At 71.1% G+C, this 55,855-nt stretch carries 59 protein-coding genes and 1 pseudogene (1 of these 60 cut by a window edge); 25 read left to right on the top strand and 35 right to left on the bottom strand.

Annotation, left to right across the window (positions count from 1 at the left end):
• From trxA to AB0M88_RS08025, 4 genes are all read left to right on the top strand, one after another.
• A protein-coding gene (trxA, locus tag AB0M88_RS08040; protein ID WP_364097196.1) for a thioredoxin crosses the window boundary here: on the top strand, positions 1–332 show its 3' portion. The gene continues 31 nt to the left of window position 1, outside the view; only the last 332 of its 363 coding nucleotides appear in the window; its start codon lies off the left edge, out of view; its stop codon occupies positions 330–332.
• 133 nt (positions 333–465) lie between these two features.
• Complete coding sequence (locus AB0M88_RS08035; protein ID WP_364097193.1) at positions 466–2,394, top strand: intein-containing Rv2578c family radical SAM protein; 1,929 nt, start codon at positions 466–468, stop codon at positions 2,392–2,394.
• Positions 2,395–2,441: 47 nt separating this feature from the next.
• Positions 2,442–2,849, top strand: coding sequence for a CoA-binding protein (locus AB0M88_RS08030; protein WP_364097190.1), 408 nt, complete (start codon positions 2,442–2,444; stop codon positions 2,847–2,849).
• 691 nt (positions 2,850–3,540) lie between these two features.
• Positions 3,541–3,921 (top strand): DUF4190 domain-containing protein, encoded by a 381-nt coding sequence (locus AB0M88_RS08025; RefSeq protein WP_364097188.1) that lies wholly within the window; start codon positions 3,541–3,543, stop codon positions 3,919–3,921.
• Between the two features lie 39 nt (positions 3,922–3,960).
• On the opposite strand, the gene AB0M88_RS08020 is transcribed toward AB0M88_RS08025, so the two are convergent.
• Positions 3,961–4,881: an SDR family NAD(P)-dependent oxidoreductase gene (locus AB0M88_RS08020; RefSeq protein WP_364097185.1), complete on the bottom strand. Its 921-nt coding sequence runs from the start codon at positions 4,879–4,881 to the stop codon at positions 3,961–3,963.
• Positions 4,882–5,402: 521 nt separating this feature from the next.
• Here AB0M88_RS08020 and AB0M88_RS08015 point away from each other — a divergent pair.
• Positions 5,403–5,789 (top strand): DUF4190 domain-containing protein, encoded by a 387-nt coding sequence (locus AB0M88_RS08015; protein ID WP_364097182.1) that lies wholly within the window; start codon positions 5,403–5,405, stop codon positions 5,787–5,789.
• On the opposite strand, the gene AB0M88_RS08010 is transcribed toward AB0M88_RS08015, so the two are convergent.
• Together AB0M88_RS08010 and AB0M88_RS08005 are read right to left on the bottom strand one after the other, a co-directional pair.
• Positions 5,786–6,382 carry a hypothetical protein gene (locus AB0M88_RS08010; RefSeq protein ID WP_364097179.1) on the bottom strand — a complete coding sequence of 199 codons (597 nt, stop codon included), beginning with the start codon at positions 6,380–6,382 and terminating at the stop codon, positions 5,786–5,788. The genes AB0M88_RS08015 and AB0M88_RS08010 overlap by 4 nt on opposite strands.
• A gap of 64 nt (positions 6,383–6,446) precedes the next feature.
• The gene (locus tag AB0M88_RS08005; protein ID WP_364097176.1) at positions 6,447–7,340 is read right to left on the bottom strand and encodes a DMT family transporter; all 894 of its coding nucleotides are present in this window, start codon (positions 7,338–7,340) and stop codon (positions 6,447–6,449) included.
• 134 nt (positions 7,341–7,474) lie between these two features.
• Here AB0M88_RS08005 and AB0M88_RS08000 point away from each other — a divergent pair, with 134 nt between their 5' ends.
• Together AB0M88_RS08000 and AB0M88_RS07995 are read left to right on the top strand one after the other, a co-directional pair.
• Positions 7,475–8,185 (top strand): HAD family hydrolase, encoded by a 711-nt coding sequence (locus AB0M88_RS08000; RefSeq protein ID WP_364097173.1) that lies wholly within the window; start codon positions 7,475–7,477, stop codon positions 8,183–8,185.
• 10 nt (positions 8,186–8,195) lie between these two features.
• Positions 8,196–8,690 carry a hypothetical protein gene (locus AB0M88_RS07995; RefSeq protein ID WP_364097170.1) on the top strand — a complete coding sequence of 165 codons (495 nt, stop codon included), beginning with the start codon at positions 8,196–8,198 and terminating at the stop codon, positions 8,688–8,690.
• Between the two features lie 28 nt (positions 8,691–8,718).
• Here the strand turns inward: AB0M88_RS07995 and AB0M88_RS07990 are convergent, their stop codons facing one another.
• The gene (locus AB0M88_RS07990; protein ID WP_364097167.1) at positions 8,719–9,594 is read right to left on the bottom strand and encodes a PhzF family phenazine biosynthesis protein; all 876 of its coding nucleotides are present in this window, start codon (positions 9,592–9,594) and stop codon (positions 8,719–8,721) included.
• A gap of 39 nt (positions 9,595–9,633) precedes the next feature.
• Here AB0M88_RS07990 and AB0M88_RS07985 point away from each other — a divergent pair, with 39 nt between their 5' ends.
• Genes AB0M88_RS07985 through AB0M88_RS07975 form a run of 3 tightly spaced genes read left to right on the top strand, consistent with a single transcriptional unit; the run spans position 9,634 to position 12,617 of the window.
• Positions 9,634–10,914, top strand: coding sequence for a CBS domain-containing protein (locus AB0M88_RS07985; RefSeq protein WP_364097164.1), 1,281 nt, complete (start codon positions 9,634–9,636; stop codon positions 10,912–10,914).
• The gene (locus AB0M88_RS07980; RefSeq protein WP_364097161.1) at positions 10,911–11,444 is read left to right on the top strand and encodes a DUF1003 domain-containing protein; all 534 of its coding nucleotides are present in this window, start codon (positions 10,911–10,913) and stop codon (positions 11,442–11,444) included. The genes AB0M88_RS07985 and AB0M88_RS07980 overlap by 4 nt, the downstream gene beginning before the upstream one ends.
• Positions 11,445–11,465: 21 nt before the next feature.
• The gene (locus AB0M88_RS07975; protein WP_364097158.1) at positions 11,466–12,617 is read left to right on the top strand and encodes a P-loop NTPase; all 1,152 of its coding nucleotides are present in this window, start codon (positions 11,466–11,468) and stop codon (positions 12,615–12,617) included.
• Between the two features lie 205 nt (positions 12,618–12,822).
• On the opposite strand, the gene AB0M88_RS07970 is transcribed toward AB0M88_RS07975, so the two are convergent.
• Complete coding sequence (locus tag AB0M88_RS07970; RefSeq protein WP_364097155.1) at positions 12,823–13,251, bottom strand: preprotein translocase subunit TatB; 429 nt, start codon at positions 13,249–13,251, stop codon at positions 12,823–12,825.
• Positions 13,252–13,321: 70 nt separating this feature from the next.
• Positions 13,322–14,584, bottom strand: a complete 1,263-nt coding sequence (locus AB0M88_RS07965; RefSeq protein WP_364097152.1) for a trypsin-like peptidase domain-containing protein — start codon at positions 14,582–14,584, stop codon at positions 13,322–13,324.
• Between the two features lie 299 nt (positions 14,585–14,883).
• Here AB0M88_RS07965 and AB0M88_RS07960 point away from each other — a divergent pair, with 299 nt between their 5' ends.
• Entirely contained in the window at positions 14,884–15,456 is a 573-nt protein-coding gene (locus tag AB0M88_RS07960; RefSeq protein WP_364097421.1) for an O-methyltransferase, read from the top strand.
• On the opposite strand, the gene AB0M88_RS07955 is transcribed toward AB0M88_RS07960, so the two are convergent.
• Both AB0M88_RS07955 and AB0M88_RS07950 read right to left on the bottom strand, forming a co-directional pair.
• A complete protein-coding gene (locus AB0M88_RS07955) occupies positions 15,436–16,887 on the bottom strand; it encodes a leucyl aminopeptidase family protein (protein ID WP_364097149.1) in 1,452 nt (483 codons plus the stop codon). The genes AB0M88_RS07960 and AB0M88_RS07955 overlap by 21 nt on opposite strands.
• Before the next feature lie 77 nt (positions 16,888–16,964).
• Positions 16,965–17,132: a DUF3117 domain-containing protein gene (locus AB0M88_RS07950; protein WP_014447667.1), complete on the bottom strand. Its 168-nt coding sequence runs from the start codon at positions 17,130–17,132 to the stop codon at positions 16,965–16,967.
• Positions 17,133–17,408: 276 nt separating this feature from the next.
• On the opposite strand from AB0M88_RS07950, the gene AB0M88_RS07945 reads away from it, so the two are divergent.
• The 3 genes from AB0M88_RS07945 to AB0M88_RS07935 all read left to right on the top strand — a co-directional run bounded on the left by AB0M88_RS07945 (position 17,409) and on the right by AB0M88_RS07935 (position 19,867).
• A complete protein-coding gene (locus AB0M88_RS07945) occupies positions 17,409–18,221 on the top strand; it encodes a PaaX family transcriptional regulator C-terminal domain-containing protein (protein WP_364097146.1) in 813 nt (270 codons plus the stop codon).
• Complete coding sequence (locus AB0M88_RS07940; protein ID WP_364097143.1) at positions 18,218–19,006, top strand: enoyl-CoA hydratase-related protein; 789 nt, start codon at positions 18,218–18,220, stop codon at positions 19,004–19,006. The genes AB0M88_RS07945 and AB0M88_RS07940 overlap by 4 nt, the downstream gene beginning before the upstream one ends.
• Before the next feature lie 81 nt (positions 19,007–19,087).
• Complete coding sequence (locus tag AB0M88_RS07935) at positions 19,088–19,867, top strand: serine protease (RefSeq protein ID WP_364097140.1); 780 nt, start codon at positions 19,088–19,090, stop codon at positions 19,865–19,867.
• Between the two features lie 28 nt (positions 19,868–19,895).
• Here AB0M88_RS07935 and AB0M88_RS07930 read toward each other — a convergent pair whose 3' ends face one another.
• From AB0M88_RS07930 to ndhC, 5 genes are all read right to left on the bottom strand, one after another.
• Positions 19,896–20,414, bottom strand: a complete 519-nt coding sequence (locus AB0M88_RS07930; RefSeq protein WP_364097419.1) for a hypothetical protein — start codon at positions 20,412–20,414, stop codon at positions 19,896–19,898.
• A 13-nt stretch (positions 20,415–20,427) separates the two neighbouring features.
• Entirely contained in the window at positions 20,428–21,027 is a 600-nt protein-coding gene (locus AB0M88_RS07925; protein ID WP_364097137.1) for a DNA-3-methyladenine glycosylase I, read from the bottom strand.
• Positions 21,028–21,066: 39 nt separating this feature from the next.
• On the bottom strand, positions 21,067–21,552 hold the full coding sequence (locus AB0M88_RS07920; RefSeq protein ID WP_364097134.1) for an SRPBCC family protein: 486 nt from the start codon (positions 21,550–21,552) through the stop codon (positions 21,067–21,069).
• Complete coding sequence (locus AB0M88_RS07915; RefSeq protein ID WP_364097131.1) at positions 21,549–22,073, bottom strand: DivIVA domain-containing protein; 525 nt, start codon at positions 22,071–22,073, stop codon at positions 21,549–21,551. The genes AB0M88_RS07920 and AB0M88_RS07915 overlap by 4 nt, the downstream gene beginning before the upstream one ends.
• Positions 22,074–22,153: 80 nt before the next feature.
• The gene (gene ndhC / locus AB0M88_RS07910; protein ID WP_364097128.1) at positions 22,154–22,531 is read right to left on the bottom strand and encodes an NADH-quinone oxidoreductase subunit A; all 378 of its coding nucleotides are present in this window, start codon (positions 22,529–22,531) and stop codon (positions 22,154–22,156) included.
• A 220-nt stretch (positions 22,532–22,751) separates the two neighbouring features.
• Here ndhC and AB0M88_RS07905 point away from each other — a divergent pair, with 220 nt between their 5' ends.
• The 3 genes from AB0M88_RS07905 (at position 22,752) to AB0M88_RS07895 (ending at position 25,970) form a co-directional block, all read left to right on the top strand.
• Positions 22,752–24,605 (top strand): 2-oxoacid:acceptor oxidoreductase subunit alpha, encoded by a 1,854-nt coding sequence (locus AB0M88_RS07905; RefSeq protein WP_364097125.1) that lies wholly within the window; start codon positions 22,752–22,754, stop codon positions 24,603–24,605.
• Positions 24,598–25,644, top strand: coding sequence for a 2-oxoacid:ferredoxin oxidoreductase subunit beta (locus tag AB0M88_RS07900; protein WP_364097122.1), 1,047 nt, complete (start codon positions 24,598–24,600; stop codon positions 25,642–25,644). Before AB0M88_RS07905 ends, AB0M88_RS07900 begins: the two co-directional genes overlap by 8 nt.
• A gap of 122 nt (positions 25,645–25,766) precedes the next feature.
• A complete protein-coding gene (locus AB0M88_RS07895; RefSeq protein ID WP_364097119.1) occupies positions 25,767–25,970 on the top strand; it encodes a DUF397 domain-containing protein in 204 nt (67 codons plus the stop codon).
• A 3-nt stretch (positions 25,971–25,973) separates the two neighbouring features.
• Here AB0M88_RS07895 and AB0M88_RS07890 read toward each other — a convergent pair whose 3' ends face one another.
• Positions 25,974–26,987: an NAD-binding protein gene (locus AB0M88_RS07890; protein WP_364097116.1), complete on the bottom strand. Its 1,014-nt coding sequence runs from the start codon at positions 26,985–26,987 to the stop codon at positions 25,974–25,976.
• 163 nt (positions 26,988–27,150) lie between these two features.
• Here AB0M88_RS07890 and AB0M88_RS07885 point away from each other — a divergent pair, with 163 nt between their 5' ends.
• Entirely contained in the window at positions 27,151–27,669 is a 519-nt protein-coding gene (locus tag AB0M88_RS07885) for a phospholipase (protein ID WP_364097113.1), read from the top strand.
• Here the strand turns inward: AB0M88_RS07885 and AB0M88_RS07880 are convergent.
• The 3 genes from AB0M88_RS07880 to AB0M88_RS07870 form a co-directional block, all read right to left on the bottom strand.
• Entirely contained in the window at positions 27,638–30,235 is a 2,598-nt protein-coding gene (locus tag AB0M88_RS07880; protein WP_364097110.1) for an adenylate/guanylate cyclase domain-containing protein, read from the bottom strand. The two genes, AB0M88_RS07885 and AB0M88_RS07880, sit on opposite strands and share 32 nt — an antisense overlap.
• A 360-nt stretch (positions 30,236–30,595) precedes the next feature.
• On the bottom strand, positions 30,596–30,805 hold the full coding sequence (locus AB0M88_RS07875; protein WP_364097107.1) for a zinc ribbon domain-containing protein: 210 nt from the start codon (positions 30,803–30,805) through the stop codon (positions 30,596–30,598).
• Positions 30,806–30,868: 63 nt separating this feature from the next.
• Positions 30,869–31,825 (bottom strand): hypothetical protein, encoded by a 957-nt coding sequence (locus AB0M88_RS07870; RefSeq protein ID WP_364097104.1) that lies wholly within the window; start codon positions 31,823–31,825, stop codon positions 30,869–30,871.
• A gap of 136 nt (positions 31,826–31,961) precedes the next feature.
• On the opposite strand from AB0M88_RS07870, the gene AB0M88_RS07865 reads away from it, so the two are divergent.
• Both AB0M88_RS07865 and AB0M88_RS07860 read left to right on the top strand, forming a co-directional pair.
• Positions 31,962–32,849 carry a murein transglycosylase gene (locus AB0M88_RS07865; protein ID WP_364097101.1) on the top strand — a complete coding sequence of 296 codons (888 nt, stop codon included), beginning with the start codon at positions 31,962–31,964 and terminating at the stop codon, positions 32,847–32,849.
• Between the two features lie 89 nt (positions 32,850–32,938).
• On the top strand, positions 32,939–33,955 hold the full coding sequence (locus AB0M88_RS07860; RefSeq protein ID WP_364097098.1) for a GNAT family N-acetyltransferase: 1,017 nt from the start codon (positions 32,939–32,941) through the stop codon (positions 33,953–33,955).
• Here AB0M88_RS07860 and hemB read toward each other — a convergent pair.
• From hemB to AB0M88_RS07820, 8 genes are all read right to left on the bottom strand, one after another.
• Entirely contained in the window at positions 33,948–34,934 is a 987-nt protein-coding gene (gene hemB, locus AB0M88_RS07855) for a porphobilinogen synthase (protein WP_364097095.1), read from the bottom strand. The two genes, AB0M88_RS07860 and hemB, sit on opposite strands and share 8 nt — an antisense overlap.
• A 16-nt stretch (positions 34,935–34,950) precedes the next feature.
• On the bottom strand, positions 34,951–36,537 hold the full coding sequence (locus AB0M88_RS07850; protein WP_364097092.1) for a uroporphyrinogen-III synthase: 1,587 nt from the start codon (positions 36,535–36,537) through the stop codon (positions 34,951–34,953).
• The gene (hemC, locus tag AB0M88_RS07845; protein WP_364097089.1) at positions 36,534–37,463 is read right to left on the bottom strand and encodes a hydroxymethylbilane synthase; all 930 of its coding nucleotides are present in this window, start codon (positions 37,461–37,463) and stop codon (positions 36,534–36,536) included. The genes AB0M88_RS07850 and hemC overlap by 4 nt, the downstream gene beginning before the upstream one ends.
• A complete protein-coding gene (locus tag AB0M88_RS07840; RefSeq protein ID WP_364097086.1) occupies positions 37,460–38,749 on the bottom strand; it encodes a glutamyl-tRNA reductase in 1,290 nt (429 codons plus the stop codon). Before AB0M88_RS07840 ends, hemC begins: the two co-directional genes overlap by 4 nt.
• Entirely contained in the window at positions 38,746–39,483 is a 738-nt protein-coding gene (locus AB0M88_RS07835; protein ID WP_364097083.1) for a redox-sensing transcriptional repressor Rex, read from the bottom strand. Before AB0M88_RS07835 ends, AB0M88_RS07840 begins: the two co-directional genes overlap by 4 nt.
• 201 nt (positions 39,484–39,684) lie before the next feature.
• Positions 39,685–40,326, bottom strand: a complete 642-nt coding sequence (locus AB0M88_RS07830) for an HAD hydrolase-like protein (protein ID WP_364097080.1) — start codon at positions 40,324–40,326, stop codon at positions 39,685–39,687.
• Between the two features lie 10 nt (positions 40,327–40,336).
• Positions 40,337–40,588 (bottom strand): glutaredoxin family protein, encoded by a 252-nt coding sequence (locus AB0M88_RS07825; RefSeq protein ID WP_364097077.1) that lies wholly within the window; start codon positions 40,586–40,588, stop codon positions 40,337–40,339.
• Positions 40,585–42,129: an AMP-binding protein gene (locus AB0M88_RS07820; protein ID WP_364097074.1), complete on the bottom strand. Its 1,545-nt coding sequence runs from the start codon at positions 42,127–42,129 to the stop codon at positions 40,585–40,587. Before AB0M88_RS07820 ends, AB0M88_RS07825 begins: the two co-directional genes overlap by 4 nt.
• A 380-nt stretch (positions 42,130–42,509) precedes the next feature.
• On the opposite strand from AB0M88_RS07820, the gene AB0M88_RS07815 reads away from it, so the two are divergent.
• Positions 42,510–43,439, top strand: a complete 930-nt coding sequence (locus tag AB0M88_RS07815; protein WP_364097071.1) for an ECF subfamily RNA polymerase sigma factor, BldN family — start codon at positions 42,510–42,512, stop codon at positions 43,437–43,439.
• A 181-nt stretch (positions 43,440–43,620) separates the two neighbouring features.
• Positions 43,621–44,856, top strand: a complete 1,236-nt coding sequence (locus AB0M88_RS07810; protein WP_364097068.1) for a DUF5667 domain-containing protein — start codon at positions 43,621–43,623, stop codon at positions 44,854–44,856.
• Positions 44,857–44,975: 119 nt separating this feature from the next.
• Here the strand turns inward: AB0M88_RS07810 and AB0M88_RS07805 are convergent, their stop codons facing one another.
• The 5 genes and pseudogenes from AB0M88_RS07805 to AB0M88_RS07785 all read right to left on the bottom strand — a co-directional run bounded on the left by AB0M88_RS07805 (position 44,976) and on the right by AB0M88_RS07785 (position 48,874).
• Positions 44,976–45,965 carry a lysophospholipid acyltransferase family protein gene (locus tag AB0M88_RS07805; protein WP_364097065.1) on the bottom strand — a complete coding sequence of 330 codons (990 nt, stop codon included), beginning with the start codon at positions 45,963–45,965 and terminating at the stop codon, positions 44,976–44,978.
• 101 nt (positions 45,966–46,066) lie between these two features.
• Positions 46,067–47,113 (bottom strand): annotated as a pseudogene (locus AB0M88_RS07800) (NAD-dependent epimerase/dehydratase family protein); the annotation flags it as partial.
• Between the two features lie 135 nt (positions 47,114–47,248).
• Positions 47,249–47,350: an AURKAIP1/COX24 domain-containing protein gene (locus AB0M88_RS07795; RefSeq protein ID WP_007465623.1), complete on the bottom strand. Its 102-nt coding sequence runs from the start codon at positions 47,348–47,350 to the stop codon at positions 47,249–47,251.
• 208 nt (positions 47,351–47,558) lie between these two features.
• On the bottom strand, positions 47,559–47,768 hold the full coding sequence (locus tag AB0M88_RS07790) for a helix-turn-helix domain-containing protein (RefSeq protein WP_364097062.1): 210 nt from the start codon (positions 47,766–47,768) through the stop codon (positions 47,559–47,561).
• 185 nt (positions 47,769–47,953) lie between these two features.
• Positions 47,954–48,874: a proline dehydrogenase family protein gene (locus tag AB0M88_RS07785; RefSeq protein ID WP_364097059.1), complete on the bottom strand. Its 921-nt coding sequence runs from the start codon at positions 48,872–48,874 to the stop codon at positions 47,954–47,956.
• Positions 48,875–48,988: 114 nt separating this feature from the next.
• On the opposite strand from AB0M88_RS07785, the gene AB0M88_RS07780 reads away from it, so the two are divergent.
• Positions 48,989–49,522 carry a CGNR zinc finger domain-containing protein gene (locus tag AB0M88_RS07780; protein ID WP_364097056.1) on the top strand — a complete coding sequence of 178 codons (534 nt, stop codon included), beginning with the start codon at positions 48,989–48,991 and terminating at the stop codon, positions 49,520–49,522.
• A gap of 8 nt (positions 49,523–49,530) precedes the next feature.
• Here AB0M88_RS07780 and AB0M88_RS07775 read toward each other — a convergent pair whose 3' ends face one another.
• Entirely contained in the window at positions 49,531–50,340 is an 810-nt protein-coding gene (locus tag AB0M88_RS07775; protein WP_364097053.1) for a sugar phosphate isomerase/epimerase, read from the bottom strand.
• A 111-nt stretch (positions 50,341–50,451) separates the two neighbouring features.
• Between AB0M88_RS07775 and AB0M88_RS07770 the strand changes: the two genes are divergently transcribed.
• Positions 50,452–51,330, top strand: coding sequence for a hypothetical protein (locus AB0M88_RS07770; protein WP_364097050.1), 879 nt, complete (start codon positions 50,452–50,454; stop codon positions 51,328–51,330).
• Between the two features lie 90 nt (positions 51,331–51,420).
• Here the strand turns inward: AB0M88_RS07770 and AB0M88_RS07765 are convergent, their stop codons facing one another.
• From AB0M88_RS07765 to AB0M88_RS07750, 4 genes are read right to left on the bottom strand one after another with little or no spacing between them, the layout of a single operon-like run.
• The gene (locus AB0M88_RS07765; RefSeq protein ID WP_364097047.1) at positions 51,421–52,662 is read right to left on the bottom strand and encodes a cellulose binding domain-containing protein; all 1,242 of its coding nucleotides are present in this window, start codon (positions 52,660–52,662) and stop codon (positions 51,421–51,423) included.
• On the bottom strand, positions 52,626–52,841 hold the full coding sequence (locus AB0M88_RS07760; protein ID WP_364097044.1) for a hypothetical protein: 216 nt from the start codon (positions 52,839–52,841) through the stop codon (positions 52,626–52,628). The genes AB0M88_RS07765 and AB0M88_RS07760 overlap by 37 nt, the downstream gene beginning before the upstream one ends.
• A gap of 38 nt (positions 52,842–52,879) precedes the next feature.
• Positions 52,880–53,563, bottom strand: a complete 684-nt coding sequence (locus AB0M88_RS07755; protein WP_364097041.1) for a response regulator transcription factor — start codon at positions 53,561–53,563, stop codon at positions 52,880–52,882.
• A gap of 31 nt (positions 53,564–53,594) precedes the next feature.
• A complete protein-coding gene (locus tag AB0M88_RS07750) occupies positions 53,595–54,947 on the bottom strand; it encodes an ATP-binding protein (protein ID WP_364097038.1) in 1,353 nt (450 codons plus the stop codon).
• Between the two features lie 198 nt (positions 54,948–55,145).
• Here AB0M88_RS07750 and phoU point away from each other — a divergent pair, with 198 nt between their 5' ends.
• Positions 55,146–55,799, top strand: a complete 654-nt coding sequence (phoU, locus tag AB0M88_RS07745; protein WP_364097035.1) for a phosphate signaling complex protein PhoU — start codon at positions 55,146–55,148, stop codon at positions 55,797–55,799.
• Positions 55,800–55,855 lie beyond the last annotated feature (56 nt).

Raw genomic sequence — 55,855 nt, 5'->3', positions numbered from 1 at the left:
TCGACGAGGTGACCGGCAAGGACGGAATCGTCCTCGTCGATTTCTGGGCCAGCTGGTGCGGGCCCTGCGTGCGCTTCGCCCCGACCTACCAGCGGTCCTCGGAGAAGCACGAGGAAATCACCTTCGGCAAGGTCGACACGGAAGACCAGCAGGCGCTGGCCGCGAAGTTCGACATCCGCTCGATCCCGACGATCATGGCCATCCGCGATGGCGTCATCGTCTTCTCCCAGCCCGGCGCGCTCCCCGAGTCGGCCCTGGAGAACCTGATCGAGCAGGTCGAGAAGCTCGACATGGACGACGTCCGGAAGCAGCTGGCCTCGCACTCGCACTGACCCTCAACGGCGCCAGGCCCGCGGTCTCTGACCGCGGGCCTTTTGCTTGCGCTTTTTCGGGTACGCGAGGACGCCGCGCCGACTCCCCGCAGTGACTGGACACGGGCGTAGAACATGTGTTCGAATCTCCGCCATGCGATGGTCCAACCTGTCGGCTCCCACCGACGGCGGCTCGCTCCTCGACAGGGCAGCGCCGGCGGCTCCACCCCTGCCGCTGGCGCTGCCCGGCGCTACCGTCCGCACCTTCGACACCCCCGGTTTCGCCGGCATGACGTTCTACGAGATCCGGGCCAAGAGCCTGATCAACCGGGTCCCGGGGCAGTCGCGGGTGCCGTTCAGCTGGACGATCAATCCCTATCGCGGCTGCTCCCACGCCTGTGCCTACTGCCTGGCCGGTGACACCCCGATCCTGATGGCCGACGGCACGACCCGGCCGCTCGCCGACCTGCGCACCGGCGACGCCATCATGGGCACGATGAATGCCGGGGCCTGCCGGCGTTATGTTCCGACCACCGTCCTCGACCACTGGTCGACGTCGAAACAGTCCTTCCGCGTGACCCTGGCCGACGGCACCCGGCTGGTCTCCAGCGGCGACCACCGGTTCCTCACCGACCGCGGCTGGCGCTATGTGAGCCCGGCCAAGCCGCACCAGCCGGCCCTGGCGATCGGCGACCTCATGCTCGGCGTCGGGCGCTTCGCCGAGCCGCCCAAGGAGTCCCACGACTATCAGGCCGGGTTCCTCTGTGGCCTCATCCGCGGCGACGCCACCCTGGGCGAAGGGCCGTCCCACGACGGCGACGCGTGGAACCGGGCCAACCGCTATGTCGAAGACATGCCGCTGCACGAGGCCCTGTGCTGGCCCGAGACGCCGACCACCGACTGGTTCCGGGGGTTCCTGGCCGGTGCGTTCGGCGCCACCGGGCGGTCCGATCGGCTGTCGATCACCTTCACCAGCGGCGGCCGCGGTTTCCTCAACCGCATCGTCGAGGCGCTCACCCAGCTCGGCCTGCCCAGCCGCCGCCCGGCGCGCAGCGGCGCCGTCGAGATCGGGCCCGACCTGTGGGCGGCGCTCCGCTTCCGGCACCTCACCGGGGCCACCGACGCGCCGCTCGACGCGTCCGGGGTCGGCGTGCGCGGCGGCCGCCAGCTGGCCGTCGTCGACATCGAAGACCTCGGGCTCACGCTGCCGCTGTTCGACATCTCGACCGGCACCGGCGACTTCATCGCCGACGGGGTGGTCAGCCACAACTGTTTCGCCCGGCACACCCACACCTATCTCGACCTCGACGCGGGCCACGACTTCGACTCCAAGATCGTGGTCAAGGTCAACGCGGGCGAGCTGATCCGCCGCGAGCTCGCCGCTCCCAAGTGGTCCGGCGCCCCGATCGCGATGGGCACCAACGTCGACGTCTACCAGCGGGCCGAGGGGCGATACCGCCTGATGCCCGAGATCCTGGCCGCGCTGCGCGACCACGGCAACCCGTTCTCGATCCTCACCAAGGGCACGCTGATCCTTCGCGACCTCGACCTGCTGGTCCAGGCGGCCGAGGTGACCCGGGTCGGGCTGGCGTTCTCGGTCGGCTTCCTCGACGAGCAGACGTGGCGGGCGGTCGAGTCGGGCACGCCGAGCCCGCGCCGCCGGCTCGACGCGGTCCGCCGGCTGACCGACGCGGGCTTCGAGATCGGCGTCCTGCTCGCCCCGATCCTCCCCGGCCTGACCGACACCGACGAGTCCATCGACAAGACGGTCGCCGCGATCGCCGCAGCCGGCGCCACCAGCGTGACCCCGATCCCGCTCCACCTGCGCCCGGGCGCCCGCGAGTGGTATGCCGCCTGGCTCACCCGCACCCACCCCGAGTTGGCCGCGCGCTACCGCGAGCTCTACGGCAACGGCTCCTACTCCCCGGCCTCCTACCAGCAGGAGGTCGCGGCCCGGGTCCGCATGGCCGCACGCCGCCACGGCCTGCACCGCGCCGAGCCGACGCAGATCCGCGCCCTCGACGACGAGTCCCCAGAGGCACCGGAGCCGTCGGAAGAGGTGCAGCAGCTGACCCTCCTGTGACCAACGAATCGGGCGGCCCGGCGCCGGTCGTGACTACGCTCGATCACATGAGAAATGCGCAGCAGATTCTGGCCGAGGCCAACGTGATCGCGGTGGTCGGAGCCTCGCGCGACCCGGGGAAGCCGGCGCACACGGTGCCCCTGCAGATGATCAGGCACGGCTGGCGGATCATCCCGGTCAACCCGTTCGTCGACGAGGTGTTCGGCGTCAAGGCGTACAAGACGCTGGCCGACATCGACGAGCCGTTCGACCTGGTCGACATCTTCCGCCCGGCCCACGACGCGGTCGACATCGTCCGCCAGGCGGCCGCCCTCAAGGCCCCGGCGGTCTGGCTCCAGAGCGGCATCGTGTCGGCCGAGGCCCGCCGCATCGCCGAGGAGGCCGGCATGGACTACGTCGAGGACCACTGCCTCGCCGTCGAGCGCGCCGTCGGCCAGTTGACCAAGCTGACCTGACCCGGCTGACTTGACCCGGCTGGCCTGACTCGGCTGACCGGAGCGGCGGGCTAGTACGGTTCGCGGGGGAAACCAGGAGGAACCTCATGAGCTACCCCCCGCCCGGCGGCTCGCCGGAACCAGACCAGCCGCCCGCCGCGGGCGACCCCTCCGAGCCGACGGTGCCCTACCCGACGTCCCCGGCCGACCCTGACGCCACGGCGCGACACCCGTCCGCGGCCACGTCAGACCCCGCCGCGCCGCCAGCCGACGCATCCCGGCCGGCCTTCGACGCCGACGCCACGGTGCAGCACACCGGATCTGACGCGACGGTGTCCTATCCGGAGGTGGCCGGGGCCAGTGGGCCGTCGGACGCGACTCTGGCCTACTCGGCGGGGCGGGGTTTCGAGGCTGACACCGCTGTGCAGAGGACATCGGCGCCGGATTCGGAGGCGACGGTGGTTCACGGGCCGCCGGCCGACCAGAACGCGGGGGTGCCGCCTACGCACCCGTTCACGCCGCAGCCGCCGCCGACTGTGCCGTTCGGGCAGACTGCGCCGTTCACTCCGCCACCGGCCACTACGCCGTTTGAGCAGGCTGGGCCGCCGTCGCCGTTCGGCGTGCCAGGGCCGGGTTCGCCGTACGCGCCGCCTGAGGCCTACGCGCCGCCGGCTGGGTCTTATGCGGCTCCGGGGCGGGATACGGGCCGCCGGTGGACGCCTATCAGCCGCCGGTCAGCTCCGCCGGGCCCTACGGCCCGGGCCCGGGGCCGGAGTATGGGCAGGCCGGCTATGGGCCGTCCTATCCGGCGCCGCCCTATGGGTACGGGTCCGGGCGCACGAACGGGCTGGCCATCGCCTCGTTGGTGTGCTCGCTCGGTGGGCTGGTCACCTGCATCAGCGCGCCGGTCGGAGTCGTGCTCGGGCACATCGCGCGGCGGCAGATCCGGGCGACCGGGGAAGAGGGCTCCGGCATGGCCACGGCCGGGTTGGTGGTCGGCTACATCTTCACGGTGCTCGGGCTGTTGGTGATCGCCTTTTATGCCGTGGGCCTTTACTTCTTCGCCCACATGGATCTGCCCAACCAGTCATAGGCCGACCCGGGGCGGCCAGCGAGGCCGCCCCGGGGCCGGTCAGCGGAACTCGGCCTCGCGGACGCTGTTGCCGCCGTCGACCACCAGCATCTGGCCGGTGATGTAGGAGGCGGCCGGCGAGCAGAGGAAGGCGATCGCGGCGGCCACCTCGTCGGGGGTGCCGGGGCGGCCGATCGGGGTGCCCAGGCCCTGCTTGATCTCGGTGACCGTGGACGCCGCGGTGTAGATGGTGCCGGGGGCGACGCAGTTGACGTTGACGCCGTCGGCGACCAGTTCCATCGCCAGGGCGCGGGTCAGGCCGACCACGCCGGCCTTGGCCGCCGCGTATGCCGCCTCGGTGGGCAGCGCGTTGACCGGGCCGGCGGTGGCGGCCAGGTTGACGATGCGGCCCCAGCCCCGTTCGGCCATGCCGCCCTGGAAGGCCCGGCTGCACAGGAACGCCGTGCTCAGGTTGCGGTCGATCTCCGACTTCCACTCGTCGTACGTCAGCTGGGCGACCGGGCGCAGCACCTCGGGTGAGGCCCGGCTCGCCAGGCCGGCGTTGTTGACCAGCACCTCGACGTCGCCCAACTGGTCGGTGATGGCGTCGGCCAGGGCGCCCACCTCGGCCTCGTCGGTGAGGTCGGCGACGAAGCCGGTGATGCCCAGCTCGGCGGCCCGCTCGTGGATGCGCCGGGTGGTCGAGACGATCGCGACCCGGGCGCCCAGGTCGCGCAGGCGGCGGGCCGTCGCGTAGCCGATGCCGTCGGGACTGCCGGCGCCGGTGACCAGGGCGACCTTGCCGTCCAAGCGGAGGGTGACCGGGGCGATCTCGCCCTCGGCCTCCGGGGTCGCGGGATCGGCCGCCTCGACGGGCGCGTCAGGCGCGTCGAGTGCGGCGGAGCGCGGCCGGCGGCCGGCGGGTCGGGTGGCGTCGCGCCGGGTGCGGCTGCCCCCGGTGGAGCGGGCGTCGAAGACCATGCGGCAGATCCTGCCCGGTCCCGCGATCCAGGGCAAACATCGCGACCCTCGTGGCGTACCGCGCCTCGGCACGGCCCGGAGACCGGCCCCCGGGAAACCGCCGGAAACCTCAGGAAGCGATCCGAACGGACGATCTTGACGGGGCATTGAGGACGGCCCCCGCCACTTATAGTGGACGGCCCGAACCCCTGGCCGGAGGCCCGATGACCATCCCACCGCACGAGCCACCGCCACCACCGGACCCGCAGCCCTATCCGCCCTCTCCGGCCTACCCGCCGCCGGGCGCCGGAACGCCACCCGGAGCCGGAATGCCACCCGGAGCCGGAATGCCATCCGGCCTCGGAACGCCGCCCAACGGCGGAATGCCACCCGGCCAAGGAACAACACCGGGCTACGGAACAGCGCCGGGCTACGGAACAGGACCGGGCTACGGAACAGGACCGGGCTACGGAACAGGACCGGGCTATGAGACCGGCTATGGGACAGCGCCGGGATATGGGCCGCCGCCGGAGGGCGGGCCGGTGCCGGGGTACGGGTACGCGATGCCGCCCGTCTACGGAACGCCGCCGCCGACCGGCTACGAGATGCCCGCGTACGGGATGCCGCAGGCCTACTACCCCTACCCCATCGCCATGAAGCGGCCCTACGAGGGACTGGCGATCGCCTCGCTGGTTCTGTCGTGCGCGGCGGTCTTCGGGATCTGCACCTGGGGCCTCGGCGGCCTGCTCGGCATCGTCGGGGCCATCCTCGGCCACGTCGCGCGGGCCCGGCTGAAGCACAACGGCCGGGACGGCAACGGCATGGCGCTGGCCGGAATCATCGTCGGCTGGTCGCTGGCTGCGATCTCGGCCGCGATCCTGATCATCCTGGTCGTGTCCGTCACCCACTCCGGCGGCGACACGGTCTAGCCGAAGGGCTGGACCGGCGCCGCGTCGACGATCACGAGCGGGGCCCGGCTGCCGTAGCGGGCGGGCAGTTCGAGGCGGGCGCGGTCGGGGTCCTGGGTGCCGACCTCGACGCCGCTGCCGTCGTGGCGGGCGCCGATGGTGACGATGCGGATGCCGCGGGCGGTCCAGAATGACAGGTCGGCCACGATCCGGTCGTGCCAGGTGCCCAGGTCGGCGGCCGAGTGGGGCGCGTCCCGCACGACGATGCAGGTGTTCTGGGCCGCCTGCCGGATGAAGTCGTCGAAGGGGGCGGAGGGGACGCGGTACACCAACGCGCGTACGCGTTCTTGATCGACCTCGATCCCGGCATAGCTTTCCCGGAAGTCGTGGCGGCCGCCCTGGTCGATGCGGGTGATAGCCGCGTCGAGCGCGGCGGGCGTGGTCGGCATGGTGAGGCCGCCGACCATGATGCTCTCGGGTTGGCGGGCGAGTTCGCAGCCCGCGGTGCTCCAGCCGCCGGCCGGGGCGGGGGTGAGCGCCTCGTCGTCGGGATCGCCGCAGCCGCCGATCATCAGAATCGCCCCCAGCGTCAGACCCGATACGAGCCGAAGCATTGCACACCCCCTCGATGACACGCCACCAAAGGGACTAACGGGACGACTCGCCCGGGGAAGCGGGTCAGAGGTCCTCGACGACCGCCGACGCGGATCGGGCGCCGAGGACCACCATCGCGACGCCGATCATGGTGATGACCAGGCCGGGAAGGGCGGCCAGCCGAGGCTGCTGGCGCAGCCAGAGCCAGGCGATCAGGGTCGCGCCGGGCACTTCGAGCAGGGCGAGCACGCTGACGGTCGTGGCCGAGGCGCGGTGGAGCGCGTAGTTGAACATCGAGTGCCCGAGCAGCTGGGCGCCGGCCACGATGGCCAGGATCGCGAGCCAGGTGTTCCGGTCGTAGCCGCCCAGCGACACGTGTCCGATCAGGCAGACCGCCAGCAGGACGATCGCGCAGGTTCCGTAGCAGATCCAGGTGTAGGTGGTCGTGCTCAGCTCGACCCGGGCCCGTTCCCCGAGCGCGGTGTAGATCGCGACGGCGATCGCCCCGAGCAGCGCCAGAACGTCGGAGAGGACCGCCCGGCCGGAGACGCTGACGTCGACGCCGGTCGCCCACGCCGTACCGGCGACCGCGAGCGAGATGCCGAGCCAGCCGGCCGCCGAGGGCCGCCGGCCCTGGGCCGCGGCGATCAGGCCCTGCCAGACCGGCTGGGTCGCGACCAGCGCGGTCGCCGTGGCGACCGATCCGAGCTGGACGCTCGGCATCCAGGTGGCGAAGTGCGCGGCCAGCGCGACCCCGGCGAGCACGCAGAACATGAGGGCGCCGCGCGGCCGCAGTTCGCCGCGGCGCGGCCCGAGGCTGATCGGGGTGAGGACCGCGGTCGCGATGCCGTTGCGCCAGAAGGCGATGGCCAGGGCCGGGGCGGCCGCGAAGGCGATCAGGGGCGCCGACGAGGAGACCGCCAGAACGGCGACCACCAGGGCGAACGCGGTCGCGGTGTGCGGTGAGCGGGTATTCATCCCCGGCCGTCGCTTCTTGCCTTGTGCACCACAGTTGATAGACGCCTATTGAACGGAGAGTGACGCTGCGGCTACAGTCGCGCAGGTTGCCCTCGACCGATTTAACCCCTCAAAGCCCGGGAGGCTGATTTACCGTGCCCGCATACCGTGCGGTGGTCTTTGACTTTTTTGGCACGTTGACCCGCTCGGTCCAGCGCGGCCCCCAGCACGCCGAGATCGCCCGGGCCCTCGGCGCCGACCCGGAGGCCGTACGCGGTGTCCTCGATCGCACGTTCCGGGCCCGCGCGGTCGGCCGCTACGGCGACGCGGCGGCCACCCTGCGCTGGGTCATCGAGCAGGCCGGCGGCCGCCCCCGCCAGGCCCAGGTGCGGGCCGGGGTGCCGGCCCGGGTCAACGCCCTCAAGGCCGACACCCGCCTGCGCGGCGACGCGGTCAGCGCACTCTCGGCGATTCGCCGCCGGGGACTGCGTACGGCGGTGATCAGCGACTGCACTCACGAACTGCCCGCCTTCCTGCCCGGTCTCCCGGTCGGCCCCCTGCTCGACGCCAAGATCTACTCCGTACGCCTGGGGGTCTGCAAGCCGGACCCGCGCATCTACCTGGCCGCCTGCCGGGCGCTGGGCGTTTCGCCGGGCGAATGCCTTTATGTCGGTGACGGTGGTAGCCACGAGCTGTCCGGGGCGGCCGCGGTCGGCATGACGCCGGTCCGGCTCGCCGCGCCCGACCTCGCCAACCACCTGGTCTTCGACGCCGACACCAACTTCGCCGGGTGCACGGTCCGCTCGCTGACCGAGGTGATCGGACTCGTCGACCACACCCGGCTGGAGCCGGCCACCGTCGTGTAAGGATGAGCGGGTGACGTCTGCGGTCCTCGATGAGGCGCTCAAGAAGGCGGCGCTGGCCTGGGTCTCGGTCGGCGACGGGCCGGCGCTCGGGCTCTGGTGCATGCCGCTCGACGGTTCGCTGATCGTGGTGACCGGGCCGGGCGAGCAGTTCGCGCCCGACCTGCCCGGCGCTTCCCGCGCGACGGTCCGGCTGCGCGGCGACAACGGCGGCCTGATCGTGGTGGCCGAGATGACGGTCGCCCGCATCCTGCCGGGCAGCGACGACTGGGAGGCGGCAGCGCCCCAGTTGGCGACGAAGCGGCTGAACGCGCACGGTTCGACCGACGCGGTGGTGACCCGCTGGGTCGAGACGGGCTGCACGGTGCTGCGGCTGAGCCCGGCCGAGGAGGCGACGGTGACCGCGCCCGACCTGCCGGCCGGTTCGGCGGCGGCCGAGCCGCGGGAGACGCCGGCCCGGGTCGAGGTACGCCGCCCGTTCCGCCTGCACAAAGTCCGCCGCCGCTGAATCGGCCCCCGCTCAGCTTCGGGCCCGCTCAGCCCACGAACGGCGGGACGGCCATCTCGCCCTTGGCGATCGGCACGACGTGGCCGGTGACCGTCGCCGAGACCGCGACGCCGTCGGCCGCGGTCACGGTGCAGTCGAGCAGCGACGGGCGCTTCATCTCCGCGCCCTGGTGGACGCGGTAGGACGACGTGCCGTCGGCGGGGAGCCAGCCCGCCGAGACCAGCCACACGCCGAGGCCCAACGCGGCCGAGCCGGTCGCCGCGTCCTCCCAGACCGCGTCGCCGGGCACGAAGACCCGGGCGTGGGCACGGTCGCCCTCCCACGCGAACACGCAGACGCCTTCTATCCCCCCTCGGGCAGCCGCCGCCGAGTCGAGGCGGGCGGCGGGGAGGGCCTCCCGGCGTACGGGAAGAAACACCCAGCTCAAGCCGCACCCGGCGGAACGTGGCGCAGCGAGCTCGCCCCCGGCCAGATCGGTTGAGCGGAGCGAGACCGCCGCGAGGAGCGGCTCCGGATCGAGCGGCGTGCCCAACGTCGGCGGACCGCCGGTGAGCGTCGCCGTGCCGCCGGCGGTCACCGTGATCGGCAGCAGGCCCGCGCCGCACTCCTGGACCACCTCGCCCGGGCCGAAGAGGCCGCGCCGCATCGAGGTCACCGCGGCGCCCACGCTCGGGTGGCCGGCGAACGGGAGCTCGGACGAGCCGGTGAAGATGCGGGCCCGGTAGGTCGCCGACGGGGCGACCGGGTCGAGGACGAAGACCGTCTCGGAAAGGTTGAACTCGCGGGCCAGCGTCTGCATCTGATCGTGCCCCAGGTCGGCGGCGCCGTAGACCACGGCCAGCGGGTTCCCGGCGAAGGGGCGGTCGGTGAACACGTCCACGATCTCGTAAGCCACGATGGACATGCACGGACCCTAACTGAAACACCGCATAGGCTGGGTTCCGTGACCATGGGGACGAGGATTTATCTGGCCCGGCTCGCCGGGCTGGGCGTGTTCGACCCCAACGGCGACCGGGTGGGCCGGGTCCGCGACAGCGTGGTGCGGCTGCGCACCACCAACCGGCCGCCGCAGGTCGTCGGCCTGGTCGCCGAGATGGCGCTGCGCCGGCGCATCTTCCTGCCGATCGGGCGGGTCACGTCGATGGACAGTGACGCGGTCGTGCTCGGCACGGGCACGCTCAACCTGCGCCGGTTCGAGAAGCGGCCCAACGAGCTGCTGGTGGTCGAGGACCTGCTCGACCGGCGGGTGACCGTGGTGGCCGACGACGACGCCACCGGCGAGGGCACACCGGGCACCGTCGTCGACATCAGCATGGAGCTCAACCGCAACACCGAATGGCTGGTCACCCGGGTCGCGGTGCGCGAGCTGACCGGGCGGCTGGCCCGCCGCGGCCACGTCTACCAGGCCGAATACAGCCGGGTGCGGGGTCTGGTCGGGCCGACCGACACCCAGGGCACGGCCAACCTGCTGGCGCTGCTCGAGCAGATGCGGCCGGCCGACATGGCGAACGCGCTGCAGGACCTGCCCGACGCCCGGCGCAACGAGGTGGCGGCCGCGCTGAGCGACCGGCGGCTGGCCGACGTGCTCGAGGAGCTGCCCGAACACGACCAGGTGGAGATCATCGCCGGACTGGAGCGCGAGCGGGCGGCCGACGTGCTCGAGCGGATGGACCCGGACGATGCCGCCGACCTGCTGGCCGAGTTGCCGCAGGTCGAACAGGCGGTGCTGCTCGACCTGATGGAGCCGGAGGAGGCCGACCCGGTCCGGCAGCTGCTTCGCTACGACCCGGGCACGGCCGGCAGCATCATGACCTCGGAGCCGGTGATCCTCACCCCCGACACCACGGTCGCCGAGGCGCTGGCCCACATCCGGGAGCCGGAGCTGTCCCCGGCGGTGGCGGCCCAGGTCTTCGTCGCCCGGGCGCCGTCGGCCACGCCGACCGGCAAATACCTGGGCATGGTCTACTTCCAGCGGCTGCTGCGGGAGCCGCCGGCCTCGATCCTGGGCGGCATCGTCGACAACGATCTCGAGCCGCTGCGGCCCGAGATGCCACTGGTCGAGATCACCAAACGGATGGCGACCTACGACCTGGTCGCACTGCCGGTGGTCGACCAGACCCGCCGGCTGCTCGGCGCGGTCACCGTCGACGACGTGCTCGACCATTCGCTGCCGCGCGACTGGCGTGACCGTGATCTGAACGAGCCCGAGGAGGTCGAGCTGTGACGGAGCCCCGTCGCGAGCGCGTCGACCGCCTCGACCAGCCGATCGAGCCGGGCCGGGTGCGGCTGCCCCGGTTCAACCCGGAGGCGTTCGGCCAGATCTCCGAGAACATCGCCCGCTACATGGGCACGGCCCAGTTCATCGTCTGGATGACGATCGTGATCGCGGTCTGGTTCCTCTGGAACTCCCTCGCGCCCTCGTCGTGGCAGTTCGACCCGTACACGTTCACCTTCCTGACGCTGATCCTGTCGCTGCAGGCGTCCTATGCCGCGCCGCTGATCCTGCTCGCCCAGAACCGCCAGGCCGACCGCGACCGGCTGGCGGCCGAGGAGGACCGGCGCCGGGCGGCCGCCCAGAAGGCCGACACCGAATATCTGGCCCGCGAGATCGCGTCGCTGCGGATCGCCCTCGGCGAGGTCGCGACCCGCGACTTCCTGCGCAACGAACTGGCCCGGCTGGCCGACGAACTGGACGAGGCGGCGCTGCGGCGGGAGAAGCGGGCGCGTATGGAGTGGGAGGACGACCGCTCCTGACCCCGACGTAGAGTGGTCGCTATGTCCGCAGCACCCGCCGCCACGCTCGAGGACGCGATCCAGGCCGCTCTGGCGACCGTCGACGATCCCGAGATCCGCCGCCCGATCACCGACCTCGGCATGGTCAAGGGCTTCACCGTCGCCGACCGCCGGATCACCGTCGAGCTGCTGCTCACCGTCAGCGGATGCCCGCTGCGCGACAAGCTCAACGCCGACATCACGGCCGCCCTCACCAAGATCCCGGGGATCGAGGAGGTGCGCGTCGACTTCGGCGTGATGACCGAGGAGCAGCGCAAGGGCCTGCAGGCCACGCTGCGCGGTGGTTCCGCTGCCGCGGAACCGGTCATTCCGTTCGCCCAACCGGGCTCCCGCACGAGGGTGTACGCCGTCGCCAGCGGTAAAGGCGGTGTCGGCAAGTCAAGCGTGACCGTCAACCTGGCCGCGGCGCTCGCCAAGCGGGGCCTCTCGGTCGGCGTGGTCGACGCCGACATCTACGGCCACTCGGTGCCCCGGATGCTCGGCGTCGACGGCCGGCCCACCCGCGTCGAAGACATGATCATGCCGCCGCAGTCGCACGGCGTGAAGGTGATCTCGATCGGCATGTTCACCGCCGGCAACGCCGCGGTGGTCTGGCGGGGCCCGATGCTGCACCGCGCGTTGCAGCAGTTCCTGGCCGACGTCTACTGGGGCGACCTCGACGTGCTGCTGCTCGACCTGCCCCCGGGCACCGGCGACGTGGCGATCTCGCTGGCCCAGCTGCTGCCCAACGCCGAGATCCTGGTCGTCACGACCCCGCAGATGGCGGCGGCCGAGGTGGCCGAGCGGGCCGGCGCGATCGTGCAGCAGACCCACCAGCGGCTGGTCGGCGTGGTGGAAAACATGTCGTGGCTGGAGCTGCCCGACGGCTCGCGCATGGAGGTCTTCGGCGCGGGCGGCGGCCAGACGGTCGCCGACTCGCTGACCAAGACGGTGGGCGCCTCGGTGCCGCTGCTCGGTCAGGTGCCGCTCGACACCCGGGTGCGCGAGGCGGGCGACTCCGGCACGCCGATCGTGCTGGCCGACGGCGAGGCCCCGGCGGCCAAGGCGCTGGCCGCGATCGCCGACAAGCTGGCGGTGCGGCGCGAGTCGCTGGTCGGCAAGCCGCTCGGCCTGATGGTCAACACGCGGAGCTGAGCCGGCTTCGCGTGAATAAGGCCCGGCTTCGGCCGGGCCTTTCGAATGTCGGCGGAGCTTCTCCCCAGCCGCGCCCGGCCCAGGGCGCGGCGACGCTCGGGCTCACACCGCGCCGCAGATCTTGTCGGGCTGCGGGTCTTGTCGGGCTGCGGGTCTTGTCGCGCTGTGGATCTTGTCGGGCTCCGGTTCTTGTCGGCCTGCGGTCTTAGGTCGCGTCGAGGTCGAAGCGCTGGCCGAGTGCCTTCGGGGACTCCGCCGAGGCGACCGAGCTCGGCTCCGGCGTCGCGGGCTTGCGCGGGTCGGCTGCCGCGGCCACCGCCGTGATGTCGTCGCGCACCCCGGTGAGATCCTGCTTCACGTCCTCGAAGAGACCCTGCAGCGGCTTCCGGATGGCCGCCTCGTCGTCCTCGCTGAGCAGGTGCTTGCGGATGAACGCCTTAGGGTGCAGATCTTGCAGCTGGATGTCGGTGCCCAGCTCGCGGCTCAGGTCACTCGTGGCGTTTTGAGCCATCGCGCGCAGGCCGCGCAGCATCTTCAGACCGTCGCCGATCACCTTGGGCAGGCGCTCACCGAAAATCAGCAGCGCGAGCATGAGCAGCGCGCCGATCTCCCACCAGTTCAGGTTCTCGAACACGAGCGGGCCTCCCTAGTACGTCGCGGCGCCAAGCCTACGCACGGATCGGGCCTCGCGGCAGTCCGCGGCGTCAGTTCGCGTCGGCGACCAAAGTCACCGAGGTGGTCTTGGTGTCGGAGCCCCGACGGAATTCGATCGGGATCGTCGCGCCGGGCGCATAGCTGCGGACCAGGGCGATCAGGTCGGTGCCGTCGTTGAGGACGTGGCCGTCGAGCTTGGTGATGGTGTCGCCGGCCTTGAGCCCGGCCGCCGCGGCGGGACCGGACGGCTCGACCGTACGCAGCTTGGCCCCGCCGGTGCCGGCACCCGTCGCGCTGGTCGTGACCTCGGCGCCGATGACCGTGCGCCGGGCCTTGCCGTGGTCGATGATGTCGGTCGCCATGCGGCGGGCCTGGTTGATCGGGATCGCGAAGGCCAGGCCGATGTTGCCGGCCTCGGTCTCGGTGCCGCCGACCGAGCGGATCACCGAGTTCATGCCGACCACCCGGCCCGCGGCGTCGACCAGCGGGCCGCCCGAGTTGCCCTGGTTGACCGCGGCGTCGGTCTGGATGGCCGCGTAGTAGCGGGTCGGGCCGCCCGGGTCGTTCGCCTCGATCGGACGGTCGAGCGCGCTGACGATGCCGCCGGTCACGGTGTTTTCCAGGTCGAGCGGCGAACCGAAGGCGAACACGGGGTCACCGACCGCGATCGAGTCGGAATTGCCGAACGTCACCGGAGTGAGGCCGGATTTTGCGACCTTGATCACGGCGATGTCGGATTCCTGGTCGTGGCCGACGAGCGTGGCCTTGGCGGTCGACCCGTCGACGAACGCGACCGTGATGGCGCCGTCGGCCCCCTCGACCACGTGGTCGTTGGTGATCACATAACCGCCGGCCGAGGCCACGAAGCCGGAGCCGATCGCGCCGGTGACCCGCACCGTGACGACGCTCGGCTGCACCTTCTTGACGATGCCGGCCTGCGAGTCGGGGGCCCGGTTGGCGGCCGCCGGGGCCTGGGCCGGGCTCGCCCCGAGGGCGCCCCCACCACCCCCGCCGACGCCGCTGCGGACCGCGAACAAATAACCCAGAGCGCCGCCGAGCGAACCCGCCAGCAACGCCGTGACCAGGCAGATCGCCATCACCGAGCCGAGCCCGCGGCGGGGCGCGTCCGGATCGGCGACCCGCTCGGGGGCGGGCCCGGAATTGGTCGCCGCGGCCGGGACGACCACCTGGGCCGGAGCGTACGGATCGCGCCACGGGTCCCTCAGCGCGTCGGACCACCACGGCGACGATCCGGAGAGGGAACCGTTGGCGGGCGGCGGCGTGACGGGTCGCGCGTTCCAGCCGTCGGTCACAGCTCAGCCTCCCAGTTGCGATCCTGCAGGAGCACGGCTCCCCGTCCAGGATGACACGGATCAGGATGTCACGGATCCGCGAGCCGTCCCGGCGCGGGCCATTCGGTGCCCATCCAGGACATCGACAGCCAGGTGCGGCGGTTGAGAGCATCGCTCTACTCTCTTATCCCATGTGCGCCGGTCAGCCGCGTGCATCCGTTTCCCGCCCGGAGGTCGTCATCGTCCCGCCTGCCCGTCCGCTCGGTCCGTCGACGTCTCAGTCGCTGCAGTTCGCCGAGGCGTACGCGGCGGAGGACGCCGTGCTGCAGACCGCGCGCGGGCTCGCCGCCGAGCTCGGCCTCGACGCCGTCAGCCCGGCCGCCGGCTCAGTGCTGCGGCTGCTGGCCGCCGCCGGCAGTGCCAAGGCGGTCGTCGAGATCGGGACCGGCGCCGGGGTGAGCGGGATCTGGCTGCTGCGCGGCATGCGGCCGGACGGCGTTCTCACCACGATCGACGTCGACAACGAGCACCAGCGGATCGCCCGGCGGATCTTCATGGCGGCCGGGTTCGCGGCCTCGCGCACGCGCATCATCACCGGCCGGGCGCTCGACGTGCTGCCCCGGCTCGCCGACGGGGTCTACGACGTGGTCTTCGTCGACGCCGACCCGACCGAGATCGGCGCCTGCGCCGACGCCGCGCTGCGGCTCCTGCGCCCGGGCGGGGCGCTGCTGGTCAACGGGGCGATGGCGGGCGGCCGGATCAACGATCCGTCGGCCCGTGACGTCGGCACGCTGACCATCCGGGAGACCGTGCGGGCGATGCGGGAGTCCGAGGAGTGGATCCCGGCGATCATCCCGTCCGGCGCCGGCCTGCTAGCGGCCGTCAAACGCTGACGCGCCGTCGACCGCCGCCAGATAGCGCAGCAGGGTGCGGGCACCCCAGCCGGTCGCGCCCTTGGTGAGCTCGAGCTCGGTGTGCTCGGTCCAGGCCGGCCCGGCCATGTCGATGTGGGCCCAGCGGTCGGCCCGGTCGCCGAGGAACTCGCGCAGGAACAGCGCGGCCGGCCCGCCGCCCTTGGCCGGCGAGCTGTGCCGGTCGGCGATCTCGCTGCGCAGGTAGTCGCGGTAGTCGTCGACCAGCGGCATCCGCCACATGCGCTCGCCGGCCGCCGCGCCGTGCGCGGTCAGCGTCGCGGCCAGGTCGTCGCTGCCGCTGTAGAGCGCCGCCGTGGTCTCGCCCAGCGCGACCACCTGGGCGCCGGTCAGCGTGGCGATGTCGACGATCACGTCCGGTTCGAGTTCGGCCACGGCATAACCCAGGGCGTCGGCCAGCACCAGGCGGCCCTCGGCGTCGGAGTTGGTCGACTCGCTGGTCGACCCGTCGTAGTGCGTGATCACGTCGCCGGGGCGGAAGGCGTCGGCGCCGACCGCGTTCTCGGCCATCGGGGCCAGCGCGGTGATGCGTACGCCCTCGAGGCCCAGGTCGGCGGCGGCCAGGGTGGCCGCGACGACGGCGGCCGCGCCCGCCATGTCGTGCTTCATGGTCTTCATGCCCGGCCGGGTCTTGATCGAGATGCCGCCGCTGTCGAACGTGATGCCCTTGCCGATCAGCACCACGTGGGTGCGGGCCCCGGCCGGGCGCCAGGCGACCTCGACCAGGCAGGGCTTGGACTTGGAGGCACCGCCGACCGCCCGGATGCCGCCGAAACGGGCCAGGTCGTCGCCGGAGCGGATCGTGACCTCGACGCCGGGGCGCCCGGCCGCGGAACCGACGACCTCCTCGGCGAACCAGTCCGGCGTCTTGATCGAGGAGGGGGTGTTGGTGAGGTCGCGGGCGAGCCAGGCGGCCCGGCTTCCGGCTTGCGCCTGGGCGAGGCTCACCGCGTACGCCTCGGGGACCGTGACGATCTGCACCTCGCCGGACCGGCGTTCCTCGCGGGCATCGCGATAGCGATAGCCGCCGAGCCAGATGCCTTCGGCGAGGCCGCGCACCGCGGCCCTGGTTGCGTCGCCGCCCTCGGTCATCGAGGTCAGCGCCACCTGGAACGGCTGGTCATCGGGCAGCGCGCGGACCGCGGCGGCACCGGCCGTCCGCCAGCCCGCCTCGTCGCCCCCGCCCACCCCGACCAGGAGAATCTTCGCTGGGCGCCGGAGGGGACGCGGAAGCGCGTTGACCGTGCCCGCCTCGCCGGGATCGGTCAGACCGGCCGCGAAGGCGGCCAGGTCGTCAAGAGCAGGATCGTTGCCGATCAACCCACCGGTGCCGACCGGCACCACCCGGGTCTGGTCGTCGTCGAGTCGGTCGGTGAGGCGGATCGCGAACACGGGAGCGTGACCTTTCTCGAAGACGTGGAAAGCCCGCCGGTACGGGCGGTACCGTACCGGCGGGCTCGCGTGAAACGTCAGCCGGCGATCGACTTCAACGCGTCGCCCAGCGCGTTGGCCTCGTCCGGAGTCATCTCAACGACGAGACGGCCACCACCTTCCAGCGGGACACGCATCACGATGCCCCGCCCCTCCTTGGTGACCTCCAGCGGACCATCGCCCGTCCGCGGCTTCATCGCCGCCATCTTGTCTCCCCTCAGACCTACATCAGGGTGTCGGTGGGTTGCCCCACACACAGCCACTTCTCAACGCCACGAGCTACGCCCCACGTGACGCGTGTACACCTTCGTTATCCGACCGGCGGTCGCAGACCCACGCGCATGCCGCGACGCCCGCTGGTCCGATCTAATAACGTGCCGATCAAACATTTTCCCTGATGAACACCGGCAAGCCCAAACTCAGCCCGGGCGGATGTGACAGCGTCTAGCATATCGTCTTTTGGGCTGTCACAATGTGCGGTCATGCAGGCGCGGTCGGCACTCTTCGACCTGTACGGGGACTACCTGCGTTCCCGTGGTGGCCGGGCGCCGGTTGCCGCCCTGGTCAGGCTGCTTGCGCCGCTCGGCATCGCGGCGCCGGCGGTACGCACCGCGGTGTCCCGGATGGTGCGCCAGGGCTGGCTCCACCCGCTGCGCCTGGGCTCCGGACCGGGTTATCTGCTGACCCCGAAGGCGGCGCGTCGTCTGGACGAGGCGTCGGCCCGAATCTACCGAACCGGCCGTTCCGGGTGGGACGGGCGCTTCGATCTCATCCTGCTGCACGCCCCGCTGCCCCGGCGCGAGGCGGCCCGCATGGCGTTTCTCGGATACGGCTCGCTGGGCGACAACGCCTGGGTCGCGCCGCGGTCGGCCGACGAGGTCGACGCGGTGCTCAAGGAGACCGGCGTGCCCTACGAACGGTTCAGCGCCAGCCACGCGGCCGGCACGACGGGCGCGGCCGAGGTGGTCGAGCGGGCCTGGGACCTGGACGAGCTGGGCCGGGCGTACGAGGGGTTCGTGACCGATCTGCGGCCGGTCGTGACGGCGGTCAACGGGCGCAGCAGCGACGAGGAGGCGTACGCGGCCCGGTTCCTGCTCGTGCACGCCTGGCGGTCGTTCCTGTTCCGCGACCCGCAGCTGCCCGCCGCCCTGCTGCCCGCCCGCTGGCCCGGCTCCAGCGCGGCCGGCTTCTTCGACCGGCACTCGGCCCGGCTGCGACCGGCCGCCGACCGGTACGTCGAGCGTTGTCTGCAGTCGGCGCACCGGGGCGGCCGTGTGGGACTGTCAGACCCATGACGGACTCCTTGCTCGTGGACCGCAATAACGCGGTCGTCACCCTCACCCTCAACCGGCCCGAGGCGATGAACGCGCTCGACGTCGACCTCAAGGAGGCGCTCCGCGACACGCTGGCCTCCCTGGAGAGCGACAAGTCGTGCCGGGCGATCGTGCTGGCCGGGTCGGGCGGGGCGTTCTGCGTCGGCCAGGACCTGCGGGAACACGCCGCCCAGCTGGAGTCCGGCCACACCGACCTCGACACCGTGCGGCGGCACTACAACCCGATCGCCCAGCGGCTGGCCGGCATGCCCAAGCCGGTGGTCGCCGCGGTGCGCGGCATGGCGGCCGGGGCCGGCGCGTCGTTCGCGCTGCTGGCCGACTTCCGGGTCGGCGGCCCGAAGACCCGGTTCCTGATGGCCTTCGCCAACGTGGGCCTGGCCGGCGACAGCGGCGTCTCGTGGTCGCTGCCGCGCATCGTCGGGCACGCCCGGGCGGTCGAGCTGCTGCTGCTGGCCGAGCCGGTCAAGGCGCCCGAGGCGCTGGCCATGGGCATGCTTTCGCGCCTGGTCGACGACGACGAGCAGGTGCTGCCGGCGGCTCACGAGCTGGCCGCCCGGCTGGCCGCCGGGCCGACGGTGGCGTACGGCGCGATCAAGCGCGAGCTGTCGATCGGTGACGCCGGCACCCTCTCCGACGCGCTGGCCGCCGAGGCGCAGGCCCAGGCGATCACCGGGGCGACGAGTGACCACAAGGCGGCGGTCGACGCCTTCGTGGCCAAGCGGAAGCCGGTGTTCGAGGGCCGGTGATATGACCCGATCGGGATAGCGGTATTTAGATGTATCTATCAATAGAGTCCTCCTCAGGTATTCCGACCTGGGGAGGATCCGATGAAGCTTCTTGTGCGCGCCGCCCTCGTGGCGGTGACCCTCGCGGCCTGGGGGGTGGCCGCGTCTCCCGCGAGTGCGGCCCCGGTCAGCCCGGCCGTCGTCGGCGGCACGCGCGCCGCACAGGGTGAGTTCCCGTTCGTGGTGCGGCTGTCGATGGGCTGCGGCGGCGCGCTCTACAGCCCGACCATCGTGCTGACCGCCGCCCACTGCGTCTCCCGCACCGGCACCAACACGTCGATCACGGCCACCCTGGGCTCGGTCGACCTGCAGTCGAGCAGCCGGATCACCGTCCGGTCGAACTACGTCTACCAGGCGCCCGGCTACAACGGGAACGGCAAGGACTGGGCCCTGATCCGCCTGGCCAGCCCGGTCACCAGCCTGGCCACGCTGCCGCTGGCCACCACGACGGCGTACGACTCGGGCACGTTCACGATCGTCGGCTGGGGCGCGGCGTCCGAGGGCGGCGCCCAGCAGCGCTACCTGCTCAAGGCCACGGTGCCGTTCGTCAGCGACACCACCTGCAACTCGCGGACGATGTACAACGGCGAGGTGATCGCCAGCGACGAGATCTGCGCCGGCTACGCCTCCGGCGGGACCGACACCTGTCAGGGCGACTCCGGTGGCCCGATGTTCCGGCGGGACGCCGGCAACGCGTGGATCCAGGTCGGAATCGTGAGCTGGGGCGACGGCTGCGCACGGCCCAACAAGCCGGGCGTGTATTCCCAGGTCAGCACGTTTGCGGCGAACATCAAGGCGGCCGCGGCGAGCCTCGGCGGCTGAGTTTTTCTCTTCGGAGGGCGGCGGGGACTCAGTCCTCGTCGTCCTCTTCCTCCGGGTCCTGATTCGCCTCGTCGCCGAGCACATAGACCTGCATCGCCAGCTCGTCGCCGAGCGGCCAGGCGTAGGTCGGGAGCTCGGCCGGGCCCAGCTCGGACACGTGCGACCAGAACTGCCGCACCGCCTCGGCCGGGGTCGCCGCCTCGATCGGCATCGTGACGCTGACCAGCCAGCTCTTCCCGGCGCCCGGCCGGGCACCCAGCCCGGCCGCCAGCCGCCGGAACGTCTCCGCCTCGACCGGGGTCACCTCGCCGGTCAGCGCCAGGCCCTCGAGCGGCACCGGGGCGTCGAACGAGCGGCGCAGATAGGTCATCGCGCCGTCGGCCTTGCCGGCCCGGGCGATCGCCACGACGTGGTCGTCGGCGATCAGCAGGACCTCGTCGTCGGCCGCCACCCCGGCCGCGCCACCGGCCAGGGTGAGCGTGTCGTTGTGGAACAGCCTCTCGGTCACCCACTGCTCCGCCGGAATGATCACCGCCCAGTGCGCCATGCGCTCCATCTCATCACTTTGCGGGCGGCACCCAGCAACCGGCCAGGTGGTCGTCGACCATCCCGGTCGCCTGCATCAACGCATAGGCCGTGGTCGGACCCACGAACTTGAAGCCGCGCTTCTTGAGCTCCTTGGCCATCGCCTTGGACTCGGGCGTGGTGGCCGGCACCTCGGCTCCGCTGCGCGGCCGGGCCGGGCGCGGGTCGGGCGCGAAACTCCACAGCAGCGCCGACAGGCCGCCCTCGAGGTCGGCCGCGACCCGGGCGTTGTTCATCGCCGCGTCGACCTTCATCCGGTTGCGGACGATGCCCGGGTCGGCCATCAGCCGGGTCGCGTCGGCCTCGGAGAAAGCCGCCACTTTGTCGATCTTGAAGCCGGCGAAGGCGGCCCGGAACGACTCCCGCTTGCGCAGAATCGTGATCCAGGAGAGGCCGGACTGGAACGCCTCCAGGCACATCCGCTCGAACAGCGCGTCGTCGCCGCGCACCACGCGGCCCCACTCGTTGTCGTGGTAGGGCACGTAGTCGGGGGTGCTGCCGCCCCAGGAGCAGCGGGCCCGCCCGTCCGGCCCGACGACCAGGCCGGCGGTCTCGGGCAGCGTCTCTTCGGTCATGGCAGCCAACCTAGGGCCACCCTCCGACAAAAAAGGGGGCTAGGGCAGGCGGCCCTGCTCGACCAGACGGGCGAATTTCCGCAGCGCGCCGGTGAAGCTCAGCTTCGAACCGGGCCAGAGCACCGGCCAGGCCAGCTTCCCGATCGGGCCGACCGGCAGGTGGAACCACTCGTGCAGGACCACCTGGGTGCGGTCGCCGGACATCGCGGTGCAGCGTACCGACCCGGGGCCGCGGAGCACCTTGCCGCAGTGCACGACCTTCACCTCGTACGGCGGATTGACCTTGATCACCCGCAGCTCGTCGCGCAGCGACGCCGGACCGATCGCGGTGATCGCCTCGACGAGGCTGCCCTCGCCGCCGTCCCCCTCCACCACCCGCACCTTGGTGAACGGGATCCACTCGGACTGCTTCTCCCAGTTGAGGAAGGCCGCGAAGACGCGCTGGGCCGGCGCGTTGACGATGACCGTGGCCGTTACCTCACCGGTGCCGGGGCGGGCGGGATCGTCGCCCAGCCCGTCGCTCACCGGCGCTCCGCCGCTTCGGACTCCTCGACCTTTTCGTCGTCGCCCTTGGCCTCCGCCTTCTCGGCCGGCTTCTGCGCGGGCGCCGGCGCCGGATCGTCGGGAACCTCCTCGGACGGGGTCACCGAAAGTTCGATGACCGGGCCCTCCGACTGGACGACCGGGGCCACCGCCGCCTCCCGCGCCTTGCGCAGCACGTCGGCGTCGGCCAGACGGCCCTCACGCAGGGCGGCCACCTCCGCCTCGAGCACGCCGATCAGCTCACCCTTGTAACCGATGTCGTACGCCGCCCGCTGAAGCGCCTGGTCGACCTGGGCCATCCGGTAACCGCGCCAGACGACGTCGAACTTCGTCTGACCCATGTCGTCCTCGCCAAGCGGCCGGTCGGTGGGAAGCGGAACGGCACGGCCATCCGCTTCGACAGGCGTCAATCCGGAATCGCCTCCGCCCAACATCACGGTCACGCCGAAGACGATCGCGGCAACCACGACGGCCACGACGATGAAGAGGAGAAGCTGACCCATGCGCAGAATGTTGGCACGAGCGCTTCCGCGTGGCGAGCCCGCCACCCCGACCGGCGCGCATCGGAGAACCTTTATCCAGCTCAGGTCCAGGTGAGGATCTTCTTGCGCCAGGCGTAGACGATGCCCAGCGCCAGCACCGCGACGAAGATGCCCATCTCGGTCACGCTCGCCCCGCCGAAACCGGGCCGGTCGAAGACCACGGCCCAGGGAAAGAGAAAAACCGCCTCGACGGCGAAAAGCACATAGAGGTACGCATAGACGTAGTAGCGGATCTGCGCCTGCGCCCAGTCGCCGCCGACCGGGTCGATGCCGCTCTCGTAGGAGATCCGTTTGCCGAACGGCTCGGCCGGATGGGACGGCCTCAGCAGCCGGTTCGCCCCGAACGCGCCCACGAAGACGAGCACGCCGGCGCCGATGACCAGCGCGAGCGTGGCGTACGAACCCAGGTAGCCGTCCACGATCCGACAGCCTAGTCACCGAGGTGGGCCGACGTGACATGGATGACCCGCCGCATCGTGGACTCGGCTGGATCAGGGAAGCCTGTCCTAGCTACTGTGGTCAACGGTCTGCGACCGCTCAAGGTAAGGAGCGGCGACGTAGGCTGGAAGTGACTATTCGCGGGCCGGCCCATCGACGCGTCCTCGTCCGCCGGCTTGCTCTCACGGGAGGTTGGTCAACGTGGCCGCTGTTTCGAAGCGGGTCGAACAGCTGGACCGGGTGGTCATCCGGTTCGCGGGCGACTCGGGCGACGGCATGCAGCTAACCGGGGACCGGTTCACATCCGAGACCGCGCAGCTGGGCAACGACATCTCAACGCTGCCCAACTTCCCGGCCGAGATCCGCGCACCAGCCGGCACCCTCCCGGGCGTGTCGAGCTTCCAGGTGCACTTCGCCGACTACGACATCCTGACCCCGGGCGACGCGCCCAACGTGCTGGTCGCGATGAACCCGGCGGCGCTCAAGGCCAACCTGTCCGACCTGCCGCACGGCGCCGACCTGATCGTCAACACCGACGAGTTCACCAAGCGCAACCTGGCCAAGGTCGGTTATGCGGTGAGCCCGCTCGACGACGGTTCGCTGGATGCCTACGCGGTGCACCCGGTCGCCCTCACCTCGATGACGGTGGGCGCGCTGGCCGACCTCGGCGTCTCGAAGAAGGACGCCGAGCGGGCCAAGAACATGTTCGCGCTGGGCCTGCTCAGCTGGATGTACTCGAGGCCCTTCGAGTCGACGCTGCGCTTCCTGGAACGCAAGTTCGCCAAGCGGCCCGACCTGGTCGCGGCCAACAAGGCGGCGTTCAACGCGGGCTGGAACTTCGGCGAGACGACCGAGGACTTCTCGGTCCGCTACGAGGTCAAGCCGGCCAAGATGCTCCCCGGCACCTACCGCAACATCACCGGCAACCAGGCGCTCGCGCTCGGGCTGGTGGCGGCCGGTGTGCGGGCCAAGCTGCCGATCTTCCTCGGGGCATACCCGATCACCCCGGCGTCCGACATCCTGCACGAGCTGAGCAAGCACAAGCGGTTCGGCGTCACCACGATGCAGGCCGAGGACGAGATCGCGGCCATCGGGGCGGCGCTCGGTGCGGCGTACGGCGGTGCGCTCGGCGTCACCACGACGTCGGGCCCGGGTGTCGCGCTCAAGGGCGAGACGATTTCCTTGGCGATCGCGCTCGAGCTGCCGCTGGTCATCGTCGACGTGCAGCGGGCCGGGCCGTCGACCGGCATGCCGACCAAGACCGAGCAGGCCGACCTCAACATGGCGCTCTACGGCCGGCACGGCGAGGCGCCGCTGGCCGTGGTCGCGCCGAAGTCGCCGTCCGACTGCTTCCACGCCGCGATCGAGGCGGCACGGATCGCCCTGACCTACCGCACGCCGGTCATCCTGCTCTCCGACAACTACGTGGCCAACGGCTCCGAGCCGTGGCTGCTGCCGGAGGTCGCCGAGCTGCCCGACCTCAGCGTGTCGTTCCAGACCGAGCCGAACGGTGAGGACGGCCGGTTCCTGCCATATCTGCGGGATCCCGAGACGATGGCCCGGCCGTGGGCGATTCCGGGCACCGCGGGGCTCGAGCACCGCATCGGCGGCTTGGAGAAGGCCGACAAGACCGGCGACATCTCGTACGACCCGGCCAACCACGAGTTCATGGTGCGCACCCGGGCCGCCCGCATCGAATCCATCCCGGTGCCCGACGCGGAGATCGACGACCCGGACGACAACGCGACGGTGCTCGTGTTGGGCTGGGGTTCGACGTACGGCCCGATCGGCGCGGCGTGCCGCGCCCTGCGTCAGCGTGGCCTGCCGATCGCCCAGGCCCACCTGCGGCATCTCTCGCCGCTGCCGGCCAACCTCGGCGAGGTCCTGAGGGCGTACGACAAGGTGATCGTCCCGGAGATGAACCTGGGCCAGCTGGCCCACGTGATCCGGGCGAAATACCTGCTCGACGCCATTCCGTTCAACCAGATCAGCGGCCTGCCGTTCACCGCCGCGACGCTGGAAAACATGCTCGAGGACGTGGTCAAGAATGGTTAGCGCCTCCATCCCGCTGACACCGGTCAAGCTGACCGCCAAGGACTTCAAGTCCGACCAGGAGGTCCGCTGGTGCCCGGGCTGCGGTGACTACTCGATCCTCGCGGCCATGCAGCGGTTCATGCCCGAACTCGGCATCCCCCGCGAAAAGATCGTCTTCATCTCGGGCATCGGCTGCTCGTCCCGGTTCCCCTATTACATGAACACGTACGGGATGCACTCGATCCACGGCCGCGCCCCGGCGATCGCGACCGGCCTCTCGTCGTCCCGCCCCGACCTGAGCGTCTGGGTCGTCACCGGCGACGGCGACGCGCTGTCGATCGGCGGCAACCACCTGATCCACGCCCTCCGGCGCAACGTCAACCTGAAGATCCTGCTGTTCAACAACCGGATCTACGGCCTGACCAAGGGTCAATACTCGCCGACCTCCGAGCTCGGCAAAATCACGAAGTCGACGCCGGCCGGCTCGGCCGACTCGCCGTTCAACCCGCTGTCGCTGGCCCTCGGCGCGGAGGCTTCGTTCGTGGCACGCACGATCGACTCGGACGCCAAGCACCTGCAGTCGGTGCTGCGCCAGGCGGCCGAACACCAGGGCTCGGCGTTCGTCGAGATCTACCAGAACTGCAACATCTTCAACGACGGCGCCTTCGAGCTGATCAAGGACTCGACCACCCGCGACGACCACCTGATCCGCCTCGAACAGGGCCAGCCGATCACCTTCGGCCCCGACGGCAGGTTCGCGGTCGTGCACCCCGAGGGCAGCTTCGGGCTCCGCGTTCAAGAGAACACAGGCCAGGAGGGCGTCAATGCCCTCGTCCACGACGCCACGGTCGACGACCCGGCGTATGCGTTCGCTTTGTCCCGCCTCTCCGGCTCGGACCTCTCGACGACTCCGATCGGCGTCTTCCGCAACGTGACCCGCCCGACGTACGACGAGATCCTGCAGAAGCAGCTGGTCGACGCGAAGGCCCAGGCCACCGGCAGCCCCGACGAGATGCTGGGCGAGCTGCTCACGGCCGCCGACACCTGGACGATCATCTGACCTTCGAGGCCACCCACCTGGACAATTGCCGTTGATAAGGTCCTCCGGAGGTGGGAGTTCATCCGGGGTGAGGCCTTGCCTCGATCGCTTACCACGAAGCTGATCAAGGAGGTCGGCGTCGAGTGGCAGACCTGAGCAACGCGTCCTGGAAGAAGTCCAGCCGCAGTGCCAACGGCGGGTCCTCCTGCGTCGAGGTTGCCATCACCCCGGACGTCGTCGGCGTGCGCGACACCAAAGCGCACGGACAAGGCCCGCTCCTCACCTTCGAGCCCACCGAGTGGGCCGCCTTCGTCGACGGGGTCAAGAGCGGCGAGTTCGACCTGTAAGCGTCAGACCGCGACCTCGGCCGGGTTCTCCTCATTGCGGATGTACACGAGCAGGTCTCCGGTTTCGATCGCGAGTGCCTGGCCGCCGCCCAGCGCCAGCACCTTGCCCCGCCGGATCAGGGCCACGACCAGGGCGGCCAGTTCCCGCGGGTTTTGGCCGACCTCGCTGCGTTCGGCGCTGCGCATCGCCAGTGCCATGCCCTGGCCGGGGGTGAGCAGATCTTCCACCACGTCGATGAGCGGCGGGGCGGTGGTGGTGAGGCCGAGCAGGCGGCCGGCGGTCGCCGACGAGACGATCACGTGGTGGGCGCCGCTCTGCTTGAGCAGGGCCGCGTTTTCCTGTTCGCGGACCGCCGCGATGATGCGGACCTGGCCGGCGGTGAGTTGGCGGACGGTCAGCGTGATCAGCACCGAGGCCTCGTCGCTGTCGGTCGCGATGATGACCGACTTGCAGTTTTTGACGTCGGCCTCGTTGAGCACCGAGGAGCGGGTCGCGTTGCCGTTGATCGCGGCGTAGCCGTTGGCTGTGGCCTGGCGGAGCGCGTCCTCCCGGTTCTCCACGATCACGATTTTCGACTTGTCGTAGCCGTTCTCGAGCAGGGCGCCGACCGCGGCGCGGCCCTTGGTCCCGTAGCCGCAGACGATCACGTGGTCTTTCAACTTTCGCCTCCACCGGCTGACCCGCAGCGTGTTGCGGTATTGGTCGGTCAGCACTTCAAGGGTGGTGCCGACCAGAATGATCAGGAAGAGGATGCGGGCCGGAGTGACCAGCAGGACGTTGACCAGGCGGGCGTCCGGGGTGACCGGGGTGATGTCGCCGTAGCCGGTTGTCGAGAGGGAGACGACCACGTAGTAGAAGCAGTCGAGGAGGGTGAGGCCGTCGTTGTTGACGTCTCGGTAGCCGCCCCGGTCGGCGTAGATGACCACGACCGTGACCAGTACTAGTAGGACGGCGAGCGCGACCCGGACGGCGAGCGCCCGAAGGGGCCCGCGGCGGACCGACGGCAAACGGATCATGAGGTGCCCTGCACGCCCACACCTTATCCATGCCCGGCACCAAGCCACTCAGGACATCACATTAACGGACGTTAAGGAATACCCACCGGTAGCTTCCGCGCGATGCATCGATAATTCATCGATGTCGTTGTATGCGTTAAGTATTTGATCCAACACTGTCCGTATGACGCGACGCATTTTCCTCGTCCTGACCCTCGTACTCGCCGCGCTCATCCCCGCCGGCGCCGCCTCGGCGGCCACCCCCGCCGACAAACTCACCGTCCTGTCGAACTGGACCCAACCGACCGCGGCCAGCACGGCCAGCTGGAACGCCGCCCGCACCAACCAGGGTGCCTGGACGGCGTACAACTTCGACTGGTCGACCGACTACTGCTCGGACAGCCCGGACAACCCGCTCGGGTTCGCCTTCAGCACGTCCTGCTGGCACCACGACTTCGGCTACCGCAACTACAAGGCGGTGGGCCAGTTCCCGGCCAACAAGGACCGGATCGACAACATGTTCTACGCCGACCTGAAGCGGGTCTGCGCGACCTACAGCAGCCTCACTCAGCCGGCCTGCTACAGCCTGGCCTGGACCTACTACGAGGCCGTCCACGTGTTCGGCTCGATCTCCGCGGTCAACCAGGCCGACATCGACAAGGCCGCCCGCATCAGGTCGCAGTCCCGGCAAGCCGCCCGCTGAGCGCACCGTCCTCCAGGTCCGGGTGCTCGACGGCCAGGGCCATCGCCACGATCCGATCAAAACCCAGATCAACCCCATCGGCGTACGCGGCGTCGAACGTCGCGTCGCCGAGGGCCGACCGCAGCACCGACTGCTGAGCCGACCAGAACTTGCCGAACATCTCCGTACGCCGAGCGCCCCGAGCCGCCTCGGCCCCGCCGAACAGCACGGCGGCCGTCGCCGGATCCCCGCCGATCGAGCAGCGCACCGCGATCGCGGCGACCGCGTCGGCCGCCGCGCCCCGGAACCCGTGCCGCAGCCGCGACCGCAACGCCACCACCAGGTGGTCGTGGGCGGCGACCAGGTCACCCCGGCGCAGCGCGACCATGCCGAGCAGCCAGTCCACGGTTCGCCGGCCGCGATCCTCCGGGCGACGAACCTCCAGCTGGCGGGCCCCACCCAGCAGCTCGGCCGCGTCGTCCAGCGCGTCCCGCCGCCAGAGCAGCTCGGCCAGCGCGATCACCGCCGGGAGAGCCGCCTCCGGTACGCCGTTCCGCTCGGCCCTGGTGATCACGTCCCGGCAGAGCCGCTCGGCCTCCTCGTGCCGGCGCGCCTCGAGCAGGTTGAGCCGGCGCGCGGCCAGGGCGCGTACGAGCAGAGCCGGATCGTCGGTCGCCTGCTCGGCCCGCTCGACGTACTGTTCCCGTTCGTCCTGATCGGCCACCAGCTCGGCGTGCGCGAGGTAGGCCCGCGCCGCCTCGGCCCCGTCCACAGCGTCCCGTTCGAGGCGACGGTAGAGCCGCGACAGCAGGTCCCGGCCCTCGCCCACCCCACCGTGCTCACGCCACCAGGGCGCCAGCGCGTCGGCCAGGCGCAGGCCGGCCCGTACGCTGCCGTCGGTCGCCGCCCAGCGCAGCGCCTCCTGCCACTCCCCGACGAACGGCGCCAGGTCGGTCAGCGACACCGTGCGCGGCTGCCCGTCGGTGTCCACCGCGACCCCGTCCAGGGTGTGCAGCGACCAGGCCACGTGCCGGTCCCGGACCTCGTGCTCGTCGCCGGCCGTGGCGAGATGCCGGTTGGCGTAGGCCCGGACCTGCTCGGAGATCCGGTAGCGGGGACCCGGCACGACCTCGACCAGGGACTTGTCGACCAGTTCGGAGAGTGCGGCCAGCGCGTCCGGTCCGCACCACTCGACGGTGGAGAGTTCCATCGGACCGGCGAAGACGGCCAGGCGGCGCAACAGGGCGGCGGCGGAACCGCTGAGGGTCCGGTGCGACCAGTCCAGGTTGGCCGCGAGACCGCAGTGACGGTCGGCTTCGGCGTACTCGTCAAGGGCGGGAGGATCGAGAGCGGTCAGCGGGTCGCCCAGCCGGACCACCAGCTGGCTCGCGGAAAGCAGCCGGAGGCGAGCCGCGGCGAGCTCGATCGCCAGAGGCGAGCCCTCCAGACGGGCCGCGACCCCGGACAACTCGGCCCGGTCGTCGGCCGGACCGGGCTGCTCTCCGCGCGCCGCCGAGACGCGGGCGTCGAGCAGCTCGAACGCGTCGGCCGGCTGGAGCGGCGGAATCCGCCAGACCACCTCCCCCGGCACGCCGAGCGACATCCGCCCGGTGACCAGCACATCCACTCCCGGGCAGGCGGCCAGCAGCCGGCGCACCAGCGCGGCGCAGGCCCCGGGCACGACCTCGCAGGTCTCCAGCACCAGCAGCATGCGGCGGGGCGCGCACTGTTCGAGCAGGGTCTCGAGCACCGGACGACCGGGCTCGGTCCGGAGACCGAGCACCGCGGCCATCGCGGGGGCCAGGCCGGTCGAGGCGCCGACCGCGTCGATCGTCCACACGCCTTCGGGGTACGCGGTGAGCACGCTCTCGGCCACGGCCAGCGCGAGCCTCGACTTGCCGGCGCCGCCCGGACCGGCCACCGTGACCAGGCGGTGCCGTCCGATCAGGCCCGACAGTTCGGCGATCTCGGACCGGCGGCCGATCAGCGGGGTGAGCGGGGCCGGGAGATTGTGGATCGGCGCGCCCGGGGTGCGCGGCCGCGGGAACTCACGGTCGAGCCCGGGGGCGAGCACCTGATAGAGGCGCTCGTCGTCGTCGAAGCCGCGCAGGCGGTGCGGGCCGAGATCGAGAAAGCCCAGCTCTTCTACTTCCGGCGTAGCCCGGGTGGTCGCCTCGGAACACAGGATCTGCCCGCCGTGTGCGGCCGCCGCGACGCGGGCCGCGCGGTGGACCTCGGTGCTGGTGTATTCGTCGTTCTTCGGCTCGGCCCAGCCGGTGTGCAACCCCATCCGTACCTTGGGCCGGCAGTCCGGGGCCGGCCAGTCATGTGCGGAGAGTCGATGCTGCGCCGACACGCCGGCCGCGAGTGCTGACTCAGCGTTGCTGAAAGCAACGAAGAAACTGTCACCCTCAGTGAACATCTCGACACCGCCGAAGTCACTCAGCGCAGCGCGCACGGCAGCGCGATGGGCGCCGAGGACCGGCCCGTAGGAATCGCCGAGCATCCGGGCCAGACGAGTCGAGCCCTCGATGTCGGTGAACATAAAGGTCACCAGCCCGCTCGGCAGCTCGGTTCGTCCCGACACGGTGAACCTCCGCCCCCTTTGGGAAGTCGCGTCTCATGCTGCCGTACCGCAGTTGTACCGCACATCGTAGAAACGGACGGTAACCATCCACACGCCACGGCCGACCCCTGACGAAGGACACTCCGTAGAAGTCATCGACGTTCTCGTACGGCACTACGCGTGACGTAACGAAAAGGATGAAGCGCAGTTGCGCTGCAGTTGGTCAGATTGGGTCGACCGTTCGGGTGTACCCGCAAGAGGTCGCGGCGCGGCGGCGTCCGATGTGGGGCCGGCTGTGATCGTCCGAGGGGTTTGCGATCACGGCTGAGTAATCACGCGGCGACCGAGCGCTGCCGCCCGCTGTAACGCAGATCTCAGCTTTCAGCTGCAACCGCAGGCGCCGCCGCAGCAGCCACCGCCACTCGGGGGCCCGCCTTGAGATCGGCTGCCTCCCACCGAGACAGTGGACAGCAGCTTCACCGTGTCGTCGTGACCCGCCGGACAGGCCGCCGGCGCGGATGCCTCGCGCATCGGGCGGTTGACCTCGAAGGTGTCGCCGCAGGCGCGGCAGCGGAACTCGTAGCGCGGCATTGCCACAGCGTAAGCCCATGCCGGTGGGTGCCGGGAGTCCGGTGCGCCAAGGTCACTCGCAGGTTATCCACAGGCTTCGAACGGGCCGGGGCCGGGCGTGCCGGGGTTGGGTAGTGTCATCCGCGTGGCAGAGCGGCAATCGACACCGGCTGACGGCTTCGAGCTGCGCGCGGCGGTGCCCCACCAGGCCGGGCCGCTCGGCAGCTCGGGCGCGGCGCCCGAGGGCCACCAGCGGCCGGCGGCCGGCGCGAAGCCCGCTCCGATTCCTGCCCAAAGGGATTCATCCGGCAAGTCCGACGAAGCGGACGGCGCTCGGCCGGCAGCACCCTCGGGTGACGCCACCCCGGCCGGGCCTGATTCGACCGCCCGCGGCGGGACGGCCGGCGGGCCGGCGACCAGCGCGCTTCCCGGCAGCCCGGCCGCCTCGGCCGGGGGTAACAAGGCGACGGACGACGATGCGGCTACCGCGATAACCGATAACTCGGCGGCAGGTGCCCCCACGGGCTCGGCTCCCGAGCCCGACGCGACCACCGCCACGCCGAGCACGGCAGGCGCGACCGAGAACCCTCGCGCCGCCGCGACGCCCGACGCGACCGGCGTCACGCCCAGCACGGCGGGCAACGCTGGCGCCGCCGAAACGCCCGGCGCGGCCACCGCCACGCCCAGCACGGCGGACACGACCAAGAACCCTCGCGCCGCCGAAACGCGCGGCGCGACCGGAGCGACACCCAGCACAGCGGGCACGGCCGAAAACTCGGGCGCCGCCGAAACGCCCGGCGCGACCGCCGGCACGCCCAGCACAGCGCGCGCCGCGACCGAAGCCACGTCCCCCGCCGCGGGAACGGCCGAAAACACCGGCGCCGCCCAGTCGCCCGGCACAGCCGGCGCCGCCACTGCGGCGGGCACTCCTACTGCTCCGACAAGCGTCACCGAGGTCGCCGACGGCTCGGCGGCAGCCACCGCCACCGGTGCGACAGCCGCCGACAAGCCCGAGAGCGCAGCGGCGGCCGCGAGCGCCACCCCAACAGCCACAGGCGCCGCCCCAGCGACCGCAGGCGCCACCCCAACAGGCGCAGGCGCCACCCCGGCGGCCGTGGGCGCCACCCTGGCGACGAAGCGGCGGCGGAATCCCGTCAGGGCCACGGGGCGGGGCCTCGTGCGGGGCGCGCGGGCGACCGCCGCCTGGACCAGGCGGCCCGCCGGGCGGCTGATCATTCCGGCTGTCGTGGTGCTGGTGCTGGTCGGTGGGGCGATCGCGGCCGGGGCCTATTACGTACCCGAGAAGCTCAAGGCGTCGCCCGCCGCGAGCGCCACGCCGAACTTCGGGGCCGGCGCCGCGGCGCCGGCCCCGTCCGCGAGCCAGCCCGGCACCTTCCCCACCGATCCGCTGGCGACCGGCACGCTGCCGACCCAGCCGGCGGCCGGGGGCCTCATCACGACGCAGCCGCCGGTCGTCGACGGCAGCACCGGGCATCCGGCCGACGTGCTGGCCGGCTGGGCGCAGCAGACCGGCACCCGGGTCGGCATCCCGGTGGTCGCGACCGAGGCGTACGGCTATGCCGAGCTGGTCCTCACCCGCACGATGCCCAGTTGTCACCTGAGCTGGACCACTCTGGCCGCGATCGCCGAGGTCGAGTCCAACCACGGGCTCTTCCAGAAGTCGGTCCTCGGTGCCGACGGCACGGTCACGCCGCCGATCTACGGTCTGCCGCTCGACGGGCAGGGCGGCCGGCAGCGGATCGCGGACACCGACCGTGGGGTGATCGACGGCGACCCGACCTATGACCGGGCGGTCGGCCCGCTGCAGTTCATCCCGTCGACGTGGGAGAAATACAAGGTGGACGCCGATAACAGCGGTGTCGCCGACCCACAGAACATCAACGATGCGTCACTGACCGCGGGGATTTATCTGTGCCAGGGCGGCCGCGACCTGTCCAAGCCGGACGCCTGGTACGCCGCGATCTTCTCCTACAACGCGGTCCAGCCGTATGCCGAGAAGGTGTTCCAGACCGCTAATGAATACGGCCAGAAGAGCCGGGCCTGAGGTCCGCGTCCGCCACCGACCGTGACCGTCCCTATACATTTACGTTCGGACCACTTCCCTGAAAGTGCTTCTACCGGCAAGCTGTACGGGTGAGGGTGCGTGAATGGGATCCCCGGGCAGCGTCGGCGGGGGAGATCCGATCGCTCGTCGAGACCATCAATACGGTCTTGGCCACCGATCTCCCCGACGATCCACCGTGGCAGGACGTGCAGGTCCGGGAATACCTGGCCGAGACCGTACCGGGTGAGCGCCGCATCTGTTGGGTGGCCGAGGACGATCGCCTCCCCGAGGGGGAGAGCGAGATCTTCGCCCACGTGAGCGTCCTGCTGCTCGGCGACATCGGCGTTCTCGAGGTGCTGGTGCGCCCCGATCTGCGCCGCCGCGGGCTGGGCCGGCAGCTGGTCGCGGTCGCGGCCCGCCGGGCCTATCTGGAGGGTTTCTCGACCATCGGCGTGGAGGCGATCGGCGGCACCCCGGCGATCGGCTTCTACGAGGCTCTCGGCTTCGAGCGCGAATATGTCGAGACCCGCAGCGTGCTCACGCTGTCCGCGGTGGACTGGAGCTCGCTGCACGAGATGGCCGACGGGATCGCCCCCGGCTACCGGGTCGAATATCTTCCGGGTGGGCCGCCCGACGAGATGCTGGAGGCGTACGCCGAGGCCAAGCTCGAGGCGGACGACGACGAGGACCTCGATCTGGCCCCGCGCTCGTCCGACCCGCAGCGGCTCCGCGACTCGCTCGACACGCTGCACAAGCGCGGCCTGAAGCCGTACATCGTGCTGGCGACCCACGAGTCGACCGGGGTGGTGGCCGGGCTGACCGAGGTGGTCGTGCCGGCGCAGCACCCCGAGCGCGCCGATCAGTACGACACGATCGTCGTGCGGGACCACCGGGGTTTCGGCATCGACCGAGCGCTCAAGGCGCGCATGCTGTTCGAGCTGAAGAAGGCCGAGCCGGGTCTGCGCGAGGTGCAGACGTGGAACGCGCACAACAACGAGTCGATGCTCAAGGTCAATGCCGAGCTGGGTTACCTGCCCGACCGCGACTGGTTCGAGTACGGCGCGGACGTCGCCCAGCTGGTGCAGAGTCTGGAAACGATCATCTGAAGCGGAGCAGGCGGGCGGCCTCGGTCGCCCAGTAGGTCAGGGTGATCTGCGCGCCCGCCCGTTTGATCGAGGTGAGCGTCTCCAGCATGACCCGTTCCCGGTCGATCCAGCCGTTGGCCGCGGCCGCCTCGACCATCGCGTACTCCCCCGACACCTGGTAGGCGGCGACCGGGATGGTGACCCGGTCCCGCGCCGCGGCGATCACGTCGAGGTAGGGCAGGGCGGGCTTGACCATGACGATGTCGGCGCCTTCGGCCACGTCGAGGTCGATCTCGCGCAGCGCTTCCCGGATGTTCGGCGGGTCCTGCTGGTATTGCCGGCGGTCGCCTTCGAGGGTCGACTCGACCGCCTCGCGGAACGGGCCGTAGAACGCGCCGGCGAACTTCGCCGCGTAGGCGAGCACCGAAACGTCCTGGTAACCCGCTTTGTCCAGCGCGCGACGAATCACGCCGATCTGGCCGTCCATCATGCCCGACGGCCCGACCATGTGCGCTCCGGCGGCGGCCTGCGCGACCGCCATCTCGGCGTAGATCGCGAGGGTCGCGTCGTTGTCGACCGACCCGTCGGCGGCCAGCACCCCACAGTGACCGTGCGACGTGAACTCGTCCAGGCACAGGTCGCCCATCACCACGGAGCTGTCGCCGACCTCGGCGATCAAATCGCGGATGCCGACGTTCAGGATGCCGTCCGGGTCGAGGCCGGCCGAGCCGGTCTCGTCCTTGTGCTCGTTCATGGGCACGCCGAACAGCATCAGCCCACCGACGCCCGCCGAAACGGCCTCGCGGGCGGCCTTGCGCAGCGACTCGCGCGAGTGCTGCACGACGCCGGGCAGGGAGCTGATCGGCCGCGGCTCGGTCAGCCCCTCCTTCAGGAAGAGGGGCAGGACGAGCTCGGCCGGGGAGACACGGGTCTCCTCGACGAGCCGCCGCATCGCGGGGGTGCGGCGGAGACGACGGGGTCGGACATCCGGAAAGGACATGAGGGGGTCCTAAAGATCAGCGGAAGCGGAGAGCGGTCGGTCCCTGAACCTTCGAGCCACGCCGCTGCTTGGCCGGCATGGCGGCCAGCTTCTCGCGCAGCTCGATGGCGTACGACGCGAGCGCCTCGACCAGGTCGGGCACCGAGGACTGCTGGGGCTGGACGTCGACCCGCAGACCGAACTCGGTCGCCGTCTCGGCGGTCTTGGGCCCGATCACCGCGACGACCGTGCGGGCGTGCGGCTTGCCGGCGATGCCGACCAGGTTGCGTACGGTCGAGGACGAGGTGAAGAGCACCGCGTCGAAGCCGCCCGACTTGATGGCGTCGCGGATCTCGGCCGGCGGCGGCGCCGCGCGCACCGTCCGGTACGCCGTCACGTCGTCGACCTCCCACCCGCGCTCGATGAGCCCGGCGGCCAGGGTCTCGGTCGCGATGTCGGCCCGCGGCAGCAGCACGCGCCCGACCGGGTCGAGGATCTCGTCGTGGGGCGAGAACTCGGCCAGCAGGCCCTCGCTGGACTGGTCGCCGGCCGGGACGAGCTCGGGCTGGATGCCGAACGAGCGTACGGCGTTGGCCGTCGCCTCGCCGATGCACGCGATCTTGACGCCGCCGAAGTGCCGGGCGTCGAGGCCGTGCTCGTCGAACTTCTCCCAGACCGCGCGAACCGCGTTGACCGAGGTGAAGACGACCCAGGCGTACCGCCCGTCGACCAGGCCCTTGACCGCGCGCTCCATCTGGGCCGGGGTGCGGGGCGGCTCGACGGCGATGGTCGGCACCTCGCACGGGATCGCCCCGTACGCCCGCAGGCGCGCGCTCATCGCGCCGGCCTGCTCCTTGGTGCGGGGAACCAGCACCTTCCAGCCGTAGAGCGGCCGGTTTTCCCACCAGCTCATGCTGTCGCGGGAGCCGACGTCGGAGCCGACCGTCAGCACGACCCGGCCGGTGAAGCCGAGCGCGGCCGCGACGAAGCTGTCGACGGTCGAGGTGGTCGTGTATTGAGTTTCGCCGGTGCCGTCGCCGGTCACGCCGACCGCGATGCCGGGCTCGACCCCGGAGGCGAGCAGGCCGTCCCGGACCGCGGCCAGGTCACCCGCGTCGACCGCGACCGCAAAGCTGCCCTTGAGGGCGGCCGTGGCGAGCGCGTCGAAGTCGAGGGCGGCCACGTCGTCGACGTCGGCGGTGATCCGCACGCCGGGCAGCGGGACGCCGGCGTAGGTGGCGACGCCCTCGGCCTGGCCGAGGCCGGGCACGACCTCGAAGTGGACCGCGGTGCGGGCGATCGCCTGCACCTCCTTGACCACGGCGTCGTGGCCGAACGGGTCGCCGGCCACCAGGTGCACGGCGGACAGGCCGCTCTTGGCGGCGGACAGCAGCACGTTGGCGACGTCGCCGGGCGCGCCCTCGGCCGGGCTGAACTGCGCGTCGGCCTTGGCTTCGGCCCGGATCGCGGCCAGCAGCGACTCGGGCACGCTGCGGTCGAAGACCACCTGGTCGGCGTCGGTGAGCGCGGCGTGCGCGCGGCGGGTGAGCAGCTCGGGGTCGCCGGGTCCGGCACCGACGAACGCGATGCGTCCGGCCGGCTTGCGAGCGGTGCGGGTGGTCATGATGTGCTCCCCATCAGGGTATCGGCGCCGGCGTCGAGGAGGTCGGCGGCGAGTGCTTTGCCGATCTCCGCCGCGCCGGCGGGCGTTCCGGTGCGCGAGAGCCGGATGGCTCCTGCCCCATCGGGGCTGATCACCGCACCGCGCAGGTAGATCTCGTCACCGTCCTCGCCTTCGGCGAATTCGGCGTATGCCGCGACCGGGGCGGAGCATCCGGCCTCGAGCGTGGCGAGCATCGCCCGTTCCGCCACGACGGCGGCCCGGGACGATGCGTGGTCGAGCGTGGCGAGGAGCTCGACCAGGTCTGTGTCACTGGACCGGCACTCGACCGCCAGCGCACCCTGGGCCGGGGCGGGCAGCATGAGCATCGGATCCAGCGTTTCGGTGATCTCGGCCGCGCGGCCGAGACGGGCCACACCGGCCCGGGCGAGAACGACGGCGTCGAGATCGGCCTCGGGGCCATGCACCCGGGCGATGCGGCTGTCGACGTTCCCGCGGATCGGCGTGACCTGCAACTGTAGGCCCAACGCCCGCAGTTGCGCGATTCGGCGCACCGCGCCCGTGCCGATCATCGTGCCGGGCGGGAGCCCGGCCAGCCCCTGGCCGTCCCGGGTGATCAGGGCGTCACGCGGGTCCTCGCGGGGCGGCACGGCCGCGATGTGCAGCCGCGGGTGCTCGGCGCTGGGCAGGTCTTTGTAGGAGTGCACGGCGAAATCGATCTCACCGGCGAGCAGCGCGTCACGCAGCGCCGAGATGAAGACACCGACGCCGAGCTGGGTGACCGGCGCCGAGGAGCGGTCGCCCGAGGTGACGATGCGGATCAGCTCGACCGGACGGCCGGTGGCCGCGGTCAGCGCGTCGGCGGTCTGCTGCGACTGGGCCAGTGCGAGGGCACTGCCGCGGGTGCCGAGGCGAAGGGGGGCGCTCACGCTTGTCCTCCGATCTCCGGTACGGCGTCTGCCTGCGTGGCGTGTGGAACGTCGAGGTCGAACAGCTCCCGCAGCAGGGCCGCGTATTGATCGCCGCCCGGCTCGGCGGCGAGCTGGCGCACCCGGACGGTCGGCGAGTGCAGCAGCTGCTGAACGACCCGGTGCAGAGTACGGGAAACATCGCCGCGCTGCTCATCCGTGAAATCGGGCCGGCGCGACCACAGCTTGCGCAGCTCGGCCGTGACCACGTCGTCGGCCCGGTTGCGCAGCGCGGCCACGGTCGGGGCGATGTCGGTGCCGCGCAGCCAGCCCAGGAAGTGGTCGACCTCGCCGGCGACGATCTGCTCGACGGCCGCGGTCTCGGCGGCGGCCGGCATCGCGCGGCGGTGCGCGGCCAGGCTGTCGATGTCGATCACGGTCACGCCGGCGACGCCGGTCGCGTCGGGGGCCACGTCGCGGGGCACCGCCAGGTCGAGCACGACCAGCGGGGCGGCCGCCTCGAGGCGGGCCCGGGTGAGCACCGGCTCGGTGGCGGCGGTGGCCGAGACGACCAGGTCGACCTCGCGCAGGGCGGCGTCGAGGTCGTGGAACGGAACCGCGGTCGCGCCGTACGCCTCGGCCAGCCGGTCGGCCCGGGCCGCGCTGCGGTTGGTGACGCGCAGCGGTCCGACGCCGGCCCGGGTCAGCGTGGCGACCGACAGCGCGCCCATCGCGCCGGCCCCGATGACCAGCGCCGACTTGCCGTCGAGGGTGCCCAGGTGGGACTCGGCGACCTCGAGCGCGGCGGTGACCACGCTCTGGCCGGCCTTGTCGATGCCGGTCTCGGAGTGGGCCCGCTTGCCGACCCGCAGGGCCTGCTGCATGAGCTCGTGCATGAGGCGGCCGGCGCTGTCGACCTCGGTTGCCGCGTGGTAGGCGTCGCGCAGCTGGCCGAGGATCTGGGCCTCGCCGACGACCATCGAGTCGAGCCCGGCCGACACCCGGAACGAGTGGCGCACCGCCGCCTCGTCGTAGTGCACGTAGAGGTGGCCGGCCAGCTCGGACGCCGGGATCCCGGACTCCGCCGACAGCACGCTGCAGATGTCGCCGAGCCCGCCGTGGAAGCCGCTGACCGCGGCATAGATCTCCACCCGGTTGCAGGTGGACAGAACGACGGCCTCGCCCACGAACGGCTGGGCGACCAGTTTCTGCAGCAGCTCGGGCACCTCGTCGGCGGCGATGGTGAGCCGCTCCAGGGTCCCGACGTCGGCGGTGCGGTAGGACGCACCGACGCTGAGTAGGTTCACGACCCGACCGCCTCCTGGCCTATTTCCTCCGAGCGACCACCGGGCAACGCGGTCAGCGAGGCTTTGCGGTGCTCGTGGAAGGAGAGAATCTGCAGCTCGATCGCGAGATCGACCTTCCGCACGTCGACGTTGGCGGGCACCGCCAGCACGCAGGGAGCGAAGTTGAGGATGCTGGTCACTCCCGCGGCGACCAGGTCGTCGGCCACCGCCTGGGCAGCGCCGGCGGGGGTGGCGATGACCCCGATCGCGATGGATTCCTCGACCGCCGCCGTGGGTAGTTCGTCGATGTGCCGCACGACCAGACCGTGTATGCGCTCGCCGACCTTGGCCGGGTCGGCGTCGAACAGCGCCACGATCTTGAAGCCCCGGCTGGCGAACCCGTCGTATCCGGCGAGGGCGTGACCGAGATTACCGACGCCGACGAGGCAGACCGCCCGGCGCTGGTCGAGACCGAGCACGAACTCGATCTGCTCGATCAGCAGGGCGACGTCGTAGCCGACGCCGCGCGTGCCGTAGGACCCCAGGTGGGAGAGGTCCTTGCGGAGCTTGGCCGAGTTCACCCCCGCGGCCGCGGACAGGCCTTCGCTCGAGACCGTGTCGGCCCCGGTCTCGCCCAGGTTGTGCAGGGCGCGAAGATATTCGGGTAGCCGGGCGATCGTCGCCTCCGGCAGATCGGGAAAGGCCGGCTCCGCGCCGGTGTTGCCGGGCGTGCTTCCGTGACGCTGCTGACTCATCTGACTCCGTGCCGACGAGGTATCTGACCTGCGACGAGCCCTGAGACGCGGTGCCTGCACCGGCTGGACCAGCGGGGCTCTCGAAGGCCCAGAGTAGGCGCTTGTGAAGGCGTGCACAAATCGCGATCTTGACAGGAAGATCCATTTCTGGTTCCTCAGGTCACTATCCGAGTATGCCCACGCGACGGCCGGCGAAGCCAATTACAGAGAGCGCGCGAGAGTTACCGCGTCGACCAGCGAGTCGACCACCGGGCGGCCGGAGGCGCGCAGCCGGGCGGGCGCGGTGAAGCCACCGGTGTAGAGGACCGCTCGGGCGCCGACCGAGTCGGCCGCCGCGGCGTCGTCCAGAGAGTCGCCGATCAGCACCGCCTGCTCGCCCGGGACCCCGAGTTCGGCCAGATGGTTGGCGAGGTGACCGGCCTTGAGGTCACCGCCGACCTCGGTGCGCAGCCCGTCGACCCGGGCGAAGAGACCGGCCAGGCCGTAGGTCTCGACGGCCGGCACCAGCTCCTCGTGGAACCACATGGACAGCAGCGACTGGGTGCCCGGCCATGACTTGATCGCGGTCATCGCGTCGGCGGCCAGGCTCATCGTGGTCAGGCCCACCCGGTAGGCGTCGTGGAAGATCCGGTCGAGCCGGCCGAACTCCTCCTCGTCGACCGCCCGCCCGAGGACCTCGGCGTAGAAATCGGCCACCGGGCGCCGAAACCGGGTGCGGTGCTCGTCGGCGTCGACCGCCCGGCCACCGACCGCCGCGAAGGCGTGGTTGGTCGACGACACCACCAGGCTGAGGTCGTCGAGAAGCGTGCCGTTCCAGTCCCAAACCAGGTGCGTGCGCGTCACGCGAGCCAACTTACAGGCGGGGCTCACCCGGTTGTCGAGCCAGATCCCGGCGAAGACGATCTTCCTCGATCCGCCAGTAGCCGTGTTCTTTTCCGTCCAGCAGCAGCACCGGAACCCGGTCGCCGAAGTCGCGTTCCAGCTCGACCGAGGACTCCACGTCGACCCGCTCCCACTGGCCGGGTGCGATCCGGTCGAGCACCGCCTCGGCGTCGGTGCAGAGATGACAGCCGGGCCGGCTGATCAAAGTCAGACGCGTGGTCATCGCAACTCCCTCTTCCTGACCTTGCCGATGGCGGAGTGGGGAAGCTCACTCACCAACTCGACGGTCGGCCGCTTGAACCGGGCCAGCCGGGTGGCACAGAAACTCTGCAAATCGGTCACGTCGGGCGGCGGGCCGGCTTCCACGACGACGTACGCATGGGGCCGCTGACCCGAATCCGGGTCGTCCACCCCGACCACCGCTGCCTCGACGACCGCGGGATGATCGCCCAGCACCCGTTCGATCTCGGCCGGATAGACGTTGAAGCCGTTCACCAGGATCAACTCGCCCAACCGGTCGACCAGGTGCAGGTCGCCGTCACCGTCGGCATAGGCCACGTCGCCGGTCGGCCACCATCCGTCGGCGCCCGGCCCGTCGCGACCGTCCGGCCAGTAGCCCCGGAACAGGTTGGCTCCGCGCACCACGATCTCGCCGGGATCCGTCCCGGCCGTGCCGGCGACCGAAAGGTCCAGCTCAGCGAGGTCCTCGTCGGGCGAGGCGGTGCCGTCCTCCCACAGCACGACACCGTCCGCCGACCGCAGCCGCAGCGAGACACCGGGCAGCGGCCGGCCGATCGAGCCGGTCTTGCCGCGGTCACTGACCGCGGTCGTGGTGAGCACCGGGGCGGTCTCGGTCAGGCCGTACCCGATCAAGATGTTCTTGCCGGTCGCGGCGGTGAACCGCGCCGCTTCCCCGGGTGGCAGCGGCGCCGCGCCGCACACGGCCGTCCGGAGGCCGCTCAGCGCCGAGCGCGCGTCCGGCTGCCGCGCCCACGCCGAGTACATCTGAGGCACACCGATCGTCACGGTGACCTTCCGCGAGGCGATGAGCGCGAGCGAGGCCGCCGGGTCGAACCGGTCGAGCAGCACCCCGGTCGCCGCATGGTGCGCGACCGCTCCGAGCCCGGTGTTCAACCCGTAAGCGTGAAAGAGGGGCATCGCCAGCAGCACGACGTCGTCCGGGCCGGCCGGCGGAGGCTCGATCGCGTCCAGCTGATCATGGTTGGCGGCCAGCGCCGCGTGCGTCAGCATGGCGCCCTTCGGCCGCCCGCTCGTCCCCGACGTATAGAGCAGGACCGCGAGATCATCGCGGTCGACTCGCGGCAGCGTCGCTGCCGCGGCCTCGAGATCAAGATGTACGCGACGTGACTCCCACGACCGCGGAGCGGCCGCACCGGGCTCCTCGGCGACGATCAGGGCCGCGCCCGAATCGGTGAAGGCGAAGTCGAGTTCGTCCGCCGTGTAGCCCGGGTTGAGCGGCACCGCGACCCGCCCCGCCCGCAGCGTCCCGAAATAGGCCGCCACGAACTCGACGGTGTTGCCGAGCACGATCGCCACCCGGTCGCCGGGCCCGGTCCGCTCGATCATCCCGGCCCCCGCGGCGGACACCCGCGCATCGACATCGGCCCAGCTCAGAGTCGTGTCGCCGGTGATCAGCGCGGCCCCGCCGGGCCGCCGCGCGGCGGCCGTGGCCACCGGGTCGGGGGCGCGTCTCTCGTCGGCCACAGCATCCGCCGCTTTACCGGCCCGGGCGGGTTCCTCCACGAGGCCCGAGTCTGGCACAGATCGTGCCCGATAGGTGGATCGCACAGTCTGTCCGTCGCGCTCGGCCGAATGTCCGGTCATCGTGGCAGAAGTTCGTTGTGTCTCGTCTGAGGCGCTTCGTGCACATTTCGCGGAGCGCACACAGTGTGCGACTCCGTGTGCCCGGGGTCCGTGATACTTCCTGTCTGTGTAACGGACTCCACACCTAAGGGTGAGGTGGGCTCGGTTTTGGCCGCGCCACCCCACCCCTTTTGCTATGAGTGACAACCCCTCGTCCCGAGGAGGCCAGCTGTGCCACAAAAAGCACGGAAATACTGCGTTTCACCGTCTGGCGGGACGGACTCGCAGTCGAACCAGGCCCGCCGGGGTGAGGAGGCGCAGTGAGTCATGTCTACGCCGGAGACCAGTTCCATCGCCGTCCTACCCTCTCCGAGGGCCTGACCGCGCTGCGTGAGTCCGTCGACGGCATGATCGTCAACGCGATCCGGGGAGACAGCCCGAAGCGGACCCACAATCGTCAGCCGGTCAACGAGCGGATGCCGCCGGGCGGCAACGTCAAACCGATCGGCAACGGCGGCCGGGTCTCGCCCTTCCCGCCCGCCCAGCCGGGCCCCGGCCAGCGCAGCAACCTCGGCGAGAGCCCGCTGCCGGGCGAGGTCACCGTGGTCGTCCCGGCGCAGAGCACGAGCGGCCCGCCGACCGAGTCGGAGCCGCCGAAATACCCGGCCCGCCCCGACCCGACCGACGCCGCGGCCGAGGTCTGGGCCCTGGTCGAGCGGGCACAGGCCGGAGACTCCGAGGCGTTCGGGCTGATCTACGACCGCTACATCGACACCGTCTTCCGCTTCGTCTACTTCCGGGTCGGCAACCGGCAGCTGGCCGAGGACCTGACCTCGGACACCTTCCTACGGGCCCTCAAGCGGATCGGCAGCTTCACCTGGCAGGGCCGTGACCTCGGCGCCTGGCTCGTCACCATCGCCCGCAACCTGGTCGCCGACCACTTCAAGTCGGGCCGCTACCGGCTCGAGGTCACCACGGGCGACGTGCTCGACGCCGACCGCGAGGACCGGGGCCCGGAAGGCAGCCCGGAGTCGGCCGTGGTCGACCACATCACCAACGTTGCCCTGCTGACCGCGGTCAAGCAGCTCAACCCGGAGCAGCAGGAGTGCATCGTGCTCCGGTTCCTCCAGGGCTTCTCGGTCGCCGAGACGGCCCAGACCATGGGCAAGAACGAGGGCGCGATCAAGGCGCTGCAGTACCGGGCGGTCCGAGCGCTGGCCCGGTTGCTGCCCGAAGGGTTCCAGTGGTGACCCGGGCGTCCCGCAAGTCGATCTCCGATACCCGATACCGGCCCCGTCGTCCCGTAACCGGGTGCGCGTGTCGCGCGTTTGTCCGGGTGCGACCCCGGACGGCCCTACCGGCCACCGGTTTTGTCGCCCCCGTCGGCGACATCGCCGACGACACCGACACGAGCGAGGGGAGGTGCCCACGGTGAACTTCGACTTCCTGGACCGGCGGAGCGCCGAGCGCTTCGCGGAACTTCTCGACGAGAGCAGCGGCGGCCGCCGGCACCACACCACTCATGGCGCGGGCGACGAGCAGCTCGCTGAGCTGGTCGCCATCGGCAGCGGCCTGTCCGCGGCCCGGCCCGGGGTCTCGGTTGACTCCGAGTTCCGCGTCGGCCTGCGAGCCATGCTGGTCGCCACGGCCGAACGAGACGGCATCGGCCGTACCGCAACGGCGGACGACCACGAGGCCGCGACGGCAGTTCAGACCGCCGTACCCATCAAGAGCGGATCCCGGTTCGCGGTGCTCGGCCTCGGTGGCCGGCGCATCCGGGCCCGGGGGGCGATCGTGATCGGCGTAGCCGCCGGCGCGATGGCCGTCTCCGGAATCTCCGCGGCGAGCGAGAACGCGGCGCCCGGCGACGCCCTGTACGGCGTCAAGCGCTCGGCCGAACGGGCCCAGCTGGCGATGGCCGGCTCGGACGTCACGCGCGGCCAGCTGTCACTCGACTTCGCCCGCACCCGGCTCGCCGAGGCGACCGCGCTGCCGGGCGACGACCGGGAATTCGGCGGCGTCCTGAACGACATGGACAACTCGACCCGCAAGGGGGTCAGCCTGCTGACCACCTCGGCGGTCGCCCGGCACGACACCAAACCGCTGACCACGGTCGACACCTTCGCCGCGAGTCAGCAGCGCACGCTGACCCCGGTGCTGAGCCGGCTCAGCGACACCAACCGCACCCGGGCGCTGGCCTCGATCAGCCTGCTCGACGAGGTGCGGCAGCGGGTCGACGACCTGCGCGGCGGGCTGAGCTGCTCCTCGGTCAGCCCGATCGGCACCGACATGCTCGGGCCGAAACTGCACACCTGCGCGACCCAGCCCAACAACGACTCGACCACCAGCCGGCCGAGCGGGCACACCGGCAAACTGAGCGGGCGGGCACCGCAGGAGGACACTCCGGCGCACCCGCGGCGTACGGCTTCACCGGCCGCCAGCGGCGGCACCAGCCGGGCCACCGCCGAGCCGTTCGCCTCGACCAAGGCCGCCACGACGGACGCGGACACCGCGGACGGCGGCGCCGTGCCCGACCTCCTCGCCCCGGGCATCGCACCGAACGGACTGGTGCCGAGCGACGCCGCGATCCCGGCCCCGGCGACCACCGTGGACAAGGGCAGCGGCGTTCTCGGCGGGCTGCTGGGCGGGATCCTGGGCAGCAACTGAAGCGCTGAAAAACCCGGCGCCGACGTGGCGAGGGGCGGTCATCCGGTCCAATACCGGGCCCGCCCCTCGCTCGTCACTATAAGCCGCTCCCCTGTGCCACTCCAGTAGCTTCGGGGCCGTCACAGCCCGAACGGATCGGGGCGCCTCTCCAGCAACTCGTGCAACGTGGCCTGGATCGTCTCGCGCACCTGGTCGGCCAGGTTGTAGACGACCATCGGGTCGTCGGCGTGCTCGCGCAGATGAGCGGTCGGAATCGGCTCGCAGAACTGGATCATCCACTTGCTGGGCAGCGGCACCAGGCCCAGCGGCCCCAGCCACGGAAACGTCGGCGTGACCGGGAAATAGGGGATGCCGAGCAGCCGGGCCAGCGGCTTGACGTCGGCCAGAATCGGGTAGATCTCCTCGGCGCCGACGATCGCCACCGGCACGATCGGGGTGCCGGTGCGCAGGGCCGCCGAGACGAACCCGCCCCGCCCGAAGCGCTGCAGCTTGTAGCGGTCGGCGAACCGCTTGCCGATCCCCTTGAAGCCCTCCGGGAAGACGCCGACCAGGTCGCCCTGGGTCATCAGGCGTTCCGCGTCGGGATTGCAGGCCACGGTCGCACCCGACTTGCGGGCCAGCTCGCTCAGGAACGGCGCCCGGAAGACCAGGTCGGCGCCGAGCAGGCGCAGGTGCCGCTCCTGCGGGTGCTGGTCGCGGACCGCCACGGTCAGCATCAGCGCGTCGAGGGCCAACGTGCCGGAGTGGTTGCCGACGATCAGCCCGCCGCCGTCGGCCGGCACGTGCTCGATGCCGAACACCTCGGTGCGGAACCAGTCGCGATAGAGCACCCGGAGCAGCGGGTGGAAGACGCCGTCGGTCAGTTCGCGGTCGAAGCCGAAGTCGTCGACCTCGTAGGCCCCGGCCAGGCGGCGGCGCAGGAAGGCCAGCGCACCGGCGACCCGCTGGTCCCACACGTCGATCGGATCGGGCTCGGGCTCCGGCTCGGCGAGCGCCGGTACCTCGGGGATCGGACGCCGGCCATTGATCTTTCGCGGGGCGGCCGGCTCGGGCAGCTTGAAGTCGGCGTGGCCGGGCAGCGTCTCGTGGTATTCGTCCTGGCTGCTCACGTCCGCTCGCCTCCCCCGGCCCGCGCGCTGGACCTCTCGCCGGCCGGCGGCGGTTGTTCCGCGGGCTTCTCGGCGGCCGGCTCGGTGGTGGCCGGCTCGGTGGCGGCGGCCCGCACGCGGCGGATGCCGTCGAGGATCGCCCGCTCGGCGGCGACCAGCCGGTCGGCGGTCAGCGACGAGCCGTTGGCGTGGCCGCGGATGAAGTCGTCGAACGCCTCGGCCGTGCTGCGCGGCGTGAAGCCGAACTCGCGTACGAGCTTGGTGGTGTCCACGACTCGACCGTGCACGAAGAGGTCGATCTGGTCCAGGCCGATCTGTCCGACACCGAGGTTGCGGGCCACCGCGGCCACCGTCGACAGCGTGCCCTCCGGTAGCGGCAGCGCGACCCGGCCCGCCCGGCGTACGGCCTGGGACAGCGCGAGCACCCCGGCCCCGGCCACGTTGAAGGTGCCCGGATGGTCCTCGACGACCGACCGGTGCAGGATCTCGAGGGCGTCGTCGACGTGCACGAACTGCAGCCGGGCGTCGCGGCCGAGCACGGTCGGCACCATCGGCTGGGCGAAGTACCGGGTCAGCGTGGTGTTGGCGGTCGAGCTGATGAACGGCGCGAACCGCAGCACGGTCGCGCCGGCCTGCGGACGACGACGCCGGAACCCGCGGACGTAGCCCTCGATGTCGAGGATGTCGCGGGCGAACGAGCCCCGCGGCACCGCCCGGGGCTCGGTGTCCTCGGTGAACACGGCCGGGTCGCGGAACGAGGCGCCGTAGGCCGCGGTGGACGAGCGCACGATGAGCTTGCGCAGGCTCGGAACGCTCTGCGCGGCGGCGAGCATCTGCATGGTGCCGATGACGTTCTGCTCTTTCATCGCCGCGCGGCCGCCGTGCTGCGGATCGGGCGCGCTGGTCACCGCGAGGTGCACGATCGCCTCGGCACGCAGGTCGGCCAAGGCGCCGATGGCCGCGCGCGCGTCGGCCCGGATCAGCTCGACGTCACCCAGCAGGCCGGCGAGGGCCGGGGGCGGCTCGTGCGGATCCAGGCCGATGACACGCTCGACCTGCGGGTCGGCGGCGAGACGCGCGGCCACGCTGGCGCCGAGGAACCGGCTGACTCCGGTGACCACGACGACGCGGGGCGGTGAGGTCACCACAGGTGATGAACCTTCCGATGCTTCCGGATTTCAGCCACGATGCGGCCCTTGCTCAGGCGCAGATCGCTCAAGCACAGGCATGGTGAGACACAGGCAAGTGAGGCGGGAACGGCCGGGCGAGCGCCCGGCCGGCCGTCACTTGCCCAGACGGCGACGCTGGACGCGGGTCTTGCGCAGCAGCTTGCGGTGCTTCTTCTTCGCCATACGCTTGCGGCGCTTCTTGACCACGGAGCCCATACGAAAAGCCTCTCGAACCATGTGGGGTCGAACCCGGGTGTGCCACACGGCACGGTCCGCATTCGATCTGGACGGCGTCCCGGTCATGGCCATCGCTCGCGGGGAGCGGGCATCCGACCGGGAACCAACCGCACCAGCGTACCGGCCTCCGACGTACGAGGCCAAAAGGACCCCGGCAGTCCCACCGGTGGTCTTGCTTACGGCACCGCTAGGCCGTCTGGGAGAAGGCGCCGCGCAGGTACTCGTGGACCGCGTGCTCGGGCACGCGGAAGGACCGGCCGACCCGGACGGCGGTCAGGTCGCCGCCGTGCACCAGCCGATAGACGGTCATCTTGGAGACCCGCATCAGAGCGGCCACCTCGGCGACGGTCAGGAACCGCACCTCGGAGAGCCCCTCGGTCTGGGCTGGACCCGTCATGTCGTTCGCACCGATCCTTTCGCGGGCACGTGCCGCCGCGGCAGGAGATGACGTGCGGCGGGAGCGAAAACGTGCGTGTCATCCGAACGGTATCGATACGGCTGTGACCAACGCGATGCGTTCCGTGAAATGACTCCAAAAAGTCAAGCCCGACACACGAAGAATGTCGGTTTATGACCGAAAATTTATCGCCGCTCGGTCAGCGAACGGACGAGCAGAGTGACGTTGGCCGGCCGCTCGGCGAACCGCCGCATCAGATAGCCGTACCACTGCCGGCCGTACGGCAGATAGACCCGGACGACGTTGCCGCCGGCCGCCAGGCGGGCCTGCTCCTCCGGCCGGACGCCGTGCAGGAACTGGAACTCGTATTCGTCGGCTGCCCGGTCGAACCAGCGGGCCCGGTCCTCGGCGATCGCGATCAGCCGCGGGTCGTGGGTCGCCACCATCGGGTAGCCCTCGCCCGACATCAGAATGTTGAGGCAGCGCACGAACGACTTGTCGACATCGAGAGCATCCTGGAAAGCCACCGACTCGGGCTCCGAATAGGCGCCCTTGCACAGCCGCACCCGTGACCCAGCCGTCGCCAGCTCGCGGCAGTCCCCCTCGGTGCGCCGCAGATGGGCCTGCAGCACGGCGCCCGTCTCCGGGAAATCCTTCCGCAGGTCGAGAAGGATCTCGAGGGTCGAGTCGGTGCTCGCGTGGTCCTCGGCGTCGAGCGTCACGGCCGTGCCCGCCTCGGTGGCCGCCGAGCAGATCTCCGACGCGTACTCAAAAGCGATCTTGTCGTCGAGCCGCCGGCCGACCGCCGAGAGCTTGAGACTGACCTCGGCGGCGGGCGTCAGCCCGGCGCCCTTCAGCCGGCCCAGCAGCGCCACGTATTCGTCCTTGACCGCCCGGGCCTGCTCCGCGGTGGTGGTCTCGGGGTTCAGAAAGTCGACCGTGATCGCCAGACCGTCGTCGGCCAGAGCGCGCACGGCGGTCACGGCCTGGTCGGCGTCGTCCCCGGCGATGAAGCGACGGACCATCGACCGGCTGGCCGGGACGGCGCCGACCAGGCGTTCCAGCCGGGACGAGCCCGCGGCGGCGAGAAACACGGAACGGAGCATGGGGCGAGCGTATCGCCAGAACCTGTCCGATTCGGCGGCACTGTGGGTGCGCCACGGCGCCGGGTGTGCGACCAGCCGGTGTTCGTGTGCGACCGGTGCGGCTACCTTTGTCGAGTGAACTTCGATGCGTACGCCCGCACCGCGGTTGACCTCGTCAACGCGGACATGGACGATCTCGCCGGGCTGCAGGCCGTCTTCGCCGACGACCAGGCCTGGATGCGCGATGAGGTCGTCGAGAAGGACCTCGTGGTCTTCCGCCGGGCCAAGCGCCGGCTGCGCGAGGTTTTCGAGAACGGCACGTCCGGCCGCGACGTCGACGCGGTCAACGAACTCAACTCGCTGCTCGAGGCCTTCCCCGTGCAGCCACGCATCTCGGGCCACGACGCCAGCGACTGGCACATGCACGTGACCAGCCGCGGCTCCTCGGTCAGCGCCGAATACCTCGCCGGAGCGGTGTGGGGACTGTCGGTGTGGCTCTGCGAATACGGCAGCGCCCGGTTCGGCATCTGCGCCGACGAACGCTGCGGCAACGTCTACCTGGACACGTCGTCCAACAACTGCCGGCGCTTCTGCTCCGAACGCTGCGCGACCCGCTCCCACGTGGCGGCGCACCGAGCCCGCAAACGAGCGGCTCTCACCCCGGCCTAGGACAGGCCTTAGACCGACGCCGGGGACTGGGCCGGAGCCAGGTGGCGGCGGGCGAAGGCGAGTGACTCACGCAGGTCGGCCTCGCGGGCGGCGCGGCTCGGCGCCCGCCGGGTCGAGACCTCGAGCGCGACCGAGCCGGTGAAGCCGCGGCCGGCCAGCGAGCGCAGCACCTCGGCGCACGGCTGGCTGCCGCGGCCCGGCACCAGGTGCTCGTCGCGGGCCTCGCCGGTGCCGTCACCCAGATGCACGTGCCGCAGCCCGGAACCCATCTTGGCGGCCATCTCCAGCGAGTCGACGCGAGCGGCCGCGCAATGCGACAGGTCAAGCGTGTACGCGTCGAAGCCCACCTCGGTCGGATCCCACCCCGGGGTGTAGGGCACGAACCAGCGCCCGGCCATCTTCACCGGGAACATGTTTTCGATCGCGAACGTGATGTCCGGATGCTTGGCCTGCACCTTGACCAGCCCGGGAACGAAGTTTCTCGCATAGTCGCGCTGCCAGCTGAACGGCGGGTGCACGACGACGGTCGGGGCGCCGAGCGACTCGGCGAGCTGGGCGGCCCGGTTGAGCCGCTCCCACGGGTCGGGGCTCCAGACACGCTGGGTCACCAGCAGGCACGGGGCGTGCACCGAGAGGACCGGCACGTCATAGTGCTCGGCCAGACCTTTGAGGGCACCGGTGTCCTGGCTGACCCGATCGGTCCAGACCATGACCTCGATCCCGTCGTAACCCACCGTGGCGGCCATCTCGAACGCGGCGGCGGTCGGCTCGGGGAAGACCGACGAGCTGGACAGCAGGACGGGGACACGGGAACTCACGCAGTCAAGGGTAGACCCGTCCGTCTCCACCGCCGTCCCAGCAGGCGGGTAAATGCTGCCATACCGGGCGCCAACAGCATGTACGTCACCTGCACGCGTACGCTGTCGCGAGTGAGTCGCCGTGACCAGATCCGCAGCGCCCGCGCCGCCGCGGCCGCCGCCCGAGCCGACGAGGTCGATCTCGACTTCCCTCGCGAATGGATCGAATTCCTCGACCCCGACGACGAACAGCACCTCGTCCGGGCCGACCTGACCTGGCTGCTGTCCCGCTGGACCTGCGTGTTCGGCTCCGCCTGCCACGGCATCGTGGCCGGCCGGGCTCAGGAGGGCTGCTGCACCCACGGCGCGTTCTTCACCGACGCCGACGACGAGAACCGGGTAAAGGCGGCCACCGCCAAACTGACCCCCGAGACGTGGCAGCACTACCGGCGCGGGTTCAAGAACTACACCGAGATGGACACCATCGACGGCTCGAAACCGGCCCGGCGCACCGCGATCCAGACCGAGGACGGCCCGTGCGTCTTCCTCAACGACCCGGACTTCGTCGGCGGAGGCGGCTGCGCACTGCACGCCCAGGCCCTGCGCGACGGCGTGCACCCACTGACCTACAAGCCGGACGTCTGCTGGCAGCTGCCGGTGCGCCGCGAGCAGGACTGGGTGAAGCGTCCCGACGGCACCAAAATCCTGCAGTCCACCCTGACCGAGTTCGACCGGCGCGGCTGGGGCCCGGGCGGCCACGACCTCGACTGGTGGTGCACGTCGTCCCCGGACGCCCACGTCGGCACCGACTCGATGTACGTGACGTACGGCCCCGAGCTGACCGCGCTGATCGGCGAATCGGCGTACCGGAGGCTGGCCGAACTCTGCGAGGCCCGCATCAAATCGGGCCTGATCGCCATCCACCCCGCCACGGCGAAGGCGGCCGAGCGCGCCCTGCCCCGGGAAATCGGCGGCCGAGAGCCCGCCACGCCGCCGTCCCAGCGCGCTTGACAGCCGAGGCCACGTGTCAACGGCGGGCACGCTCTTCCCGGACCGCTGCGCGAGCGGGTGGCGGCGGTCGTGGGCTCCACCGACGACCACCTAGCCGGCAGTGGGGTTGATGTTGGTCAGGCCGCTGACCGCGTTGGTGACCGTGTTCGAGGTGTAGACGACGTTGAGGTGGCCGGCGCACTTGGACGTCGACGTGACGTCGATCGCCCAGGTGCCGACGTTGCCCAGGTCGGAGACGTTGTCGCGCCAGATGTTGCCGCAGCCGGAGCCGGCCGTAGGGTTGTGGGTCTCGTAGCCGTTGGCGAAGACGCCGGGTGGGGTGAAGGTGCCGATGTTGCCCTGGATCAGGTAGTCGCTGCCCTTCACGTCGACCCACGAGTCGGCCGAGTTCTGGCCGGCTATGCCCTGGCCGTTGAACGTGTTGCCGCGCAGGACGCCGCCGACCGTGCCTTCCTTGACGTCGACGTGTTCGGCGGCGACGTCCGGGCCGATGTGGTTGTTCAGGACCTGGACGCGATCGGAGGCGTCGACGCCGCCGGTGTTGCCGTAGCAGGACCAGTTCGAGTTGGCCGAGCCGAGGTAGACGCCTTCGCCGAAGTCGGGCTGGACCTGGCCGGTGCGTTCGATGCGGGAGTTCTCGATCACGCCGTCGGCTGAGGAGCGGCGGAAGTGGACGCCCTCGTCGCCGATGTCGTGCACGTAGACGCCGTCGATCAGGACGTGCGGGGCGGCGTCGAGCACGATTCCCTTGGACGCGCCGGCGACCGTGAACCCGCTCAGTCGCCAGTAGGCCGCCGCGTACAGCCAAAGGCCGTAACCCGGGTTGAAGCCGGCGGCGGGCGTCGAGCAGCCGGGGTTGGTGCCGGAGGCGCCGGGGTTGGTGATCACCGCCGTGGTGGGGCCGGTGAGGGTGATCGGCGCGGTGGCGGTGCCTGCGGTCCGGGCGAGGAAGGCGCCCGAGTAGGTGCCGGGGGCGAGCCGGATCGTCTGGCCGGGCTGCACGGCGGCGAGGGCCGTGCTGAGCTGGGCCGCGGTCGAGACGTCGACCATGGAGCCGGTGGACGGCGGCAGTGTCGGGGACGTCGGCGGCGGCGAGCCGGGCGGCGGGCTCGACGGTGGGGTGACAACAGATGAGCACGCCACCCCGTTGACCAGGCAGTTCAACGGCAGGCCCAGGTTGGCGGCGTTGAAGCCGAAGCTCGCGGTGCCGCCCGGCGCCACGGTCCCGTTCCACGACAGGCTCGCGAACCGGTAGTGGTTGCCGCTGCTCGTGCGGGTGGCGCTCCATGAGCTGGTCACGGTGGTGCCGGTGGGCAGATCGAACTCGACCACCCAGCTGGTCGCGGCCGCGTCACCGTTGTTCTTGATGGTGACGTCGCGCCGTAGCCGGAGTTCCAGGTCGAGGACGGTACGACCGTGGCGGTGAGAGCCGGGCCGGCGGCGTGGGCGGCCGGCGCGACGAGCAGGGCGCCGCCGAGGACGATCCCGGCGACGAGAAGAGAGCGGGCCATTCAGTAAGTTGAATTTACAGATAGCCCGCTGTCAATCCCTACGGCTCGAACTTGTAGCCGAGGCCCCGGACGGTGACGATGTAGCGCGGCGTCGACGGCTCCGGCTCCACCTTGGAGCGCAGCCGCTTGACGTGCACGTCGAGGGTCTTGGTGTCGCCCACGTAGTCGGCACCCCAGACGCGGTCGATCAGCTGGCCGCGGGTCAGCACCCGGCCGGCGTTGCGCAGCAGCAGTTCGAGCAGCTCGAACTCCTTCAGCGGCAGCTGCACGCCGGCGCCGTCGACCGTGACGACGTGGCGTTCGACGTCCATCCGAACCGGGCCGGCGGCCAGGGTCGGGGTGGCCACCTCGGGGGCGTCGGTGCCCTGACGGCGGAGGACGGCGCGGATGCGGGCGACCAGCTCGCGCGGCGAGTAGGGCTTGGTCACGTAGTCGTCGGCGCCGATCTCCAGACCGACGACCTTGTCGATCTCACTGTCCCGGGCCGTCACCATGATGATCGGGACGGCCGAGCGCTGCCGCAGCTGGCGGCACACTTCGGTGCCGGACATCTCCGGCAGCATGAGGTCGAGCAGCACGATGTCGGCACCGGTCCGGTCGAACTGCGTCAGGGCGGAGGTGCCGGTCGGCGCGACCGAGACCTCGAAGCCTTCCTTGCGCAGCATGTACGACAGGGCGTCGGAGAACGACTCCTCATCCTCGACCACGAGCACGCGGGCCAATGTGGTTCCTTCCATGTTCCGGTTACCGGGGCTAGTGCCCGGCGGCACCGGTTTCGATCTCAATTGCCGTCGGTAACGGCAAAGGGGCTTCCGGGGGACGCGCCGGTAGGCGCAGGGTGAACGTCGAACCGTCGCCCAGCGTGCTGGTCACGTCGACCCGCCCGCCGTGGTTGGTGGCGATGTGCTTGACGATCGCGAGACCGAGGCCGGTCCCGCCGGTCGACCGGGACCGGGCCTGGTCGGCCCGGTAGAACCGTTCGAAGATGCGGTCGATGTCGTGCGCCGCGATGCCGATTCCCTGATCGGCAACGTCGATCTCGATCCAGTCGTCATCCTGACGCAGAGTGATCGAGACCTTGGTGTTCTCCCCGGAGTACGCGATCGCGTTCTCCACCAGGTTGGTCACCGCGGTGGCTACCTGACTGTCACTGCCGTAGACGGTCGAGCCTTTGGGGCCGGCGTAGACGACCTCGATGCCCTTGGCCGACGCGGTGGTGCGGGTGCGGTCGACGACCTCGGCGATCACCCAGTCGATCGGAACCGGTTCGGGCGTCGGCAGCGGCTCGGCGCCCTGGAGCCGGGTGAGCTCGAGCAGCTCGCTGACCAGCCGGCCCATGCGGGCCGACTCGTGGTGGATGCGCTCGGCGAACCGGCGGGCGGCCAGCAGATCCTCGTTCTGCTCCTCGGCGTCCTCGGCCGCGGGCAGTTCGGTGGCGTCGAGCAGGGCCTCGGCCAGCAGCTGGAGCGCGCCGATCGGGGTCTTGAGCTCGTGGCTGACGTTGGCCACGAAGTCGCGGCGGACCCGGGCCAGCCGATGCGACTCGGTGACGTCGGCCGCCTCGACCGCGACGTGCGTGGCATTCAGCGCCACCGCGCGCAGGTGCAGGCCGAGCGGGGCTTGCGCCCCGCCGGCGCGGCCTCGGGGAAGATCGAGCTCGACCTCGCGGCGTACGCCGGTGCGGCGCACCTGCCCGGCGAGCGTACGCAGGATCGGGTGGGCCGCGATCGTGCCCGGCGCACCGCCCGAGCGCAGCAGGCCCATGGCTCGCGCGGCCGGGTTGACCAGCACCGGGTGGTCTTCCGCGTCGAGCACCACGACACCGACGCGCAGCGAGTCGAGGCTGCGGCGTCCCAGCCCCTTCATGCCGTTTTTGCCGTTGTGCGGCTCCCATCCGACCGCCCCGCCCACCGCCCTGGAAAGGCCTGAAGGCTCGTCCTCGTGTTCGATGGCGCGACCCCCCTCGTGCGACCGGCTCTCGGGGCTATGCACCAAAGAGCTGCGCACCGACGCCGGCGATCTGCGTGCGCGGGCGATCAGCACCCCTGCCACCACGCCGATGATGAGCGCAGCCAGGAGTGCCCAACCGACATGCCCCGAGTCCACGCCGCGATCGTAGGGTCATTGTTTACCTGAACCCCAGCTTGATCCGGACATAACGGTCTCGTGTCGAATAATGTTCACCACCGCGCCCGGCGTCGTTCATCCCCGTTCATGTCCGCGCCGTAAGGCACGCTTAGGTTGGACATCAACCAAGGCCGAACCCTGCTCAGGGCACGGCCCCGAGACCCCGGGACGAGAGAAATGCGCGAGGAGTTCCAGGCCGACCTCAATGAGGTCAGCCGCCTGCTGGTAACCATGGCCGAGGCGGTGCGCGCGGCGATGCGCAAGGCCACGACCGCGCTGCTCACCGCCGACCTCAAGGCGGCCGAGGCGGTCATCGAACGCGATGCCGAGGTCGACTCGATCTACGCCCAGGTGGAGACCAAGGTCGCCGACACGATCGCCCGCCAGGCGCCGGTCGCCTCCGACCTCCGCATGGTGATCACCGCCCTGCACATCTCCGCCGACCTCGAGCGGATGGGCGACCTGGCCGAGCACGTGGCCAAGACCGCGAAGCGGCGGCACCCGTCCCCGGCCGTTCCGGCCGAACTGCGCGGGGTCTTCAAGGGCATGGCCGACGTGGCCGACCGCATGGCCGAGAAGATCACGACGGTGCTGGCCGAGGTGAACGCCACCCAGGCGTCCGAGCTCGAGGGCGACGACGACGCCATGGACCAGTTCGAGCGCGACCTGTTCAAGATCCTGCTGAACGACGACTGGCCGTACGGCGCCGAGACCGCGATCGACGGTGCGCTGCTGGGCCGCTTCTACGAGCGCTACGCCGACCACGCGGTCAACATCGGCGAGCAGATGGTCTATCTGGTCACCGGGCAACCGGTGAGCAGCCAGAGCTGAGCCTTTTCTCGAAGAGCTCGCTCGGCTGCGGACAGCGAAGGCCGGGACACCACGGG

The organism is Actinoplanes sp. NPDC051411, from assembly GCF_040682075.1.
GTDB lineage: Bacteria > Actinomycetota > Actinomycetes > Mycobacteriales > Micromonosporaceae > Actinoplanes.
Note: the sequence above shows the minus strand (reverse complement) of the source record. Positions and strands in the feature narration are given on the sequence as shown.

Excerpts from the sequence above, each read along its gene's own strand:
- AB0M88_RS08020 (WP_364097185.1), bottom strand. The coding sequence starts at position 4,881 with ATGGTCTTCGACGCCCGCTCCACCGGGGGCAGCCGCACCCGGCGCGAC.
- AB0M88_RS08005 (WP_364097176.1), bottom strand. The coding sequence starts at position 7,340 with ATGAATACCCGCTCACCGCACACCGCGACCGCGTTCGCCCTGGTGGTC.
- AB0M88_RS07790 (WP_364097062.1), bottom strand. The coding sequence starts at position 47,768 with ATGACGGGTCCAGCCCAGACCGAGGGGCTCTCCGAGGTGCGGTTCCTG.
- AB0M88_RS07885 (WP_364097113.1), top strand. The coding sequence starts at position 27,151 with ATGACGCGACGCATTTTCCTCGTCCTGACCCTCGTACTCGCCGCGCTC.
- AB0M88_RS07785 (WP_364097059.1), bottom strand. The coding sequence starts at position 48,874 with ATGCTCCGTTCCGTGTTTCTCGCCGCCGCGGGCTCGTCCCGGCTGGAA.
- phoU (WP_364097035.1), top strand. The coding sequence starts at position 55,146 with ATGCGCGAGGAGTTCCAGGCCGACCTCAATGAGGTCAGCCGCCTGCTG.
- AB0M88_RS07900 (WP_364097122.1), top strand. The coding sequence starts at position 24,598 with ATGGTTAGCGCCTCCATCCCGCTGACACCGGTCAAGCTGACCGCCAAG.
- AB0M88_RS07835 (WP_364097083.1), bottom strand. The coding sequence starts at position 39,483 with ATGAGTCAGCAGCGTCACGGAAGCACGCCCGGCAACACCGGCGCGGAG.
- AB0M88_RS07940 (WP_364097143.1), top strand. The coding sequence starts at position 18,218 with ATGACGGACTCCTTGCTCGTGGACCGCAATAACGCGGTCGTCACCCTC.
- AB0M88_RS07890 (WP_364097116.1), bottom strand. The coding sequence starts at position 26,987 with ATGATCCGTTTGCCGTCGGTCCGCCGCGGGCCCCTTCGGGCGCTCGCC.
- AB0M88_RS07825 (WP_364097077.1), bottom strand. The coding sequence starts at position 40,588 with ATGACCACGCGTCTGACTTTGATCAGCCGGCCCGGCTGTCATCTCTGC.
- AB0M88_RS07760 (WP_364097044.1), bottom strand. The coding sequence starts at position 52,841 with ATGGCCCGCTCTCTTCTCGTCGCCGGGATCGTCCTCGGCGGCGCCCTG.
- AB0M88_RS08010 (WP_364097179.1), bottom strand. The coding sequence starts at position 6,382 with ATGCTTCGGCTCGTATCGGGTCTGACGCTGGGGGCGATTCTGATGATC.
- AB0M88_RS07990 (WP_364097167.1), bottom strand. The coding sequence starts at position 9,594 with ATGTCCATCGTGGCTTACGAGATCGTGGACGTGTTCACCGACCGCCCC.
- hemB (WP_364097095.1), bottom strand. The coding sequence starts at position 34,934 with ATGTCCTTTCCGGATGTCCGACCCCGTCGTCTCCGCCGCACCCCCGCG.
- AB0M88_RS07875 (WP_364097107.1), bottom strand. The coding sequence starts at position 30,805 with ATGCCGCGCTACGAGTTCCGCTGCCGCGCCTGCGGCGACACCTTCGAG.
- AB0M88_RS08030 (WP_364097190.1), top strand. The coding sequence starts at position 2,442 with ATGAGAAATGCGCAGCAGATTCTGGCCGAGGCCAACGTGATCGCGGTG.
- AB0M88_RS07950 (WP_014447667.1), bottom strand. The coding sequence starts at position 17,132 with ATGGCGGCGATGAAGCCGCGGACGGGCGATGGTCCGCTGGAGGTCACC.
- AB0M88_RS07925 (WP_364097137.1), bottom strand. The coding sequence starts at position 21,027 with ATGACCGAAGAGACGCTGCCCGAGACCGCCGGCCTGGTCGTCGGGCCG.
- AB0M88_RS07795 (WP_007465623.1), bottom strand. The coding sequence starts at position 47,350 with ATGGGCTCCGTGGTCAAGAAGCGCCGCAAGCGTATGGCGAAGAAGAAG.
- AB0M88_RS07975 (WP_364097158.1), top strand. The coding sequence starts at position 11,466 with ATGTCCGCAGCACCCGCCGCCACGCTCGAGGACGCGATCCAGGCCGCT.
- AB0M88_RS07850 (WP_364097092.1), bottom strand. The coding sequence starts at position 36,537 with ATGACCACCCGCACCGCTCGCAAGCCGGCCGGACGCATCGCGTTCGTC.
- AB0M88_RS08035 (WP_364097193.1), top strand. The coding sequence starts at position 466 with ATGCGATGGTCCAACCTGTCGGCTCCCACCGACGGCGGCTCGCTCCTC.
- AB0M88_RS07915 (WP_364097131.1), bottom strand. The coding sequence starts at position 22,073 with ATGGGTCAGCTTCTCCTCTTCATCGTCGTGGCCGTCGTGGTTGCCGCG.
- AB0M88_RS07930 (WP_364097419.1), bottom strand. The coding sequence starts at position 20,414 with ATGGCGCACTGGGCGGTGATCATTCCGGCGGAGCAGTGGGTGACCGAG.
- AB0M88_RS07945 (WP_364097146.1), top strand. The coding sequence starts at position 17,409 with ATGCAGGCGCGGTCGGCACTCTTCGACCTGTACGGGGACTACCTGCGT.
- AB0M88_RS07935 (WP_364097140.1), top strand. The coding sequence starts at position 19,088 with ATGAAGCTTCTTGTGCGCGCCGCCCTCGTGGCGGTGACCCTCGCGGCC.